This is a genomic window from Bacillus sp. SYZHCR11 (genome assembly GCF_057196865.1).
The window spans coordinates 915,624-973,036 of the sequence record NZ_JBXUND010000001.1 but is presented as its reverse complement, the minus strand read 5'-3'; the positions used below and the strand labels follow the sequence as shown (position 1 = coordinate 973,036).

58 protein-coding genes, 3 pseudogenes and 1 riboswitch (1 of these 62 only partly in view) are annotated in these 57,413 nt (G+C 45.4%); of the genes and pseudogenes, 47 read left to right on the top strand and 14 right to left on the bottom strand.

Annotation, left to right across the window (positions count from 1 at the left end; translation table 11 throughout):
* Together motA and clpE are read right to left on the bottom strand one after the other, a co-directional pair.
* Positions 1-258 carry the beginning of a flagellar motor stator protein MotA gene (gene motA, locus AC2CGA_RS04180; RefSeq protein WP_003154684.1) on the bottom strand. 558 nt of this gene lie to the left of the window's left edge, so 258 of the gene's 816 nt are visible here — the first part of the coding sequence; it begins with the start codon at positions 256-258; its stop codon lies beyond the left edge, outside the window.
* A gap of 169 nt (positions 259-427) precedes the next feature.
* Complete coding sequence (gene clpE / locus AC2CGA_RS04175; RefSeq protein ID WP_014304900.1) at positions 428-2,524, bottom strand: ATP-dependent protease ATP-binding subunit ClpE; 2,097 nt, start codon at positions 2,522-2,524, stop codon at positions 428-430.
* Between the two features lie 401 nt (positions 2,525-2,925).
* Here clpE and AC2CGA_RS04170 point away from each other — a divergent pair, with 401 nt between their 5' ends.
* The 7 genes from AC2CGA_RS04170 (at position 2,926) to AC2CGA_RS04140 (ending at position 8,401) form a co-directional block, all read left to right on the top strand.
* Entirely contained in the window at positions 2,926-3,963 is a 1,038-nt protein-coding gene (locus tag AC2CGA_RS04170; protein WP_003154681.1) for a YkvI family membrane protein, read from the top strand.
* Between the two features lie 97 nt (positions 3,964-4,060).
* A complete protein-coding gene (locus AC2CGA_RS04165; protein WP_139885245.1) occupies positions 4,061-5,182 on the top strand; it encodes a hypothetical protein in 1,122 nt (373 codons plus the stop codon).
* 108 nt (positions 5,183-5,290) lie between these two features.
* A riboswitch (PreQ1 riboswitch) is annotated at positions 5,291-5,335 on the top strand.
* Between the two features lie 96 nt (positions 5,336-5,431).
* A complete protein-coding gene (gene queC, locus AC2CGA_RS04160; RefSeq protein ID WP_003154679.1) occupies positions 5,432-6,091 on the top strand; it encodes a 7-cyano-7-deazaguanine synthase QueC in 660 nt (219 codons plus the stop codon).
* A complete protein-coding gene (gene queD / locus AC2CGA_RS04155; protein ID WP_003154678.1) occupies positions 6,092-6,532 on the top strand; it encodes a 6-carboxytetrahydropterin synthase QueD in 441 nt (146 codons plus the stop codon). It abuts the gene before it with no gap.
* On the top strand, positions 6,525-7,256 hold the full coding sequence (gene queE, locus AC2CGA_RS04150; RefSeq protein ID WP_014304903.1) for a 7-carboxy-7-deazaguanine synthase QueE: 732 nt from the start codon (positions 6,525-6,527) through the stop codon (positions 7,254-7,256). Before queD ends, queE begins: the two co-directional genes overlap by 8 nt.
* A 17-nt stretch (positions 7,257-7,273) precedes the next feature.
* Positions 7,274-7,768: a preQ(1) synthase gene (gene queF, locus AC2CGA_RS04145; RefSeq protein WP_003154673.1), complete on the top strand. Its 495-nt coding sequence runs from the start codon at positions 7,274-7,276 to the stop codon at positions 7,766-7,768.
* 357 nt (positions 7,769-8,125) lie between these two features.
* Positions 8,126-8,401, top strand: coding sequence for a DUF3219 family protein (locus AC2CGA_RS04140; RefSeq protein ID WP_014304904.1), 276 nt, complete (start codon positions 8,126-8,128; stop codon positions 8,399-8,401).
* A 72-nt stretch (positions 8,402-8,473) separates the two neighbouring features.
* On the opposite strand, the gene AC2CGA_RS04135 is transcribed toward AC2CGA_RS04140, so the two are convergent.
* Positions 8,474-8,659, bottom strand: coding sequence for a YkvS family protein (locus AC2CGA_RS04135; RefSeq protein ID WP_003154669.1), 186 nt, complete (start codon positions 8,657-8,659; stop codon positions 8,474-8,476).
* A gap of 163 nt (positions 8,660-8,822) precedes the next feature.
* Between AC2CGA_RS04135 and AC2CGA_RS04130 the strand changes: the two genes are divergently transcribed.
* The 15 genes from AC2CGA_RS04130 to AC2CGA_RS04060 all read left to right on the top strand — a co-directional run bounded on the left by AC2CGA_RS04130 (position 8,823) and on the right by AC2CGA_RS04060 (position 26,348).
* The gene (locus AC2CGA_RS04130; RefSeq protein WP_003154667.1) at positions 8,823-9,017 is read left to right on the top strand and encodes a hypothetical protein; all 195 of its coding nucleotides are present in this window, start codon (positions 8,823-8,825) and stop codon (positions 9,015-9,017) included.
* Positions 9,018-9,289: 272 nt separating this feature from the next.
* On the top strand, positions 9,290-9,913 hold the full coding sequence (locus AC2CGA_RS04125) for a cell wall hydrolase (protein ID WP_003154665.1): 624 nt from the start codon (positions 9,290-9,292) through the stop codon (positions 9,911-9,913).
* 115 nt (positions 9,914-10,028) lie between these two features.
* Positions 10,029-11,369 (top strand): polysaccharide biosynthesis protein, encoded by a 1,341-nt coding sequence (locus AC2CGA_RS04120; protein ID WP_484480132.1) that lies wholly within the window; start codon positions 10,029-10,031, stop codon positions 11,367-11,369.
* Positions 11,370-11,431: 62 nt separating this feature from the next.
* The gene (gene stoA, locus AC2CGA_RS04115) at positions 11,432-11,926 is read left to right on the top strand and encodes an endospore biogenesis thiol-disulfide oxidoreductase StoA (RefSeq protein WP_275591288.1); all 495 of its coding nucleotides are present in this window, start codon (positions 11,432-11,434) and stop codon (positions 11,924-11,926) included.
* A gap of 242 nt (positions 11,927-12,168) precedes the next feature.
* Positions 12,169-14,082 carry a heavy metal translocating P-type ATPase gene (locus AC2CGA_RS04110; RefSeq protein ID WP_044053151.1) on the top strand — a complete coding sequence of 638 codons (1,914 nt, stop codon included), beginning with the start codon at positions 12,169-12,171 and terminating at the stop codon, positions 14,080-14,082.
* Positions 14,083-14,198: 116 nt separating this feature from the next.
* A complete protein-coding gene (locus AC2CGA_RS04105) occupies positions 14,199-15,293 on the top strand; it encodes a M24 family metallopeptidase (protein WP_003154660.1) in 1,095 nt (364 codons plus the stop codon).
* Positions 15,294-15,575: 282 nt separating this feature from the next.
* Positions 15,576-16,541 (top strand): LacI family DNA-binding transcriptional regulator, encoded by a 966-nt coding sequence (locus AC2CGA_RS04100; protein WP_160249409.1) that lies wholly within the window; start codon positions 15,576-15,578, stop codon positions 16,539-16,541.
* 50 nt (positions 16,542-16,591) lie between these two features.
* A complete protein-coding gene (gene glcT / locus AC2CGA_RS04095; protein WP_012117426.1) occupies positions 16,592-17,458 on the top strand; it encodes a glucose PTS transporter transcription antiterminator GlcT in 867 nt (288 codons plus the stop codon).
* Between the two features lie 231 nt (positions 17,459-17,689).
* On the top strand, positions 17,690-19,786 hold the full coding sequence (gene ptsG, locus AC2CGA_RS04090) for a glucose-specific PTS transporter subunit IIBC (protein ID WP_003154656.1): 2,097 nt from the start codon (positions 17,690-17,692) through the stop codon (positions 19,784-19,786).
* A gap of 96 nt (positions 19,787-19,882) precedes the next feature.
* Entirely contained in the window at positions 19,883-20,149 is a 267-nt protein-coding gene (locus AC2CGA_RS04085) for a phosphocarrier protein HPr (RefSeq protein WP_003154654.1), read from the top strand.
* Entirely contained in the window at positions 20,149-21,864 is a 1,716-nt protein-coding gene (gene ptsP / locus AC2CGA_RS04080) for a phosphoenolpyruvate--protein phosphotransferase (RefSeq protein ID WP_007409600.1), read from the top strand. The genes AC2CGA_RS04085 and ptsP overlap by 1 nt, the downstream gene beginning before the upstream one ends.
* 87 nt (positions 21,865-21,951) lie before the next feature.
* Positions 21,952-22,191, top strand: coding sequence for a splAB operon transcriptional regulator SplA (gene splA / locus AC2CGA_RS04075; RefSeq protein ID WP_003154646.1), 240 nt, complete (start codon positions 21,952-21,954; stop codon positions 22,189-22,191).
* Positions 22,192-22,277: 86 nt separating this feature from the next.
* On the top strand, positions 22,278-23,306 hold the full coding sequence (gene splB / locus AC2CGA_RS04070) for a spore photoproduct lyase (RefSeq protein ID WP_003154644.1): 1,029 nt from the start codon (positions 22,278-22,280) through the stop codon (positions 23,304-23,306).
* A 127-nt stretch (positions 23,307-23,433) separates the two neighbouring features.
* A complete protein-coding gene (locus AC2CGA_RS04065) occupies positions 23,434-25,401 on the top strand; it encodes a methyl-accepting chemotaxis protein (protein ID WP_139885248.1) in 1,968 nt (655 codons plus the stop codon).
* Between the two features lie 80 nt (positions 25,402-25,481).
* Complete coding sequence (locus AC2CGA_RS04060) at positions 25,482-26,348, top strand: NAD(P)-dependent oxidoreductase (RefSeq protein WP_139885249.1); 867 nt, start codon at positions 25,482-25,484, stop codon at positions 26,346-26,348.
* A gap of 547 nt (positions 26,349-26,895) precedes the next feature.
* Here AC2CGA_RS04060 and AC2CGA_RS04055 read toward each other — a convergent pair.
* The 3 genes and pseudogenes from AC2CGA_RS04055 to AC2CGA_RS04045 form a co-directional block, all read right to left on the bottom strand.
* Positions 26,896-27,285 (bottom strand): ACT domain-containing protein, encoded by a 390-nt coding sequence (locus AC2CGA_RS04055; protein ID WP_003154638.1) that lies wholly within the window; start codon positions 27,283-27,285, stop codon positions 26,896-26,898.
* Positions 27,286-27,497: 212 nt separating this feature from the next.
* Positions 27,498-27,629 (bottom strand): annotated as a pseudogene (locus tag AC2CGA_RS04050) (P-II family nitrogen regulator); the annotation flags it as partial.
* Between the two features lie 37 nt (positions 27,630-27,666).
* On the bottom strand, positions 27,667-28,443 hold the full coding sequence (locus AC2CGA_RS04045) for a CAP domain-containing protein (RefSeq protein ID WP_003154632.1): 777 nt from the start codon (positions 28,441-28,443) through the stop codon (positions 27,667-27,669).
* Positions 28,444-28,783: 340 nt separating this feature from the next.
* Between AC2CGA_RS04045 and AC2CGA_RS04040 the strand changes: the two genes are divergently transcribed.
* Together AC2CGA_RS04040 and AC2CGA_RS04035 are read left to right on the top strand one after the other, a co-directional pair.
* A complete protein-coding gene (locus AC2CGA_RS04040) occupies positions 28,784-30,916 on the top strand; it encodes a peptidoglycan D,D-transpeptidase FtsI family protein (protein WP_003154630.1) in 2,133 nt (710 codons plus the stop codon).
* 177 nt (positions 30,917-31,093) lie between these two features.
* The gene (locus AC2CGA_RS04035; RefSeq protein ID WP_015417363.1) at positions 31,094-32,914 is read left to right on the top strand and encodes a PAS domain-containing protein; all 1,821 of its coding nucleotides are present in this window, start codon (positions 31,094-31,096) and stop codon (positions 32,912-32,914) included.
* Here the strand turns inward: AC2CGA_RS04035 and AC2CGA_RS04030 are convergent.
* Both AC2CGA_RS04030 and AC2CGA_RS04025 read right to left on the bottom strand, forming a co-directional pair.
* Positions 32,890-34,109: pseudogene (locus tag AC2CGA_RS04030) on the bottom strand (aminotransferase A). The gene AC2CGA_RS04035 and the pseudogene AC2CGA_RS04030 overlap by 25 nt on opposite strands.
* 200 nt (positions 34,110-34,309) lie before the next feature.
* Positions 34,310-34,471 (bottom strand): hypothetical protein, encoded by a 162-nt coding sequence (locus tag AC2CGA_RS04025; RefSeq protein ID WP_007409608.1) that lies wholly within the window; start codon positions 34,469-34,471, stop codon positions 34,310-34,312.
* 188 nt (positions 34,472-34,659) lie between these two features.
* On the opposite strand from AC2CGA_RS04025, the gene cheV reads away from it, so the two are divergent.
* Positions 34,660-35,571, top strand: a complete 912-nt coding sequence (gene cheV / locus AC2CGA_RS04020; protein ID WP_014304917.1) for a chemotaxis protein CheV — start codon at positions 34,660-34,662, stop codon at positions 35,569-35,571.
* 42 nt (positions 35,572-35,613) lie between these two features.
* On the opposite strand, the gene AC2CGA_RS04015 is transcribed toward cheV, so the two are convergent.
* The 4 genes from AC2CGA_RS04015 to AC2CGA_RS04000 form a co-directional block, all read right to left on the bottom strand.
* Positions 35,614-36,078 (bottom strand): YkyB family protein, encoded by a 465-nt coding sequence (locus AC2CGA_RS04015; protein WP_003154622.1) that lies wholly within the window; start codon positions 36,076-36,078, stop codon positions 35,614-35,616.
* Between the two features lie 122 nt (positions 36,079-36,200).
* A complete protein-coding gene (locus AC2CGA_RS04010; protein ID WP_069473381.1) occupies positions 36,201-37,493 on the bottom strand; it encodes an MFS transporter in 1,293 nt (430 codons plus the stop codon).
* A 75-nt stretch (positions 37,494-37,568) separates the two neighbouring features.
* Complete coding sequence (locus AC2CGA_RS04005) at positions 37,569-38,063, bottom strand: L,D-transpeptidase family protein (RefSeq protein WP_088037173.1); 495 nt, start codon at positions 38,061-38,063, stop codon at positions 37,569-37,571.
* Positions 38,064-38,137: 74 nt separating this feature from the next.
* Positions 38,138-39,001: a metallophosphoesterase gene (locus AC2CGA_RS04000; RefSeq protein WP_139885250.1), complete on the bottom strand. Its 864-nt coding sequence runs from the start codon at positions 38,999-39,001 to the stop codon at positions 38,138-38,140.
* 143 nt (positions 39,002-39,144) lie between these two features.
* Between AC2CGA_RS04000 and fadH the strand changes: the two genes are divergently transcribed.
* The 14 genes and pseudogenes from fadH to AC2CGA_RS03930 all read left to right on the top strand — a co-directional run bounded on the left by fadH (position 39,145) and on the right by AC2CGA_RS03930 (position 49,440).
* The gene (fadH, locus tag AC2CGA_RS03995; RefSeq protein ID WP_003154618.1) at positions 39,145-39,909 is read left to right on the top strand and encodes a 2,4-dienoyl-CoA reductase; all 765 of its coding nucleotides are present in this window, start codon (positions 39,145-39,147) and stop codon (positions 39,907-39,909) included.
* Positions 39,910-40,018: 109 nt separating this feature from the next.
* Positions 40,019-40,567 (top strand): annotated as a pseudogene (locus AC2CGA_RS03990) (hypothetical protein).
* Positions 40,568-40,710: 143 nt separating this feature from the next.
* Positions 40,711-41,931 carry an EAL domain-containing protein gene (locus AC2CGA_RS03985; protein ID WP_069013466.1) on the top strand — a complete coding sequence of 407 codons (1,221 nt, stop codon included), beginning with the start codon at positions 40,711-40,713 and terminating at the stop codon, positions 41,929-41,931.
* 443 nt (positions 41,932-42,374) lie between these two features.
* Positions 42,375-42,614 carry a YkuJ family protein gene (locus tag AC2CGA_RS03980; RefSeq protein ID WP_003154613.1) on the top strand — a complete coding sequence of 80 codons (240 nt, stop codon included), beginning with the start codon at positions 42,375-42,377 and terminating at the stop codon, positions 42,612-42,614.
* 122 nt (positions 42,615-42,736) lie between these two features.
* The gene (locus tag AC2CGA_RS03975; protein ID WP_048367193.1) at positions 42,737-43,255 is read left to right on the top strand and encodes a ribonuclease H-like YkuK family protein; all 519 of its coding nucleotides are present in this window, start codon (positions 42,737-42,739) and stop codon (positions 43,253-43,255) included.
* Between the two features lie 141 nt (positions 43,256-43,396).
* Positions 43,397-43,588: an antirepressor AbbA gene (gene abbA / locus AC2CGA_RS03970; RefSeq protein WP_003154609.1), complete on the top strand. Its 192-nt coding sequence runs from the start codon at positions 43,397-43,399 to the stop codon at positions 43,586-43,588.
* Positions 43,589-43,731: 143 nt separating this feature from the next.
* Complete coding sequence (cbpB, locus tag AC2CGA_RS03965; RefSeq protein WP_003154608.1) at positions 43,732-44,175, top strand: cyclic-di-AMP-binding protein CbpB; 444 nt, start codon at positions 43,732-43,734, stop codon at positions 44,173-44,175.
* A 140-nt stretch (positions 44,176-44,315) separates the two neighbouring features.
* The gene (gene ccpC / locus AC2CGA_RS03960; protein ID WP_003154605.1) at positions 44,316-45,197 is read left to right on the top strand and encodes a transcriptional regulator CcpC; all 882 of its coding nucleotides are present in this window, start codon (positions 44,316-44,318) and stop codon (positions 45,195-45,197) included.
* Between the two features lie 111 nt (positions 45,198-45,308).
* The gene (locus AC2CGA_RS03955) at positions 45,309-45,782 is read left to right on the top strand and encodes a flavodoxin (RefSeq protein WP_003154604.1); all 474 of its coding nucleotides are present in this window, start codon (positions 45,309-45,311) and stop codon (positions 45,780-45,782) included.
* Positions 45,772-46,665, top strand: a complete 894-nt coding sequence (locus AC2CGA_RS03950; RefSeq protein ID WP_003154601.1) for a WD40/YVTN/BNR-like repeat-containing protein — start codon at positions 45,772-45,774, stop codon at positions 46,663-46,665. The genes AC2CGA_RS03955 and AC2CGA_RS03950 overlap by 11 nt, the downstream gene beginning before the upstream one ends.
* Positions 46,666-46,691: 26 nt before the next feature.
* Positions 46,692-47,147 carry a flavodoxin gene (locus tag AC2CGA_RS03945; RefSeq protein WP_048367197.1) on the top strand — a complete coding sequence of 152 codons (456 nt, stop codon included), beginning with the start codon at positions 46,692-46,694 and terminating at the stop codon, positions 47,145-47,147.
* Positions 47,148-47,228: 81 nt separating this feature from the next.
* Complete coding sequence (gene dapD, locus AC2CGA_RS03940; RefSeq protein WP_007409623.1) at positions 47,229-47,939, top strand: 2,3,4,5-tetrahydropyridine-2,6-dicarboxylate N-acetyltransferase; 711 nt, start codon at positions 47,229-47,231, stop codon at positions 47,937-47,939.
* A gap of 70 nt (positions 47,940-48,009) precedes the next feature.
* Positions 48,010-49,134 (top strand): N-acetyldiaminopimelate deacetylase, encoded by a 1,125-nt coding sequence (locus AC2CGA_RS03935; RefSeq protein WP_014304923.1) that lies wholly within the window; start codon positions 48,010-48,012, stop codon positions 49,132-49,134.
* A gap of 60 nt (positions 49,135-49,194) precedes the next feature.
* Positions 49,195-49,440, top strand: a complete 246-nt coding sequence (locus AC2CGA_RS03930) for a YkuS family protein (protein ID WP_003154596.1) — start codon at positions 49,195-49,197, stop codon at positions 49,438-49,440.
* A 33-nt stretch (positions 49,441-49,473) separates the two neighbouring features.
* On the opposite strand, the gene AC2CGA_RS03925 is transcribed toward AC2CGA_RS03930, so the two are convergent.
* Positions 49,474-50,280, bottom strand: coding sequence for a mechanosensitive ion channel family protein (locus AC2CGA_RS03925; RefSeq protein ID WP_003154595.1), 807 nt, complete (start codon positions 50,278-50,280; stop codon positions 49,474-49,476).
* A 287-nt stretch (positions 50,281-50,567) separates the two neighbouring features.
* Between AC2CGA_RS03925 and AC2CGA_RS03920 the strand changes: the two genes are divergently transcribed.
* Both AC2CGA_RS03920 and rok read left to right on the top strand, forming a co-directional pair.
* Positions 50,568-51,026, top strand: coding sequence for a TlpA family protein disulfide reductase (locus AC2CGA_RS03920; protein WP_484480131.1), 459 nt, complete (start codon positions 50,568-50,570; stop codon positions 51,024-51,026).
* A gap of 451 nt (positions 51,027-51,477) precedes the next feature.
* Positions 51,478-52,074 carry a transcriptional regulator Rok gene (gene rok / locus AC2CGA_RS03915; protein WP_003154591.1) on the top strand — a complete coding sequence of 199 codons (597 nt, stop codon included), beginning with the start codon at positions 51,478-51,480 and terminating at the stop codon, positions 52,072-52,074.
* Between the two features lie 20 nt (positions 52,075-52,094).
* On the opposite strand, the gene AC2CGA_RS03910 is transcribed toward rok, so the two are convergent.
* A complete protein-coding gene (locus tag AC2CGA_RS03910; protein WP_484480130.1) occupies positions 52,095-53,087 on the bottom strand; it encodes a sporulation protein in 993 nt (330 codons plus the stop codon).
* 145 nt (positions 53,088-53,232) lie between these two features.
* On the opposite strand from AC2CGA_RS03910, the gene AC2CGA_RS03905 reads away from it, so the two are divergent.
* Genes AC2CGA_RS03905 through moaD form a run of 6 tightly spaced genes read left to right on the top strand, consistent with a single transcriptional unit; the run spans position 53,233 to position 57,399 of the window.
* Entirely contained in the window at positions 53,233-53,835 is a 603-nt protein-coding gene (locus AC2CGA_RS03905; RefSeq protein ID WP_003154587.1) for a molybdenum cofactor guanylyltransferase, read from the top strand.
* A gap of 51 nt (positions 53,836-53,886) precedes the next feature.
* Entirely contained in the window at positions 53,887-54,906 is a 1,020-nt protein-coding gene (locus AC2CGA_RS03900; RefSeq protein ID WP_003154586.1) for a molybdopterin-synthase adenylyltransferase MoeB, read from the top strand.
* A gap of 17 nt (positions 54,907-54,923) precedes the next feature.
* Positions 54,924-56,216 (top strand): molybdopterin molybdotransferase MoeA, encoded by a 1,293-nt coding sequence (locus AC2CGA_RS03895; RefSeq protein WP_015388302.1) that lies wholly within the window; start codon positions 54,924-54,926, stop codon positions 56,214-56,216.
* The gene (mobB, locus tag AC2CGA_RS03890; RefSeq protein ID WP_139885253.1) at positions 56,177-56,698 is read left to right on the top strand and encodes a molybdopterin-guanine dinucleotide biosynthesis protein B; all 522 of its coding nucleotides are present in this window, start codon (positions 56,177-56,179) and stop codon (positions 56,696-56,698) included. The genes AC2CGA_RS03895 and mobB overlap by 40 nt, the downstream gene beginning before the upstream one ends.
* A complete protein-coding gene (locus AC2CGA_RS03885; protein ID WP_003154579.1) occupies positions 56,699-57,169 on the top strand; it encodes a molybdenum cofactor biosynthesis protein MoaE in 471 nt (156 codons plus the stop codon).
* Positions 57,166-57,399 carry a molybdopterin converting factor subunit 1 gene (moaD, locus tag AC2CGA_RS03880; protein ID WP_003154578.1) on the top strand — a complete coding sequence of 78 codons (234 nt, stop codon included), beginning with the start codon at positions 57,166-57,168 and terminating at the stop codon, positions 57,397-57,399. The genes AC2CGA_RS03885 and moaD overlap by 4 nt, the downstream gene beginning before the upstream one ends.
* The last annotated feature ends 14 nt before the right edge of the window (positions 57,400-57,413 follow it).

The following is a 57,413-nucleotide window of genomic DNA, read 5'->3' as shown; positions in this document are numbered from 1 at the left end:
CGCCCATTGAGAGAACATAGGAATTAATTGCGCAATTGTCAGCTGTTTGTTTTCTTTAAACAGCACTTTAAAAAGGGCAGGCACTTTTTTGATTTCTTTTCCGGGGAATGCGATGATCACCGCAGAAATCGTACCGAACAAAATAATCAGAATAGCTGCCGGGTTAGCGAGTGCGCTTAAGCTGACCCCTTTCAGCACCATGCCCACGCTTAAAGCAATCACGGCGAGGATGATACCGATAATCGATGTTTTATCCATAGTTTTCACCAAATCCTTTATACTAGCTTTCTATGGTTAATATCGGTGGCAGTGCATGGAACTTTAGGGTGATTGAGAAATTGTTCCCGAATTCTTCACAGTTTCTCCCTTCCGGCATGGAGAAAGAAACAAAAAAGCGGCTCCCCGCGAGGAGGGAGCCGCTTTTTTCTTATTGTGCCCGGACTTTGATGCCGTCCTCTTCCATTACGACATGGAAGGCTTTGATTTCGTTGTCATCCAATAAGAGATCTGTCATTTCGTCCTCGATCAATTCTTGGATGGTTCTTCTGAGCGGGCGTGCTCCGAAAGCGGGGTGGTAGCCGATTTCAGCGATTTTTTCCTTCGCATCATCGGTGACGCTCAGGCTGATGCCGCGCTCTTTTAATGTGTCTTCAAGCTCTGTGAGAAGCAGGCTGACGATTTTCACGAGATGTTCTTTTTTCAGGGATTGGAATTCAATAATGCTGTCAAACCGGTTTAAAAACTCCGGTTTGAAGAACGCGCTCAGTGAATCAATCAGCGTTTGTTCTTCCATGACGCTCTCTTCAGATTGGAATCCGACTTTCACCTGTTTTTCGCCGGTTCCAGCGTTGCTTGTCATAATCAAAACGGTATCTTTAAAGCTGACCGTTCTGCCCTGGCTGTCTGTCAGACGGCCGTCCTCCATAATCTGCAGAAACATATGCTGGACATCAGGGTGGGCTTTTTCAATCTCATCGAGCAGCACGATGCTGTACGGATTGCGGCGCACTTTTTCCGTTAATTGACCGGCTTCATCGTGTCCGACATATCCCGGCGGTGAACCGATAATTTTTGATACGGCGTGTTTTTCCATGTATTCACTCATATCGAGACGGATAATGGAATCTTTTGTACCGAACAGTTCATCTGCGAGTGTCTTTGATAACTCGGTTTTTCCGACTCCGGTCGGTCCGACAAAGAGGAAGGAGCCGACAGGTCTGTTTTTGGATTTTAAGCCGGCGCGGCTTCGTCTGACCGCTTTCGCCACTTTTTTCACGGCTTTTTCCTGACCGATGACACGCTGATGAAGATGCTCTTCAAGTTCCTTCATTTTGACTTGTTCATCAGCCTGGAGTTTTCCGACCGGAATGCCTGTTTTCTGTTCAATGATGGCTTGAATATGCTCCGCGCCGATTTCAGGTGAAGAGGCCGGTGTTTCATGCGCCAGCTGCTTTTCCAAAGCCGCTTCTTCATCACGCAGTTTCGCGGCAAGCTCATAATTTTCTTCCCGAAGCGCTTTTGTTTTCTCCGCGTCAATTGCTTTGAGTCTCTCAGCCGCATCTTCTTCATTTACGGTATCAAGTTCCAGGTTCGCCTTAGAGCCGGCTTCATCTAATAAGTCGATCGCTTTATCCGGCAGGTGGCGGTCCTGAATGTAACGGGATGAAAGCGTAACACAGGCGTTTATCGCTTCATTGCTGAATGTGACGCCGTGGTATTTCTCGTATTTATCTTTAATGCCTTCCAGAATGCTGATGGCTTGTTCTATTGTAGGCTCGTGAACCATGACAGGCTGGAAGCGTCTTTCAAGCGCCGCATCTTTTTCAATCTGGCGGTACTCTTTCAGCGTTGTCGCCCCGATGACCTGCAGCTCGCCTCTGGCAAGCGCCGGTTTCAGGATGTTCCCGGCATCCATTGATCCCTCGGCAGAGCCGGCGCCTACAAGAAGGTGAATCTCATCAATGAACAAGATGACATTTTTCCGTTCTTTTAATTCGTTCATTAATTGTTTCATTCTTTCTTCAAACTGGCCTCTGATCCCTGTATTGGCGACGAGAGAAGCGACGTCAAGCAGGTAAAGCTCTTTGTTTTTCAATTTGTTCGGCACATCGCCTTCAGCGATTTTAAGCGCGAGGCCTTCTGCAATAGCCGTTTTACCGACGCCCGGCTCACCGATCAGCACCGGATTGTTTTTATTCCGGCGGTTCAAAATTTCAATTACGCGCGCCACTTCATTATCGCGGCCGATCACAGGGTCAATCAGACCTGCTTTTGCGCCGTTTGTGACGTTTTGAGCGAGCTCGTCGAGCAGGCCTTTTTCAGGGCCGGCCTGCTGTTTATTTTGATTGGGAGCGAAACCTTGCTCAAACGGGAATCCGAATGATTGCGGCCCCATGCTCATAGACGGTTTTCGGGTTAATTCTGTATAACATGTTTCACATAAAACGAATTGTTTTTGAATGGAATTGACTTGCATGTTCAGGCGAATCGTCGCCTCGTTTTTCTGACAATGTTGACAACGCATTTGCCAAAACCTCCTCGAAAAATGTTTGATCATCTTTGACCAAATGGGTTAGAAAATAAGGCCGAAAATTTGACCTTCTTTGATTATTAGTATACTCTGACCTTCTTTGACTTTCAAGTATTTTGTTTCAAACCCCGAAAAATAAATGTTTACAGCATAATAAGTGATATTCGTGAGGTTTGATTATTTTTGACCAATATAGTCGGAAAGGAAATGAAATGCTTTGACCTTTCTTGATGAAGAGTATACGCCGGCCCTTTTTTTCTTTCAATATTTTTGCTTAGAGGAGAGAGCTGAATCTGTTTTTTCCGGGGAAGGACGATTTGTTCGTCTTTTCGGGAGACTTGTCTCATAAGCATATATAAAGGCCTGGACAAATCTGCGTTTAGCCGGAGGGTGAAATGGGACAAACAAAAGGTTCTGCAAGTCAGCTTGCATTTGTATACGTAGGCACGGTTGTAGGAGCCGGTTTTGCCACGGGACGGGAAATCGTTGAGTTTTTTCTGAAGTTTGGCTGGATCGGTCTGTTCGGTATCGTGGTAAGCGGTCTGATGTTTACATATTTAGGCGCCAAAATCATGATTATTTCCAAACGGATTCATGCAGCATCTTATCAGGAATTGAACACATATTTATTCGGCCAGTCCATCGGCCGCGCCGTGAACATGTTTATGATGTTTATATTGCTGGGAGTGACCTCTGTCATGCTGTCCGGAGCCGGAGCGCTGTTTCATGAACAGCTTGGCTGGCCCGCACAAGCGGGGATCCTTCTGACGATCGTACTGAGCTTTGCCGTCATGACAAGCGGTGTTAAAGGTGTGTTCGGCGTCAATATATTGGTTGTGCCGCTTTTAATTTCTTTCTCTTTTATCGTGACAGCTGATTCATTTGTATTTACAAGCACGAGAAACGCGGACGAATGGGTATGGCCTGACAAGTGGAACTGGCTTTTGTCCGCCGTCTCTTACGGCGCGTTAAATTTATCGCTCGCCCAAGCCGTCCTTGTGCCGCTTGCGAACGAAATGTCTTCAGAGAAGGTGATCAGAAGAGGAGCTTATATAGGCGGCGTTCTGTTGACACTGGTGCTTGCCGCGAGCTTTTTATCATTATCGGTGCTGCCGGATGTGCTGGAGTTTGACATTCCGATGGCTCAAGTTGTCTATTCGTATTCGCGTTCGCTTCATATCATTTATTTGTTTATTATTTTCGGGGAAGTGTTTACGTCGGTTATCGGCAATTTATACGGATTGGAAAAACAATTAAACAGTTTTCTTCATATAAAAAGTACATATATTTACGGCGGCATTTTGGCGTTTGCTTTCATTATCAGCCAAATCGGTTACGGACAGCTGATTTCCACCGTTTATCCGGTGTTTGGGTATGTGAGCCTCGCTTTCATCGGCGCATTGATTTGCAAAAAAATCCCGAAAGATAAATAAGGATATAAGGAAAATGTCTGTATATTTTGGGAATTCTCCTTCTTTTTTCCTGCCATTTCTGTATAATGAATTGGGAAATGATGGGGAGGAGTAAGAGATGAAGGATCGACGTGTATTATTGGGATTTATTTTTATTTGTATCGGCATTACGTTTTTTTTACAGAAGGCGGGAGTTATACATATATCCGCAGGTTCGGCGTGGCCGTTTCTTTTCATTATAATGTCCGCAGGGTTTCACGCCGGATTTATTTTTGCGAAAAAAACGCCTGAACAGGCGGGACTGCTCGTTCCCGGCGGTATGTTTCTTGTGCTGGGCTGCCTGTTTTGTTTTGAGACCGCAACGGGATGGACGTATTCAGGCGTGACGTGGCCTGTTTATATATGGGCGCCTGCTCTCGGTCTGTTTGAGCTGTGGTATTTCGGCGGGAGAAAGATCGGCGTATTGATTCCTGCTTTTATCCTGACAGCCGCGGGAGCACTATGCTTTGCCGGTATGCTGATGACGGGGCTGTGGCCGCTTTTGATCATCGCAGCCGCGCTTTTGTTTCACGCCGCTGCCTTTATGCAGCCGAAAAAAAGATCGGGCCTTCTTATTCCGGGCGGCATTTTGCTTGTGACGGGCGGCTTGTTATGGTTTGAAACGCTGACGGATTGGACATACGCAAATGTGACATCTCCTGTTTACCTCTTTGCCGTTGCATTCGGGCTGTTTGAAGCCTGGCTGTTCGGCAGAAGGCAAAGAGGGCTTTTGACTGCTGCGGCGGTTCTGTGCGCCGCGGGCATTTTCGGCATATTCACCAATGTAAATGAAGTCATCAGCGAACGCGGCTGGCCCGCTCTCATTCTGTTGCTGGGCGCCGCTTTTCACATTCCGATTTTCGGCCCGAAACCTGTCAAAAACGCGGGGCTTCTCGTACCGGGCGGCATCTTATTGATTACGGGGATCTTGTTTGTCTTTGAAACGGCAACTAATTGGTCTTACTCCGATGTGACATGGCCTGTTTACCTGTTGGCAACGGCATTCGGTTTATTTGAGCTGTGGCTGTTCGGCGGGAAACAGAAGGCGCTGCTCATCCCGGTTGCGGTGCTGACCTTGACAGCACTTTGCTTTATGATGACGTATCAGCCGATCATTCCGGTTTCTGTTTTCTGGCCTGCTTTATTTGTTCTGATCGGGATTGCGCTGATGGCATTTCCGGGGAAGAAACGCGGGGCTTAAACCCGCTTTTGCAGCCTGACACAGGGTTCAGGCTGTTTTTTTATTGTCACGGGAAACAACATTATGGTATGATAGCAAAAGTGAAAAAAGAAGAAAATCCGTATTGATGCGGGAGAGGTTCTAGCTACACCCTCTATAAAAAACTAAGGACGAGCTGTATCCTTGGATACGGTTTTTTTATGTTTTTTAGGGCGCCTTCTCCGAAAAAGGCGCTTTTTTTATGGAACGATAGATAAGGGAGAGAAAGACATGAAAAAAGAAAAAGCAGTTGTGGTGTTCAGCGGAGGCCAAGACAGCACGACTTGTTTATTATGGGCTTTGCAAAACTTTGAAGAAGTGGAAACCGTTACATTCCATTATAATCAGCGTCACCAAGAAGAAATCGATGTGGCAAAATCGATTGCCGAAAAGCTCGGTGTCAAAAACCACTTGCTTGATATGTCTCTTTTAAATCAGCTTGCGCCGAATGCGCTGACAAGAGATGATATCGAAATTGAAGCGAAGGACGGGGAATTGCCGACAACCTTTGTACCGGGACGCAACCTTGTATTTTTATCCTTTGCATCGATTCTTGCATATCAAATCGGCGCGCGCCACATTATTACCGGTGTTTGCGAGACTGATTTCAGCGGCTACCCGGACTGCCGTGACGAGTTTGTCAAATCCTGCAACGTCACCGTCAACTTGGCGATGGAAAAGCCGTTCGTCATTCATACGCCCCTTATGTGGCTGAACAAAGCAGAAACGTGGAAACTTGCGGATGAGCTCGGCGCGCTTGATTTTGTAAAGAATAACACACTGACTTGCTATAACGGCATCATTGCGGACGGATGCGGCGAATGCCCGGCATGCCTGCTCCGTAATAAAGGATATGATGAATATATGAAAATGAAAGGAGAGCGGAACTAATTGCTTTCTCAAATTTACCCGCAGGTTCAGCATCCTTATTCGTTTGAGTTGAATAAGGATATGCACATTTCAGCCGCGCACTTTATTCCCCGCGAAAGCGCCGGAGCGTGCAGCAGAGTCCACGGGCACACGTATACAGTAAATATTACAGTTGCGGGGGATGAACTGGACGATTCAGGCTTTCTCGTGAATTTCAGCGTGCTGAAGAAATTGGTGCACGGCGCTTATGACCATACATTGCTGAATGACCATGAGGAATTTTCTGATGATGACAGATATTCACTGCCGACGACCGAGGTCGTGGCCAAAACGATTTATGATAAGGTGCAGTCCTACCTCGAAACACTGGAGAATCAGCCGGTCTGCGTGCAGGTTTTTGTCAGGGAAACCCCGACAAGCTATTGCGTATACCGCCCGAAAAAAGGTGATAGGAATGGCTAAAGGAATTCCGGTATTAGAAATTTTCGGACCGACGATACAAGGGGAGGGCATGGTTATCGGCCAGAAAACCATGTTCGTCCGCACGGCGGGCTGTGACTACTCCTGCAGCTGGTGCGACTCCGCTTTTACATGGGACGGATCAGCCAAAAAAGATATCCGCTGGATGACGGCGGAAGACATTTACCGCGAGCTGAGAGAAATCGGCGGAGACGCCTTTTCTCATGTCACCATCTCAGGAGGAAACCCGGCGCTGTTAAAGCAGCTTGACGCGCTGATTCTGCTGCTGAAAGAGCACGGGGTGCGCGCCGCTTTAGAAACGCAGGGAACAGTCTATCAGGATTGGTTCACAATGATTAACGACCTGACGATTTCACCGAAGCCGCCAAGTTCGGGGATGACAACCGATTTTGCAAAGCTCGATCACATTATGTCTTCGCTTGATGCGGCAGAAAGGCTTAACGCGGTCAGCTTAAAGGTCGTCATTTTTAATGATGAAGATCTGCAATTCGCGAAAACCGTGCACAAGCGGTATCCGAATATCCCGTTTTATCTTCAGGTCGGAAACGATAACGTCCATACGACGGACGACCGGGCATTGATCGCACATCTGCTCGGAAAATACGAAACACTCGTTGATAAGGTTTCAGCCGATTCGGATCTGAATCTCGTCAGAGTCCTGCCTCAGCTGCATACGCTGCTTTGGGGCAATAAACGGGGAGTTTAATAGAAAGGGAGATTTATATGACAAGAAAAGAATCAGAATTAGAAGGAGTTACGCTTCTGGGGAATCAAGGGACAAACTATTTATTTGAATATGCGCCGGAGGTTTTGGAATCATTTCCGAATAAACACGTGAACCGTGATTATTTCGTTAAATTCAACTGCCCGGAATTTACGTCGCTTTGCCCGAAAACGGGACAGCCGGATTTTGCAACCATCTACATCAGCTATATTCCGGATGAAAAAATGGTGGAAAGCAAATCGCTGAAGCTGTATCTTTTCAGCTTCCGCAACCACGGAGACTTCCACGAGGACTGCATGAACATCATCATGAATGACTTGATCGAATTAATGGACCCCCGCTACATTGAAGTATGGGGCAAATTCACGCCAAGAGGCGGAATCTCCATTGACCCGTATACAAACTACGGCAGACCGGGAACAAAATACGAAAAAATGGCCGAACATCGGATGATGAATCATGATATGTATCCGGAGACGATTGATAATCGTTAATTTCAGACGGAGTACGGACTCGGACTATAACCTAAATACCCCCGCCTTTTAAGCGGGGGTATTTTTCGTCTCTGCCACGCAGCCAAAAAGGTGCATGATATTCGCACAGAACTTCTATAAGGAAAAGAGAGATCATTTGGAGAAAAGAAAAAGACGAGTAAACCCGGGGGGAGTGTACTCGCCGCTTCAATACGTGACGGGTGCTGGATGGCAGCTCGTCTGTTTCATTATAAAATAGGGAACGTATGTTTGTAAAGGGCTGCGCTGTTTTTTCTTATTCGGAGCGGATCAATTGTAAAGGAATGGTCAGCATGGTAGCAATGGTAGCATGTCCTGTAAAAAGAAGGAGTGTTCGTTATGGAGCCGTTAGAGTTAAACGGTGTAAGGCTGAAAATGTATGATTGTAAAGAAAGTGCGGGTAAAAACGGCCGTATGATTTCATTCGTATTGAAGGTGACCTCTGAAACGTATCATGATATTGCCGTCCTTTTGTATGAAAAAACATTTGACATCAAGGCGCCCGAGCGCGGGCTTGAATTCCGCGGTAAAATAACCAACTACTATACATCCGTCACAAATCTTTACAATAAAGATGAGACCGGTGATTTTTTTGTGGAAATGACCGAGATCTGAATTCATTTGAAAAAGCTGCCGGGCGGCAGCTTTTGTGCGGGATATGTAAATGGTTCGGATTGTTCGGGGGGTTTAATAGGAGTCTCTGATGATTTTATAATTCTTATGGTTGACGACAGTGAGGGAATCTAATTCAAGGTCACGATAATTATCCATGATGGTTACATCAACGATGACGGAGTTTTCATTTACTTTTTCAACAATACCGGTTAATCCGTTTTTAAATTCAATGACGTTTCCAACCTTAGCAATTTTCACGAGCTTCCTCTCCTTTATCATAAATCCTGTTTGAAAATATTTTGCAGTATTTTCTTTAAGAAGTAAAGCGATATGGGTATCAGCCCGCTCAATCATTGTCCCGGCGGGGGAAAGATGGTATATTGTTTTTCGGGAAAAAGCCGAGAAAAGGAGGCTGTATTTGTTGCTGCCTGAGGAAATTTCAGAACGTATCAACCAAATGCGCATCGGTGAAATCAAAGAATTCAGGGTGCAGAAAGAACATTTTCTTGCATTTCGAGCAGTTTTGTCGAAGCAGGAAGATTTTAAGCATTTCCGCGGTATTGCCCAGCAGGGCGGAGATGTTATCTTCCAGTATTTAGAACAGCCAAGAAGCTGACGGCTCCTCGCACTTGAGGAGTCTTTTTTTGTTTTCGCTGCTTATTTCATCTGACTGTAACAGATGTAAACAAAATGTAAAATCCCTCCGATGGATACTTTTACTGCTATTTGGTTAATGTTGTGAAAATGACGGCTGTTTTCCTGCCAATAACAAGGCTGTTAACAAACTTCTTCCATCATAAAAGCTGATTGGGAGCATTGGAAAATCTTTAACCGTGAATTTGCGTACAGCTCTTGTTAAGGTAGTGAAGTATTTAAGGAGGAAATCGTATGACGACAAAATTTGCTGCCTTGGCTGTCTTTTTTCTATGTTTTATGCCTGCATCAAAAATTGAACATACAGAAGCTCTGTTTACTTTTGCGAAGAAGCCAAAGCAAGAACCCAGCACACTGGTTGCTGATTTAAATAAAAAAAGCCCGGTTCCGAAGCTCTCAGAAACGGATCATAAGCACTCTATCCAACCGATAAAGCTGTCATCTCACCAAGAGAAGAAAGCAAAACCGGACGAGACGGCTTATCAGCCGCCGAAAAAAACGTATTCCCGCGCTGACAGACAGCTCCTGTCACGTCTCGTTCACGCAGAAGCGAAAGGTGAATCTTATAAAGGGAAGGTTGCGGTAGCCAGCGTAGTGCTGAACCGTACTGAAAAAAACGGTTTCCCGGATACCATTCGGGGCGTGATCTATCAAAGGAATGCATTTGAACCGGTAGCAAACGGAAGCATTAATCAAAAGCCGGATAAGGATTCCATCGCCGCCGCAAATGAGGCGCTAGACCATCCGGGCAGAGAAACGAACGCGTTGTTTTTCTACAATCCGAAAACGGCATCTGACCACTGGATCCGTTCCCGAAAAATTATCGAACGGATCGGCAGACACGTATTTGCGATGTAAGCATAGCGGGATCAAAAATATCCCCGCTATGCTTTTTTCAATTTTGAGAAATCGAAAATATTTTCAGAACTTGTCTCATATGATGATGGAAGAACGTGAGACAAGGAGAGACACCATGAATCGATTTGTGAAAGGGATCATTCTTTTATCCATCGCCGCCTTTTTCGCGGAATGTCTGGAATTTGTCGTGAATATGATACTGGCGCGGGAGCTTGGCGAGCATGGGATGGGGCTTTACATGAGCATTCTGCCCACCATTTTTTTAATTATCGTGATCGCCAGTCTGGAGCTTCCGATCTCTATTTCAAAATTCATCGCGGAATCCAATCAGAAGCTGCATGAAAGCATGCTTCGGCATGCCTTCAGAATGACCGCCGTTTTTACCGCGTTTTCAACCGCGGCCGCAAGCATCGCGCTGCCGTTCATTCCTGTATTCGATACGTATCACCCGTTTATTAAAGGGATTGTCATCGGGCTGATTCCAGTCGTCGCTTTTACATCCATCGCCAGAGGTTATTTTATGGGTGTGCAGCAAATGGGGAAAATCGCGGTTGCGAATGTCTTGAAAAAAATCATTCAAGTGCTTTGTCTGTTTATCTTTTTTCAATGGTACTCTTTTGAAATTGATATGGCCGTGCTTATTTCGTTATGTGTGCTGGTCGCAAGCGATGTTGTGGTGTTCGTTTACTTGTATACGCAGTTTATTTTGGCGCGGAGGGCGCTTTCCGGCCATCAGCACATTCATCTTCGCGGGAAAGACGTGCGGAAACGCCTCCTGGCCGTATCCATCCCGACAACGGGACTTCGTATATTTCATGCGGTGACAAACGCAATTGAACCCTTCTTGGTTAAAGGAGCGCTGCTGGCGTCCGGGGCAGCCGGGACCGCCGCGATTGATCAATACGGAATGCTTGCCGGTGTAGCGATGACAATCGGTTCGTTTCCCGCATTTATCGCCCATTCGCTGATGGTCGTTATGATTCCCAGCATTTCAGAAGCGTATGCGCTGTCCCAATATGATATTGTGCTGAAACGGCTGAGACAAGCGATTTTTATTACATTCGGCTACGGCATTCCGACGGTCTGGGTCATGTTTCAGTTCGCGGGCCCGCTGACCCATTTGTTTTTTCAGTCTCCGGAAGCGCAGTATTATTTGCAGCTTTTGTGGCCGTTTTTTCTTTTTCATCTGTTTGTGATGCCGCTTCAGGCCTGTCTGATCGGCATCGGCCACGTGAAAACGGCGTTTTATCATAACGTATGGAGCAGCATTGTAGGTCTTTCAATGATGTATGTGCTCGGTTCTATGCCGGAATTGCAAATGCTCGGCATTATACTCGGTATGAATACCGGCATGATTCTTCTGACAAGTTTACATTACGTGACGATCTGCAAAGACCTCGGTGTCTCCGTGTTTTTGACGGGCGGCGGAAGAACAGCTCCCCGGATCGAAAGCTGAAAAGGCTGATACATTTCAATAAGGAAGGGCAAGCTATCCGAAACGCGTGAAAGGAAGATCATATGCATAAAAACCGCCTAATTGTATGTGCAGTCCTTTTGATAGCTGCCGCCGTCTGGATGCCTGAAGCAAAAGCCTCCTCAGAAAAACAGGCAGTTCCCGCCGTGTTTCTGATGAAGACGATTGAAGGAGACGAAATATCGATTCCGAATAAAGGGCAGAAAACGATTTTACATTTTTGGACATCGTGGTGTCCGCCGTGCAAAAAAGAACTGCCGCAATTCCAAACCTATTTTGAACAGCATCAGTCCAATGATGTAAGCCTTGTAACGGTAAATTTGATGAATGCCGAGCGAAATAAAAATACCGTTCAAAACTTTGTCACTCAGCACCATCTCACATTCCCGATTGTTCTTGACACGAAAGGCGAGCTTATGGAGGAATACGATGTCATGACGATTCCTACGTCATTTCTGCTGAATGAAAAAGGAGAAATCGAAAAAAAGATCGTCGGTCCGATGACCGTCTCACAATTAAAAGAATGGTCAGAGAAATAAAAAGGTGCGGGAGGAATTCCTCCCGCACCTTTTTTGCATATAATGAACAGCTGAAGAAACGCTAATGATAATTATTATCAAAAAGAAATTAAAACAATTATAATTGAAATCTTCCGCCGGCATGCTATAATAAAGAAAACACTGCGATAACACTGTGAAAATGCTGCCTGTCAGGCGGCTGTTTTACTTTTATCGGGGAATTGAAGATGATTTGCGTTCTCAATTAGAGAGGAGAATTCATAATGAATGAACAAGTGATGACACAAACCCATTCACAACAGCAGATACAAGAAGAGCGGGCCGGAAAAAGGTGGCTCCAGCATGCAGAACTCATTGCGGCGCTCGTATCCGGCGTCCTTATTCTTGCGGCCTGGTTTTTTACCGAAACAAAAGGCCTGTCCGTCACTTTGTATATCCTTGCCTTCCTGATCGGGGGATTTGCAAAAGCGAAAGAGGGAATTGAGGATACCATTGAGACGAAGGCGTTAAATGTGGAACTGCTGATGATATTTGCGGCTGTCGGCTCCGCCCTGATCGGTTATTGGGCGGAAGGCGCAGTTCTTATCTTTATTTTTTCGTTAAGCGGCGCGCTCGAAACATATACGATGAATAAAAGCAGCCGTGATTTAACATCCTTGATGAAACTGGAACCGGAGGAAGCGACCCTGCTTGCGGACGGACGGGAAAAGCGGGTGCCGGCTGCTGAACTTAAGATCGGTGACATGATCGTCATTAAGCCAGGCGAACGCGTAGCGGCAGACGGGATTATTGAGTCTGGCGTGACGAGCCTCGATGAATCGGCGCTGACGGGTGAAGCGATGCCGGCGGAAAAAACAGCAGGAGATTCTGTGTTTACAGGAACGGTAAACGGAAACGGCTCCTTAACGGTCCGTGTGACGAAAACAAATGAACAGTCTTTATTCAGAAAAATCATCCGGCTGGTAGAATCAGCCCAAAACAGCGTGTCACCGGCTCAGGCATTTATTGAGCGATTCGAAAGTGTCTATGTCAAAGGCGTGCTGTTAGCCGTGGCTGTGCTTTTATTCGTTCCTCATTTCGCTTTAGGCTGGAGCTGGAGTGAAACCTTTTACCGGGCGATGGTGTTTATGGTGGTCGCCTCCCCGTGCGCGCTTGTCGCTTCTATTATGCCCGCTGCGCTTTCTCTTATCTCAAATGGGGCCCGCAACGGATTATTGGTTAAAGGAAGTGTGTTTTTAGAGCAGCTGGGAAGCGTACGGATGATCGCATTTGACAAAACCGGCACGGTCACAAAGGGACAGCCGGCAGTCGCGGCATTTCAAGCAGCGGAAAATGTGAGTGAAGATGAGATCATGCAGGCGGTGTATGCGATAGAAAAGCAATCAAGCCACCCGCTTGCAAAAGCGATAGCTGAATTTGCCGAAAGCCGGGGCGCCGCGCCCGCAGGCCATCTATCGATTGACGAGACGTCCGGATTCGGTGTTCAGGCTGAAATAGAAGGCGTCAAATGGATGGTCGGAAAAGCGGGATTTGCAGGTGAACATGCGGCAGATGCTTTTTTGCAGACATCGGGAAAAGAATTAAAGGATAAAGGCTTTACACTGGTTTTTGTTAAGAAAGATGACCGGATTGCGGGCTGCTTCGCCTTAAAGGATCAAATCCGGCCTGAAGCCAAAGCCGTGATGGCTGAGCTTGAATCACTGGGCATTCAAACAGCCATGCTCACCGGCGATCAGTCTGAAACTGCGGCTGCCATCGCGAAAGAGGCGGGCATGACGACGGTTGTTGCCGATTGTTTGCCGGACCAAAAGGCAAAAGAAGTGAAGAAGCTGAAAGAAACGTACGGCACAATCGCCATGGTCGGAGACGGCATTAATGACGCGCCTGCTCTGAAAACCGCTGACGTCGGTATTGCGATGGGCGGGGGCACGGACGTGGCTCTAGAAACGGCTGACTTAGTCCTTATGAAAAATGATCTTCACAAGCTTGTGAAAATGTGCAGACTCTCAAGGAAAATGAACCGGATTATTAAGCAGAACATTGTTTTCTCGCTCTCAGTCATCTGCCTTTTGATCTGCGCTAACTTTCTGCAGGTGATGGAACTGCCGTTTGGCGTAATCGGGCATGAGGGGAGCACGATTCTGGTCATACTGAACGGACTGAGATTATTAAAATAAACATGACAGCCGCACATCACGGGCGGCTGTTTTTTTAAATGTTCGTTCACAGCATAAACGCCGGAAAACTGATAGAATGAATAAAGAGTCACTTTGGTAAGGAGGAAAAGCAAAAAATGAACAGATTAGAACGTGTTTCATCTTGGCTGAAAAAAGAAGGACATGATGCGGCGTTTATACATACAAAGGAAAACGTATTTTATTTAACTGATTTTTACACGGATCCGCATGAGCGGTTAATGGGATTGTTCCTGTTTCAGGAACAGGAGCCGTTTTTCGTTTGTCCGGGAATGGAAGCCGGACAAGCCCGCAGCGCCGGATGGGAGCATGGTATTATCGGCTACGGCGATCACGAAGATCCGTGGGAGCTGATCAAAGCCGAGCTCACAAAACGAAATGTGCCGCTTGATTCCATCGCGGTTGAAAAGGATTCGATCTCTCTTTCCCGCTCAGAACAGCTCAAACAAGCTTCTGGGGGCGCGGCATTTGTTTCGGCAGAAGAAACGCTCAACCAATTCCGCCTCGTAAAAGATGAGAAGGAAATCAGCATTCTCAGGGAAGCGGCAAAACTCGCGGATTACGGAGTTGAAGTCGGTGTCGCGGCGCTTAAAGAGGGTGTGAGTGAAACCGAAGTACTCGCGCAGATTGAGTTTGAGCTGAAGAAAAAAGGTGTGCAGGGCATGTCATTTTCAACGATGGTGCTGTTCGGGGAAAAATCAGGCCAGCCCCATGGGAATCCGGGTGCAGACCGGTTGAAAAAAGGGGATTTTGTTCTGTTTGATCTGGGCGTTATTCTTGACGGCTACTGTTCAGACATTACGAGAACATTCGCATACCAATCAATCAGCCCGAAACAGGAAGAGATTTACGAAACGGTGCTTAAAGCTGAACAGACGGCGCTTCAATTAAGTAAACCCGGCGTCAGAATCGGCGATCTTGATTTAAAAGCCCGCGGCATTATTGAAAAAGCCGGATACGGAGACTATTTCCCGCACCGCCTCGGCCACGGACTCGGGATTTCGGTTCACGAATATCCATCAATGAGCAGCGCGAACGACACACTCCTCAAAGAAGGCATGGTGTACACGATAGAACCGGGAATTTACGTGCCGGATGTCGGCGGCGTGCGCATAGAAGACGATGTGTTTGTCACAAAAGACGGCGCCGAAGCATTAACGCAGTATCCGAAAGAATTAACGATTCTGAAATAGAAAGCTTTGTGATAAAAAAGGACGGTTCTGGAACGCAGCGTCCTTTTTTATCACCTTTTAAATGAAAAAATCATCAAAATGCTGAAATGGTTTGATGTCATGCTTTTCATTCAGGGGCCTCAGGGCAAGGTAACTGCCGCCGAGTATGGCCAGACACAAACCGATTAAGCAAAGAATCCCCATCGCTGTTCTTCTCCTTTCAAACGGATAGGATGTATCTGTTTCTAGCTTACTGTATGAAACGCATTCCAGATCAAGGGAAAAAAAGAAAGGGGGGACGCCATGGCTACGATCAGAGACATTGCCGGCGCTGCCGGGGTTTCCGTTACAACGGTATCAAGAGTTTTAAACGATCACCCTTATGTAAGTAAGGACAAAAGAGAAAGAGTGAAAAAAGCGATGCAATCGCTCGGATACACGCGCAACATTCATGCTGTTCATTTATCCAAAGGTTTTTCCGATATGATCGGCGTTGTGCTTCCGTCGGTGAACCTTCCGTATTTTGCAGACCTTGTTGCGGGTATTGCCGAGGCTGCCGAAGCGTCAGGCGTGCATCTTTGTTTATACCAGACAGATTATGAGCAGCAAAAAGAACGTTTTGCCTTATCACAATTACAGGAGCGCCAAGTGGACGGCCTGATTATCTGCTCCAAAGCAATTCCTGATGAGCATTTGCTTGCCGTGAAAGAACCGCTCATCCTCTGCCAGTACACTGATGCGGCAGGGCTTTCATCCATCAGTAATCCGCATCGGGAAGCATTTCGGCACGGTCTGGATTATCTGATAGAAAAGGGACACCGGAAAATAGCGATCAGCCTGGCCAGAAAAAAGGGAAAAAACAGTCAAGTCCGCATCGCCGCATACAAAGAGGCGCTCAAGAAGATCGGGCAGCCTTACAGGGAAGAGCTGGTTGTGGAAAAGGTGCTGACGCTGCTTGACGGGAAAGCCCTTTTTCATAGATGGAAGAGCTGGGGTGACAAACCGACTGCGCTGTTTGCGGCGAATGATCAAGTATCCGCAGGTCTTTACCTTGAAGCCAAGGCAAACGGGACGCGCATCCCGGAAGAGCTTGCGATTTTGAGCATCGACAATCATGATATCAGCAAGATGTTAGGTATTTCCACAATAGATATACAAACGAAAGAAATGGGAAAGCAGGCTTTTCACATGCTTGAGAACCGGATCAGCGGCGGGCCTCCGGGAAGGAAAGTTCTTGATTACCGCCTTATTGAACGATCAACCGTCTAAAAAAAGAATTGACGCGCTTTCCGTTCGTTTTGTACGATATGAGGTATTGAATGACAAAGGAGCTGAGGATCATGAAGGGGTCCTTTACAGTTGAAAAGGTATTAAATAACAATGTGCTCATCGCAACACATGATAGATACAGTGAGGTCGTCTTAATCGGAAAAGGGATCGGCTTTGGAAAAAAACAAGCGGATGTCATTGAAGATAAAGGGTATGACAAGATGTTCATCTTAAAGGATGAAAAAGAACAAAAACAATTTAAAAAGCTCCTCGGTTATGTGGACGAGACACTTGTCGACATCTCCAATGACGTCATTTATCATATCAAGAAGCGGACAAGCCAACCGTTAAATGAGCATATTCATATTGCGCTGACTGACCATATCGCCTTTGCGGTAAAGCGGCTGCAGCAGGGGTTTGACATTAAAAACCCGTTTCTCATGGAAACCGAAACGCTTTATCCGGAAGAATTCCAAATTGCCCGTGAAGTCGTCGGCATGATTAATGAAAAGACGGGAATCTGCCTTCCTGAAGGAGAGATCGGCTTTATCGCTCTGCATATCCATTCCGCCCTGACGAATCGGCCCCTTTCAGAGGTCAATCAGCATTCACAGCTGATGTCCCGCCTCGTTCAGGTGATTGAGGAATCTTTCCAGATGAAAGTGAATAAAGAAAGCGTCCACTATTTGCGGCTGATCCGGCATATCAGATTTACCATAGACAGGATTAATCGGGAAGAGCAGACAAAAGAACCAGAAAAGTTAATGTTATTATTGAAAAATGAATACCCGCTATGCTACAATACTGCTTGGAAACTGATAAAAATCTTGCAGCAAATACTGAAAAAACCAGTTCATGAGGCGGAAGCGGTTTATCTCACGCTTCATTTGTACCGATTAACCAATAAAATTTCATAATTTCAGTTGAAACCTTAAAAACGTGTCACTGATTCGATCAGGCATGAGTGATTGAGGGTAAAAAACGGGAAGAACGATCCCGTTATTTTGCACACCCTTTTTACTCATGCCTTTTTTGTTGTGTAAAAGGGCAAATGTAAACGGTTAAACTGAAGACTTGCGCCAGTGAATTCGTTGTCATGAATTTTCGCTGTAAGGTCACACTAGCTAACAGAGGGAGGTACATCTTTTATGTTTAAAGCATTATTCGGCGTTCTCCAGAAAATCGGCCGTGCTCTTATGCTTCCGGTTGCGATTTTACCGGCTGCGGGGATCTTGCTTGCGTTAGGGAATGCCATGCAGAACAAAGATATGATTCAAGTCATGCATTTCTTAAGCAATGATAACGTTCAGCTTGTGGCGAACGTCATGGAAAGCGCCGGCCAAATCGTATTTGACAACCTGCCGCTTCTTTTTGCAGTAGGGGTTGCGATCGGTCTTGCCAACGGAGACGGTGTTGCCGGAATTGCGGCCATTATCGGATACCTGGTCATGAACGTATCCATGAGCGCCGTGCTTATGGCGAACGGCAGTATTCCGTCTGACAAAATTGAACGGGCAAAGTTTTTTGCGGAAAACCATCCGGCCTATATTAACATGCTGGGGATACCCACTTTGGCGACGGGCGTGTTCGGCGGTATTATCGTCGGGGTCCTGGCCGCGTTATTGTTCAACAAGTTTTATAAAATTGAACTTCCGCAGTACCTCGGATTCTTTGCGGGTAAGCGGTTCGTCCCGATTATCACATCAATTTCCGCATTAATTCTCGGACTTATTATGTTAGTGATCTGGCCTCCGATCCAGCACGGTCTGAATTCCTTCTCCACGGGTCTTGTGGAAGCGAATCCAACCTTGGCGGCCTTTATTTTCGGGATGATTGAGCGGTCATTGATTCCGTTCGGTCTTCATCACATTTTCTACTCGCCGTTCTGGTATGAATTTTTCAGCTATAAAGATGCGGCCGGAGACATCATCCGCGGAGATCAGCGGATTTTCATGGCTCAGATCAAAGACGGCGTACAGCTGACGGCGGGAACATTTATGACGGGGAAATATCCGTTTATGATGTTCGGTCTTCCGGCGGCAGCGCTTGCAATCTATCATGAAGCGAAGCCTGAAAAGAAAAAACTTGTAGCCGGAATCATGGGTTCTGCCGCTCTGACAAGTTTCTTAACGGGAATTACCGAGCCGCTTGAATTCTCATTCTTATTTGTGGCTCCTATCCTGTTTGCGATTCACTGCGTATTCGCGGGACTTTCCTTTATGGTTATGCAGCTGCTGCATGTAAAAATCGGTATGACGTTCTCAGGCGGTCTGATTGACTACTTCCTGTTCGGAATTCTGCCTAACCGTACCGCTTGGTGGCTTGTCATTCCGGTCGGCCTAGGATTAGCCGTTATTTACTACTTCGGTTTCCGGTTTGCGATCAGAAAGTTCAATCTGAAAACGCCGGGCCGTGAAGAAGAGGCTGCGGATGAAGGTGCGGGCGCCTCAGGCGAAGCCGGCGACCTTCCTTATGAAATCCTGCAGGCAATGGGTGATCAGGAAAACATTAAGCACCTTGACGCTTGTATCACGAGACTCCGCGTTACGGTCAACGACCAGAAGAAAGTGGATAAGACTCGTTTGAAACAGCTTGGCGCCTCAGGCGTTCTTGAAGTCGGAAACAACATTCAGGCCATTTTCGGCCCGCGTTCTGACGGTTTAAAAACACAGATGCAGGATATTATCGCCGGACGCACGCCGCGCCCTGAACCGAAAGTATCCGCACAAGAAGAAGTCAGCCAGCAGGTTGAGGAGGTTATCGCAGATCCGCTCCGAAACGAGCAGGGTGAAGAAGTGTTCGCTTCTCCGATCACCGGCGAAATCCATCCGATTACCGATGTGCCTGACCAGGTGTTCTCAGGAAAAATGATGGGTGACGGTTTTGCGATTCTTCCTGAAGAAGGAATCGTCGTATCGCCTGTCCGCGGAAAAGTGCTGAATGTTTTTCCGACAAAACATGCGATCGGTCTTCAGTCTGACGGCGGAAGAGAGATCCTGATTCATTTCGGAATCGACACAGTCAGCCTGAAAGGCGAAGGATTCACTTCTTTTGTTTCTGAGGGTGACCGGGTTGAACCGGGGCAAAAGCTGCTTGAAGTTGATCTTGAAGCGGTTAAACCTCATGTTCCTTCATTAATGACACCGATTGTCTTTACAAATCTTGCCGAGGGTGAAGCGATTTCCCTTTCGGCCGAAGGTACCGTAAAACGGGAACAAAAAGATATTGTGAAAATCGGAAAATAAGCATATAAATACGCCGTGCTTGTCAGATGACAAGTACGGCTGTATGATATAATATTGTGTAGTAAAATAGCTTTAATTTAAAGGAGAATGATAATCATGGCACAAAAAACATTTAAAGTAACAGCAGATTCCGGAATCCACGCTCGTCCTGCGACAGTTCTTGTACAGACTGCAAGCAAATACGATGCTGACGTAAACTTAGAATATAACGGCAAAACAGTAAACCTTAAGTCAATCATGGGCGTTATGTCTCTAGGTATCGCTAAAGGCGCTGAAATCACAATTTCCGCTTCAGGCGCTGACGAAAACGATGCTCTTAACGCTTTAGAAGAAACAATGAAAAGCGAAGGACTCGGCGAGTAATGCAAGAATTAAAAGGAATAGGCGCTTCAGCCGGAATTGCGATTGCGAAAGCATACCGGCTTGAAGAGCCGGACTTAACGGTTGAAAAGAAAAACATTGCTGATGCTGCGGCTGAAGTAAGCCGTTTTGATGAAGCGATTGTACGTTCTAAAGAAGAGCTTGAAAAAATTAAAGAGCATGCTTTAAAAGAACTGGGACAAGACAAAGCTGACATTTTCTCCGCGCACCTTTTAGTTCTGAGTGATCCTGAGCTGCTGAACCCGGTAAAGGAGAAAATCAGCACAGATTCAGTCAATGCTGAATTCGCTTTGAAAGAAACAGCTTCCATGTTCGTTACTATGTTTGAATCAATGGATAACGAATACATGAAAGAGCGTGCGGCGGATATCCGTGACGTAACAAAACGTGTGACGGGGCACCTGCTGGGCGTGGAAATTCCGAACCCGAGCATGATCTCAGAAGAGGTTGTTATCGTGGCTGAAGATTTGACACCGTCTGATACGGCGCAATTAAACCGCCAGTTTGTAAAAGGTTTTACAACTGATATCGGCGGACGCACTTCACACTCCGCGATTATGGCCCGTTCGCTTGAAATTCCGGCTGTTGTCGGCACAAAAGCGGCTACAGGGACAATTGAAAACGGTGTTACGGTAATCGTAGACGGCATCGATGGTGATGTGATCATCGATCCTTCCAGTGAAACGTTAAAGAAATATGAAGAAAAGCACAGTGCTTACCTGGCGCAAAAAGCTGAGTGGGCGAAGCTCGTCAATGAACCGACTGTTTCAAAAGACGGCCATCATGTAGAGCTTGCCGCAAACATCGGCACACCTGACGATGTAAAAGGCGTTCTTGAAAACGGAGGAGAAGCTGTAGGGCTTTACCGTACGGAATTCCTTTACATGGGACGCGACCAGCTTCCGACGGAAGACGAGCAGTTTGACGCTTATAAAACGGTTCTTGAGCGTATGGAAGGAAAATCAGTTGTCGTGCGGACATTGGATATCGGCGGCGACAAAGAGCTTCCTTACCTGCAGCTCCCTAAAGAAATGAACCCGTTCTTAGGCTACAGAGCCATCCGCCTTTGCCTTGAAGAGCAAGAAATCTTCAGAACTCAGCTTCGTGCGCTGCTTCGTGCAAGTACATACGGAAACTTAAAAATCATGTTCCCGATGATTGCGACAGTAAACGAGTTTAAACAGGCGAAAGCGATTCTTCTCGAAGAAAAAGAAAAACTCGTCGAAGCCGGCGTAGCGGTTTCTGACGATATTGAAGTCGGTATGATGGTAGAGATTCCGTCTACAGCCGTTATCGCAGATCAGTTTGCTACAGAAGTTGACTTCTTCAGTATCGGAACAAATGACTTGATCCAATACACGATGGCTGCTGACCGCATGAACGAGCGCGTAGCTTATCTGTATCAGCCATACAATCCGGCGATTCTCCGTCTGATCACCCTTGTTATTGAAGCCGCTCACAAAGAGGGCAAATGGGTCGGAATGTGCGGAGAAATGGCGGGAGACGAAATTGCGATTCCGATTCTTCTCGGCTTAGGCTTAGATGAGTTCTCAATGAGCGCTACATCCATCCTTCCGGCAAGAACGCAGATCAGCAAGCTTTCTAAAAAAGAAGCTGAATCATTCAAAGAAACAATCTTGTCTATGAGCACGACAGAAGAGGTTGTCGCATTCGTTAAAGAAACATTCAATAAGTAATACAACAGCCAGACGGTATAAGCCGTCTGGTTTTTTTCATATTCGGAAAAAAGGGGGGAACAATAACGTTCAACAGGAGGGATTATTATGACAAAATCATTTGCAGCGGGGGATACGGTCTATGTGATTTACCGCAATCCGCATGCCGCCAATGTTGCCCATATTAAAGAGGCGGAGATCGTCCATCACCCATATCATGAGGGAGAACTGTCTCTGTTTTTATACGAAACCTATCATCCGCTGGCCGAAGATGACGCGGTCTTTTCAACATATGAGGAAGCGGAAGCGCTTTACAGCGAGCTTTTTGAAGAAGACCGATATCATTGATCAAAGGAAATGTTTACAACGCATATTCACTCTCTTTTAAACGGAAAGTAACAACATGAGAATATGAAAAAAGGGAGTGTCAGTTCATGCTGAAGCCGTTTGTGCCCCAGCTTGTTTATATAGAACCGAGAGCGCTCGAATACCCGTTAGGACAAGAGCTGAAGAATAAGTTTGAAAATATGGGGCTTGAGATCAGAGAAACAACATCGCATAATCAAGTCCGGAATATTCCGGGGAAAAATCACTTGCAGCAATACCGGAACGCGAAATCAACATTGGTAATCGGCGTCCGGAAAACACTGAAATTCGATTCTTCAAAGCCGTCCGCCGAATATGCCATTCCATTTGCGACAGGCTGTATGGGGCATTGCCACTATTGCTACCTGCAGACGACGATGGGGTCAAAGCCTTACATCCGGACATATGTCAATGTAGAAGAGATTCTGGATCAGGCTGATGAGTATATGAAAGAACGAGCGCCGGAATTTACAAGATTTGAAGCCTCTTGTACGTCTGATATCGTCGGAATCGATCATCTGACACATACATTAAAAAGAGCCATTGAACATTTCGGACAAAGCGAATTGGGGCAGCTCAGATTCGTGACTAAATTTCACCACGTCGATCATTTGCTTGATGCAAAACATAACGGAAAGACTAGGTTCAGATTCAGCATCAATGCGGATTATGTCATAAAAAACTTTGAACCGGGAACTTCTCCGCTCGACAAACGGATCGAAGCCGCCGTCAAAGTCGCTAAAGCGGGCTATCCGCTCGGTTTCATCGTGGCGCCTATTTATATTCATGATGGCTGGGAGGAAGGCTATAAGGAGCTGTTTGAGAAACTGGATGCGGCGCTTGATGAAGACGTTCGGCATGACATCACATTTGAACTGATCCAGCATCGTTTTACAAAACCGGCCAAACGGGTGATTGAGAAGAACTATCCGAAAACAAAGCTTGAGCTTGATGAAGAAAAGCGCAGGTACAAATGGGGACGCTACGGAATCGGCAAATATATATACCAAAAAGACGAAGAACATGCCTTAAGGGAAACACTCGAATCTTATATCGAAACCTATTTTCCGAAAGCGAAAATCGAATATTTTACGTAAGGCGGAGCTGTCGGCATGACGGCTCTTTTTTTTGCTGCGACAAATGACGGAAATGTTTGATATTTATTTCAAGATTTATTCATTTTCTTGGCCGAAAGACCGATATAACTCTCAGGAGGGGATGGTTATGTTTAAAAAAATGCATATCAAAATTGCTGTGTTTGTATCGGCAATGCTTATTGTAACGGTTGTTTTTTTAACGGTTTCTTCATATTTGACATTAAAGCCGATGATGACGGAGGAAGCAAAACGTACGACAGAGAATGTCACCAATTCACTCGGTCAGAACATTGAGCTTCAGCTGAAAAATGATGAGACCGTATTAATGAGATTAGCAGACGGTGAATTGTCCCGGTCTTTTCTATCAGATGGGAAGAAAGAAACCGCGCGGCTTTTTAACGATGAGTTAAAACAGATCGGACAGAATGACAAATATGTCGCGCTTGCGTACGTCGGAACCGCAAACAAACAAATGTTTACATATCCAAAGGCCGATTTTGCCAAAGACTATGATCCGACAAATCGAACGTGGTATAAGATGGCGGCTGAAAAACCCGATAAGGTTGTCTGGACTGACCCTTATAAAGATGCAGTGACGGGAGACATGATCGTGACGGCGTCAAAAGCCATTCAAAACAGCGGAACCGTCGTCGGAGTGGCGAGCTTAGATTTGAAGCTGTCCTCCATTCAGAGCATGGTCAACGAGCAAAAGGTTCCGTATAAAGGATTTGCGTTTTTGGCGGATGAAAACGGCTCTCTTCTGGCCCATCCGGCAAAACAGGGAAAAAATATTTCGGAAGATCAGACGTTAAAAGACATCACTGCGGACAAAGAAGGCATCAAAGAGCTGCAGGGGAACATGGTCGTCTACCAAACGGTAAAAGAAACAGGGTGGAAAGTCGGAACGCAGTTTGAAAAAGATCAGCTGATGGGAGTAGCCGACAAAATGAACACGGTGAGCATTTTTATGTCACTGATCGCCCTTGTGATTACGATCGGACTCAGCTATTTCCTCGCAAAAACGATAACCGGGCCGATTCAGCAGCTGATCGCAAAAACAAATTCAGTCTCAGCGGGAGATTTAACCGTCCGCGCCCAGACGAAATCAAAAGATGAAGTAGGCGAGTTAACAAAAGACTTTAACCAAATGGTTGAAAATATGAAAGAGATGGTCGAACAGGTCAAGGCCTCCTCAGAAAATGTGTCTGATACATCTGACCAGCTAACCGTCATTTCACAAGAAACAAATGAAACGAGCGGACAAATCGCAAAAGCGATAGAGGAAGTCGCCGCCGGAGCGACAGAGCAAGCGTCAGAGGTTGAGACGATCAACGAAAAATCAGAAAATCTCTCAGTCAAAATAAAAGGAATCGCAGATCGCGCAGGCAGCATAAAACAACTCTCAAAATCTTCAGAGGATGCCAGCTACAAAGGATTGGACGCGCTCGGGCAGCTGCTGATGAAGTCAAACGAAGCCAATTCAGAAACGAAAAAAGTAGAGGCAATGCTGAATGACCTGGAAGAACAAACGAAAAACATAGAAGAAGTCGTGACGGCAATATCCGCTATTTCAGACCAGACGAATCTCTTGGCGCTGAATGCGAGCATAGAAGCCGCAAGAGCGGGAGAAAGCGGACGGGGCTTTGCCGTCGTCGCGGAAGAAGTCCGCAAGCTTGCTGAACAATCAGCTCTTTCTTCCGGCCATATCAGTGAGACGGTCCGTCTGATTCAATCTGAGACAAAAGAAGCGTCACACGCGATGATTGAGGCAAGCAGAATGAATGATGAACAAAACAGCGCCATTCATGAAACGGGTGAGGTTCTCAATCTGATTACAACGGAAATGCAGTCTCTCGTTCAAGGTATAGATCATATTTACAATGACATTCAAAAAATGAGTGAAGAACAAGCCTCGATTCAAGAAGCGATTCAAAGCATCTCCGCCATTTCTCAAGAATCTGCGGCAGCGGCGGAAGAAGTGAATGCTTCTACTGATGAACAGCTCGTTACGCTTGAAAAAGTGAAGCAATCGACTGATATGTTAAAGAGCGCAAGCGAAGATCTGATCAGCGCCATTTCTAAATTCACCTTGTGACGCGGTCTCTATCAGCCTATAATATGGTAATATAGACATGAAAGAGTGATATATGAATCGCATCAGGGGAGGAAAGCGCAGTGAACAAAACGGTAGGATTTATCGGTTTGGGCGTCATGGGAAACAGTATGGCATCGCACATTTTAGAAGCGGGCTATCCTGTTTTAGTCTACACGCGTACGAAACACAAAGCGGAAGAGGTTCTGAATAAGGGAGCGGTCTGGCAGGAGACGGTCAAAGACCTTTCAGAGAAAGCTGACATTATTATTACCATGGTCGGCTATCCGAGTGATGTCGAGGAAATCTATCTCGGCGAAAACGGCATTCTCCGGCACGCAAAAGAAGGGGCGTTTGTCATTGACATGACGACATCAAAACCGTCTCTGGCGAAGAAGATAGCGGAGAAAGCCAAAGAAAAGTCCATTCACGCCTTGGATGCACCCGTTTCCGGCGGAGACATCGGCGCGCGGAACGGAACGCTTGCCATTATGGCCGGAGGAGAAAAAGAAGCGTTTGAAGCATGCCTGCCGCTTTTCTCCGTTATGGGGGAAAACATTCAGTATCAAGGACCGGCTGGCAGCGGCCAGCATACGAAAATGTGCAATCAGATCGCGATTGCAGCGGGGATGGTCGGAGTGGCTGAAGCGATGGCTTACGCGGAAAAATCCGGTCTGAACCCGGAACAAGTGCTGAAAAGCATTACAACCGGAGCGGCTGGCAGCTGGTCATTGTCCAACCTCGCTCCCCGTATGCTGAAAGGCGATTTTGCACCAGGATTCTACGTGAAACACTTTATTAAAGACATGGGAATTGCTCTTGAAGAAGCGGAGCTCATGGGAGAAGAAATGCCCGGATTGGCGCTGGCCAAATCATTGTACGACAAGCTTTCCGCGCAAGGTGAAGAAAACAGCGGAACTCAAAGCATTTATAAGCTTTGGGTGAAATAAAAAAGATTGCCCGAACGGACTATTTTATGGATGCCGAGGAAGAGAAGGCTTACGGTATTGTTGATGGTGTTTTGTAAACAATGATCTGCAAACCTTGTATTCTTAGGGCCTTAATGAAGACAGGAACTTGGCAGGATAATGTATTAACGTGTATCCGTTTATAGTATTCTACTGTTTGGAATCCCCCTCGTTTGTTTGATGCAGGCTGTCTATTATAAATCAAAAGGGGGATTTCCGAATAGTTATAAGGATTAATACAACTTTCCAACAGTAGGATGTATGATGTTTGATTCTACTATGAATTTGAGTAACCCAAATGTACATAGCAATAAATCGAGTTGATTCCCGCAATTAAAACCTAATAATTGGGCATCCGAAATTGAAATTCTATAGATTAGCCTTCTAGCAAAAAAAAAAGAGGATGTATCGTAAAAAATCCAAGAGATTTACGAAAACATCCTCGATTCAGAGATTTCATCATTACATGTTGTTTTTTGAGAATTCCAGATGAAATCAACGTTAAACCCATTTGTTAATAATATGAATTTTAATGTTGTACAGTAATATAGTGTTTCAGTTCTCCTATGTAGGTTCGAGTTCCCCAAGTCGATGCTACTTGCACATCATACTTGCCTGCTGGAATATTTTTCGTCAAAAAGCTTACTTTAAAACTGCGAATATTATGGCCATTAACATCTATAACTTTGACTAATTTTCCTTTTTTATTTTCAAGAAAAACTGTAACACCCCAGTTTAGCTCATGATTAGACATAGTACCTGTTACGACAATAGAAGTAGCGTGTTTTGAGTAAGTATTAGCATCTGTTTGGAATTTAATTGCTCCTTTTGAAGTCATGGCTAACGCTTCTGAACTGTTTGAGAAAATCCCGAATGTCAAAAGAGCAACTGTGAATAGTGTCATTACAATTTTTTTCAATTGAAACTTCCTTTCTCTATTTATTTAAAAACCCATTTACTATATTAATAAATTTTGGGAAAATATTCAACGGAAAAATGGGTAAATTCTACTTTTTATTATAAAAAAGTATTACTAAAGAAGTGAAAGGCTGAGCAAAACCAATTTAATCATCACATTTAAGATTTTACAAAAAAGCTCCCTACACCTCTGTGCCGGGAGCCCTTCAAAATTTATAAAGTGTCAGGTCCTTCTTCGCTCGTACGGATGTTGATTGTATTGGGAACTTCGTAAATTAAGATTTTGCCGTCACCGGGTTCACGGGTTTTGAGCACTTTTTGCACCGTCTCAGCTACTTTTTCGACATAAAAAAGATTGCCCGCCGGGGCAATCTTTTTTTATTTATTTTCCGATGAATTGCTGTGTCCAGATGTTTCCTGATTCTACATAACCGACACCGATTTGAGTGAACTCAGGATTCATAATGTTCTTTCTGTGGCCTTCACTGTTCATCCAAGCTTTAACGACAGCTTCAGGAGTCGGCTGTCCTTTGGCGATATTTTCACCGGCAGTTTTATAAGTGATTCCGAAAGACTTCATCATATCGAAAGGTGAGCCGTAAGTCGGACTTTGGTGATCGAAATAGTTTTTGTCTTTCATATCTTGTGATTTTGCGTGAGCTGATTTGCTTAATTTTTCATCAATCTGCAGAGGTTTTAAGCCTTGCTTTTGTCTCTCTGCATTTGTCAATTCAACGACTTTCTTTTCGTACGCACTGACAGATGAAGGAGTTTTCTCGCTGCTGTTGTTTGTGTTATCTGTCTGCTTTGCATTGTCAGCCGTCTTGTTTTGATCGGCTTTCGGTTTTTCGGCAGCTGCCGGAGCCGTTTTTGCCGGTGTTTCTTTTTGTACATCCTTAACTGTCATATCAGAATGCTTTGCGTGTTTTTGCAGCTGCTGTTTCAGTTCTTTCTCATTTTTAACGTTCAGCTTTTTCACGCTCGTTTTCATATGTAGTTTTTCAACAGCCTCTTGAAGAGTCAGATGGTGTACGGTGTTTCCTTTTTTCACGGTAACGACGTGCTGGCATGACAGCTCTTTGGCAGATGCCTGCTGAATGCCTCCGAATGTAATCAAACTGACTGCCGCGGCGGCAGATAAGAGAAATGCTTTTTTCATAAGTTTATAGCCTCCCAGAGAAGTTGTTTTTTTCTACATGAAAAATCTTATCACAGCTTTTTTGTCATAATGCAGGCAGCCATTTCCTTTGACAACAAACGTTTGTCATAATTGTAATTGAGCACAGAAAAATGGCTTTATATCAGTAAAAACGATCTGTATTTATTTTTTAAAATCCGTTACATCTCTTCAAATTATTTGAAGTGTTAGATATATTTTAAGATAATTTGATCTTGACAGTTTTTTTTACCCGTTTTCGCTGTAACAACTTTTACAAAAATGTTACAATTAAAATCTGTTTATGTAAATATATTCAATGATTTGAGAGGTGTAACAGAAAGTGGCTGAAGTCGCGCGCGAACCAAAGAAAAAAACGAAACGTTACAGAGCGCTGAGAATGAATCTCTATTTTTTGATTGTGTTTCTTCTCTTTACGGCACTGATTTTTAAACTCGGCATCGTCCAGATTGTCGAAGGGGATAAACACCGCCAGGATGCGGAGAAGGCAAATGCAAAAACCGCCTATTATCCGACACCGCGGGGAAAAATGTATGACAAGCGGAACAGGGTGGCGGTTGATAACCAGGCCGTGCCTGAAATTGTATATGTATCCACCTCAAAAACCTCGGCAAAGGACAAATTGAAAACGGCAAAAAATCTCGCTGCACTGATTCATATTGATACTGAATTTATGAAGGATCGAAATATCATTGATTACTGGCTTGCCGCACATCCGAAGAAGGCGGAAAAGCTTATGAAGGATTCAGAAAACAGCCTGAAATCCCAAGAAGTGTACAAACGCCAGATTGAACGCGTTCCGAAGCAGGAGATTGATGCGATCAAACAAGATAAAAAAGAGCTGCAAATTGCGGCGATTTATACGCGTTTTTCAAGCGGCAACGCCTATCAGCCGCAAGTCGTCAAATCAATGGACCCGAATAAGCTGAACGGAAACGGAAACAGCGGTTCATTGCTTGACGAGCATGAAAACAACAAGCAAAAACCAAAAAGCGATCTGACATATGAAGAAGTTTCCGTCGTATCCGAGCACCTGAAAGAGCTCCCCGGCATTGACGTGATCAATGACTGGACGCGGAAATATCCGTACGACAAAACGCTGTACTCTCTGTTCGGCGGTGTGACGACACCGGAACAGGGATTGTTGGGCGAACGGAAAGATTACTATGTCACAAGAGGCTACTCACTGAATGACCGGGTGGGAAAAAGCTACATCGAATATCAGTATGAGGACTATTTAAACGCGCATAAAGAAAAAGTAGAGTATGTGGAAAACAGCAAAGGTGAGGTCGTCAGCCAAAAGCCCGTCGATGAAGGCAGCAGAGGCTACGATCTGCAGCTCTCGCTCGATATGGAATTACAGTCGAAAGTCGAAAAAGTCATTGAAAAAGAGCTGAGAAGAAGCCGCGCCGCAGGCAACTATATGGTTGACAGAGGATTTGCCGTCATGATGGATCCGAACAACGGGGATATTCTCTCAATGGCGGGGAAACGCATCGATCTCGAAACAAATAAAACACAGGATTTTGCGATCGGAGCATTTACGACCCAATATGAGATGGGCTCTTCTGTTAAAGGAGCGACTGTTCTCGCGGGTTACCAAAGCGGCCTCCCGCATTATAAAACGTTTGTCGATGCACCGCTTAAGTTTAAAGACGGCACGGAAAAGCACTCGTGGACACAAATGGGGACCATTACTGAGCTGACCGCACTGCAAAGAAGTTCAAACATATATATGTTTCATGTGGCCATGCATATAGCGGGCATTACCTACGTTCCGCACGGCACGCTGCCGGCCGGATTAGACGATATTAAGAGAATGCGCAACTACTACGCCCAATTCGGCCTGGGTGTCAAAACCGGGATTGACCTTCCGCAGGAATCAGCGGGCATGCAGTCAAATCCGCAAATGGTCGGGGGATTGCTGCTGGACTTTGCGATCGGACAATTTGATACGTATACGCCGCTTCAAATGGCTCAATATATTTCAGCCATCGCAAACGGCGGGTATCGCGTCCAGCCGCGGATCGTCACAAGCATTCATGAACCGGACAGCAAAAACAAGATTGGAAAAGCGATTGAACAGCGGGATATTAAAATTTTGAACAAAGTAAATAACAGCCCGAGCGATTTTGACCAAGTTCATAAAGGAATGAAGTTGGTCACAAGCTCACCTCAAGGAACGGCTTATTCAACATTCCAAGATTCAGGCGCCGATGTTTCCGGTAAAACGGGAACCGCGGAGACGCACTATTACGGCACGAACAAAAACTGGTGGGGGAAATACACGTATAACCTGACCTTTGTCGGCTATTATCCGTCAGAACATCCACGAGTGGCATTCAGCGTCGTCGTTCCGTCTGTTCAAGATGATCACGATCCCGTCAGCAAAAACATTGCCAAAGGAGCAATTGACGCTTACAAAGAACTTGAAAAGAAATACAATAAAAAATAACAAATGAAAGGGCGGCCGAACATCTCGTGCGCCCTTTCTTTCATTCAGGAAAATTGACGTTCACAATAAGAATAGAAGGAGAATGCTCATTTTTTAGCGAATCAATCTAGTGGAATTTCTTTTTATATCAGTCCGTGTCCAGCCTGCAGTGCGAGTATAATGCAAAGGAGGGATTCTGTGGAACAGGATACTCAGCATGTCAAACAGTTTCAATCGAAAACCGATCTTCATGCCGTTTTGACGTCTAACGGGCGTATTATGTATATTTCTGCAAACTGCAAATCGTATTTCAGTTATTCTCAGGAAGAGATGATCGGGTCATTTCTCAAAACGTTCCTGCATGAAGAAGATCAATTTTTGGTTGAAAGTTACTTCTATAATGAGCATCATTTGATGCCTTGCACCTTTCGTCTTATTAAAAAAGATCATACCATCGTATGGCTTGAAGCGGGTGTGGAAATTGTCACACCGCAAATGGAGGGGACGGATCGGGAAATCATCCTCAAAATCAAGGTGCTTGAGGAGAAGACGCCCCGCCGGCCTTATATGTATGAACAAAAGAAGCAAAAGGCAGAACAACAGTCGGAAGATGCGGCTGGAAACGGCGAATTCGAGCGTCTTGTTGAAATGCTGCCGAATCCTTTATATGTCAGCATCAACGGCACAATCGCCTACGCCAACAACGCGATGCTTGCCATGCTGGGAGCCGAAAGCAAAGACGAGGTAATCGGCAGGCGCTCCTATGAGTTTATTGAAGAAGAGTATCACGACATTGTGAAAAACCGAATTGTGCGGATGCAAAAAGGAATGGAAGTCGGAATGATCGAACAGACGTGGAGAAGGCTCGACGGCACGCCCGTTCATTTAGAAGTGAAGGCGGCACCGACGACATATAAAAATCAGCGGGCGGAATTGCTGCTTCTGATTGATATTTCTTCACGGAAAAAATTCCAAACGATTCTGCAAAAAAGCAGAGAGCGTTATCAGCTCCTCATTCAGAATTCAATTGACACGATCGCCGTGATTCACAATGATAAATGGGTATTCATGAATGAGTCGGGCATTTCGCTGTTTGAGGCTGAAACCTATGAAGATTTAATCGGGAAAAACGTCTATGATCAGCTTCATCCCTGCGATCATGACGGCGTAAAACAGCGGATCCAAAATATTATCGACCGAAAGACCGAGTCAGAAATCATTAAGCAGTCGTGGTTTACCTTTAAAAACCGGCTGATCTACACGGAAATGGTCTGCATTCCGACGACGTTTTTCGGAGAAACGGCCGTGCAGGTCATTCTGCGTGACATTTCTGAGCGGAAGCAGACGGAGGAATTAATGCTGAAGTCGGAGAAGCTGTCTATCGCAGGGCAGCTGGCGGCGGGAATCGCTCACGAAATCCGCAATCCGCTGACGGCGATCAAAGGATTTTTACAGCTCATGAAGCCGACGATGGAGGAAAACGAACATTACTTTGAAATTGTGTTTTCTGAACTGAGCAGAATCGAATTAATTTTAAGTGAGCTTTTAATGCTTGCCAAACCTCAGCAAAACGCCGTGAAAGAGCGTGTAAACTTAAAGAAAATTATAAGTGAAGTGACCGCTCTTTTAGAGACGCAGGCAAATCTTAAAGGAATTTTTATCAAAACGGATTACGAACATGACAGCATGTATATTAACGGTGATCAAAATCAGCTGAAACAGGTGTTTATCAATCTGATTAAAAATGCCGTTGAGTCGATGCCGGATGGGGGAACGGTTCACATCATCATGACAGAAGATGAGTATTCCGTTAATGTGACGGTGAAAGACGAGGGTGACGGGATACCGGAAAACGTGCTGAAACGAATAGGCGAACCGTTTTTGACAACGAAAGAAAAAGGAACCGGCCTGGGGCTGATGGTCACATTCAACCTTATTAAAAACCACCAGGGAGCCATCCAAGTAGACAGCAAACCGGACAGAGGCACGGCCTTTCACATTACATTCCCGAAACAATAAAAAAACAACGGCGTTATGCCGTTGTTTAAATAGTCTGCATGGATTCTCTCGTTTTTAAAATAAATGCTTCCAGCCGGTCCAAGCCTTCTCTCAATGTATCCAGTGAATATGCGAATGACAGCCTCACATACCCTTCACCCAACTTTGAAAACGAGCTGCCGGGCACAAGAGCCACACCTGCATCCTCTAAAAGAGCCATACTAAAATCAAACGATGACATTCCGAATGACTTAATGGAAGGGAAGATATAAAATGCGCCTGACGGCTTTACGACGTCAAGCCCCATTGAAACAAGACGGTCATATACATAGTCAAGCCGCTTTTTATACTGTTCTCTCATAATAAGCGCATCATCAACACCGTTTGTCACCGCTTCAAGAGCCGCTTTCTGAGAGATTGAAGACGCGCAGGTCACACTGTATTGGTGAACTTTTAAGATGTGCTTGGCAATTTCTTTCGGTGCGAAAATGAAACCGATTCTCCAGCCCGTCATGCTGTGTGATTTTGACAGGCCGTTGATGACGATCGTCTGGTCTCTCAAATAAGACGCGATCGAATAATGCGGTCTGTCATAGGTTAATTCGCTGTAAATCTCATCAGACAGGACAAAAACATTTCTGCCCTTCAGGACGGCTGCGATGTTTTGCAGCTCTTCCTCAGACAATGTCACACCGGTCGGATTTGACGGATAAGGAAGAATGACGCATTTTGTTTTTGGTGTCAGCGATTCTTCAATAAGCCGCGCCGTCAGCTTAAATCCGTGTGTCGTCGTATCCACATGAACCGGAACGGCGCCCGACATGCGGATGATCGGTTCGTAGCCCGGATATATCGGTCCGGGGAGAATAACTTCATCGCCTGGAGATAAAATCGTCCGCAAAGACGCGTCAATCGCTTGGCTTGCCCCGGTTGTGACGATGATTTCAGTTTCAGCCTCATAATTCAAATCAGCTTTTTTCTTCATATAAAGCTGTACGGCCTGTCTCAGCTCAAGGCCGCCCGCGTTCGGAGTATATGCCGTTGCGTTCTCGTCGATTGCCTTTTTGGCAGCCGCTTTGACATGGTGCGGCGTGAAGAAATCCGGCTGGCCGATCGTAAGCGAAATGACATTATCGTGCTGAGCTACAAGATTTGAGAATTTGCGAATTCCTGAAATTTCAATTTCTTTTACATTCGGATTAAGCAAATGTTCCATAATTCATCACCTTATACTATATATTGAGTTTATCCTATTTTACCACTAGCTGAGCATTTGTCATCTTTTTATTGAACTATCCCGAGTATATGTACGATATGTGAAAACATACCTTCTTTCAGAAAAAAATAAGACAACCAGCTGAAATGATTGTCTTCATTGTATCATGATCTATCTATTGTGATATGTGGCGAATGTCATTAATACCCGTATTCAAAGCTGACGTCTTCCCGCCATAAGATGTATGGAGCGGGCTTGTCGGGACGCTCTTTCGCCTCTTTTTTCATTTGCAGGTAAGCCGTTTTGCTGATATCTTCTAACACCGTCATTTGATCTTGGTCGAATATGACTACTGTACCCATTTATTACACCCTTCTTCCTGAAAAATCCTTGACTATTTTACCACTCGATGTCAAAAAGTCAATGGGATATCAGAAAAAAGCATCTTTTTATAAAGAGTTCATGGCCAGTTGGCCCGAATACATTCACTTTTTCCGTTTACAGCCGATATATACAGTACAATACTGAATGCGGATAGCGAGGGATTGAATTGTCTTTACAACAATACGATATTTTATTGGATTCAGGCACAAACGAATTAGAAATCGTCAAATTTGAAGTAGGCGTCAATACATTTGGCATAAATGTGATGAAAGTCCGGGAAATCATTCAGCCGGTAGATGTCACATCTGTGCCTCAGTCTCATAAAGACGTAGAAGGGATGATTAAGCTGAGAGGCGAAATTCTTCCCGTCATCAGTCTGTATTCCTTTTTCGGCGTTGATGCCGAAGGAGCAAAAGACGATAAATATATCGTAACGGAATTCAACAAGCGGAAAATCGTCTTTCACGTCGGTTCCGTTTCACAAATCCACAGGGTGTCCTGGGAGGCGATTGAAAAGCCGACTTCCCTGAACCAGGGCATGGAGCGGCATTTAACGGGAATCATCAAACTGGAAGACACGATGATCTTTCTGCCTGATTATGAAAAGATCATTTACGATATTGAATCGGCATCCGGAGTTGAGACTTATCATGTCCATCAGGAAGGATTTGATGAAAGACGGGCGGGTAAAAAACTGATCATCGTTGAAGATTCGCCGCTTCTGATGCGTCTTTTGACGGATGAGCTGACTGAGGCGGGGTACAGTGAAATCGTTACATTTGAAAACGGAAAAGAAGCGTATGATTACGTCGTGGAACTGACGGATAACGGAGCAAACCTGTCAGATCATATTGACATGATTATCAGTGACATTGAGATGCCGAAAATGGACGGGCATCGTTTGACGAAGCTCCTTAAGGATAACCCGCAAAGCTCTGATGTGCCGATTATGATTTTCTCGTCCCTGATTACGGACGACCTGCGCCACCGGGGCGAAGTAGTCGGAGCGGATGAACAGATCAGCAAGCCTGAAATCAGCGAGCTCATTAAAAAAGTGGATACGTACGTGATTGAATAGAAAAAAGCCGATGCATGACGCATCGGCTTTTTTGCGGCGGAATTAAAAATAACTCTCACCAAGTTTTTTAAATACGGGTTTATGATAAGCGGGCTGCTGCCTGTTGGCGGCAAGCGGTTTTTCCTTTAAGCCCACATATTTTTGCAATACGTTTTTCGCTTTTGTCAAAGACATTTGTGCTTTAGGATTGCGGTACGATTGATTTAACGTACCTAAATGCGGAAGATGCTGGAAGTCTTCTTTTGTTGGAGGCATGTGAAAATAGTAGTCTCCGATAGAGATAAGTACGTCTGACTGCTGTTGGCTAAACCTGGGATTATTTGAAAAGTGAAGCCCTATTTTTTTCCCTTTGCCTTCTTTCACAAGCTTTTGTAATGCCCGTTTTTTCAGCAGATAAAGGTATTTAGGGTTGGGGGCGGTTTTTGCATGGCGGTTCACAGTATAAACAGCTTTTGAAAGATTCTCGATGGTTGGCTGCAGCTCTTTCGAATAAGCGTGGTCGTCCATTATTTCTCTCCTTTGCATTGATCAAGTTCATATATAGATTATACTTTTTTAGCGTTGAAATGCAAATATTGATTATAAAAATACGCCTTTTTCTGATGAAAAGGGCGCATTTTTTTCCTTTATTAGACAGGTTTCGCATGTTTTTCGGAATCAGCCTTTAATGATTGCTGCACATCGACCTCTGCTGCCTCGGCGCTGTATTTCGGAAGAGCGATAAAATAGAACACAAATACCGCTAAAATCACGATTCCCATGCCGTAATAAAGGTAATCAATATTGGAAACGAATTTCGGAAATAACAGGGCAACCAGTCCGAGTGTAATCGATTGGGCAAACATCATAAAAGGATCCTGCCAGCCGCTGACCCGGCCCATTATTTTCGGATGAACGATTTTCGGCATCCAGCCGCCGATGGCGATATTGACAGGGCCGATGCACATGCCGAGGATGAAAGCCGCCGTATAATAAATCCACAGCTTATCCGTATAGCCGAGGACAAAAATGAGCAGTCCGGCTGCCAAAATAGGAATCGACATCAAATGATGCGGTTTGACTTTTTTTGCGATCATTGTTCCGATCACACTTCCTGCAAGCAGGCCGAAGCCGAGTGCGACGGTGAAGATGGAAGTATGTGATTCGTAATGATCAGGCGCAAGTCCGTATTTCATCGTAAACATCGGCAGTACGGCAAAGCCGCCGTTGACAAAACCAAAGATAAAAAAGCCGAAAATAAGGGAAGCAAGCAATTTGTTTTTAACAATATATAAGATCCCTTCCTTAAAATCAGCGACCGAGTCTTTCAGAAACGAATCTCCCCATTTAAAAGGGCCGTTCGGCTGACGGGCTTCTTTCGGAATGCGGCAGGCGCGGATCAGAAAGCCTGATACAATAAAGCTGACAAAATCAAGGATAATGGCTCCGTGAATACCGATCGTTTTATACATAAACGCGCCCATACCGACGCCGAATACCATAAAGATGCTGAACAGGATCTGGTTAAGTCCCGCCGCTTTCGCATAATGCTCCTTAGGCAGAATAGCTTGTACAAGGCTGGCTTCCGCCGGGAAAAAGAACTTGGTCACGGCGCTTCTGATGAACAAAATACAGAACACGAGAGGGATGCTCCCGGTGTATAATGCGGCAAACAATACGATCGTCAGTCCGGCTCTGATCCAGTCACAATTCTCTGCGACCTTTTTCCTGTCAAGCCGGTCAGCTGCGACACCGACAATCAGAAATACGAAAACTGTCGGCAGTGAATACATCAGCTCAGCCAAAGTTGTGTATGCCGGCTGGTTTGAAAAATGGTCCAGCAAGTAAAAAGCGAAAGCCATATTACCTACAGTCGTTCCCATTTGAGAAGCGAGTGCTGCGAAAAAGAGACGGACAAAATTGCGATTTTTAAATATATCCATAAACACGCTCCTTACCCTAAAGGTCCCACTGTAATATATTATCATCAGCTCGTTCCATTAACAAATAAGATCTTTCTATCTTATAATCGTCACCCTTGTTCCATTAGGCACGGTAGCGGCAAGTTCAGTGACGTCCTGATTATACATCCGGATGCATCCTTTTGATACCGCTTTGCCGATGGAGGAAGGGTTATTTGTTCCGTGAATGCCGTAATGAATTTTAGAGAGGCTGAGCCAATAAGCGCCGAACGGGCCGCCGGGCTTGGGCTGGCGGTTCACAATGTAAAATTCTCCGGTCGGCGTGGTCGTCAATATTTTTCCGACGGCGATGGGGTACGTACGGATGAGCCTGCCGAGGCGGTATAACTCCAGTTTCTTCGCTCCGATATACACGACAATGGAATAGGGAATGGTGGATGGGTCGGGAAGATTCGGTATGATAATATGCTGTCCCGCGTATATGACCGATTGGATTGAGGGATTTGCCTGAAGGAGAGCAGCAGTGCTTATTCTGAAGTCTTGCGCAATGCTTGAGATGGTTTCTCCTTGTTTCACTTGATATGTCAGCAGTTTCATCACCCTCCTTTTTGCTCTTTTCCATATACATATTACGGAGGGGGTGTCTGTGCATCGGGATAAAAGTCTTATTTTTGTACGGTTTTCAATGTGAACAACGTGATTTCCGGTCTGGCTAAAAATCGATACGGCAGTCTTGTCGTACCGAGCCCGCGATTGACGTAAACGGCTGTGTCATGCAGCGTATACATGCCGTCGGTATACGTTTTTCCGTATGGAGGCGTAATGAGAGGGCCGAAAAACGGGAGCTGGACCTGGCCGCCGTGAGTGTGTCCCGAGAGCTGGAGGTTTACGGGATATCCGCCGATCTTGAGAGCGGCATCAGGCTCGTGGACGATTAAAATGGAAAACGCATCTTCGGAAAGGCGGGAAAGGGTGCCTTCATAATCGGGTTTTCCGAGCATTACATCATCCAAAAACGCGAATTCAATCCGGCTTCCGTCTGTCAGCTGCACCTGACGGCAGCCATTTCGAAGCACTTGAAAATCAGCCGCTTCCATCAGAGCCTTGTACGTGTTCGTACCGTAGCCTCCGTGGTCATGGTTTCCGTAAACACAAAGTTTGCCGAAGGGAGCTTCCAGATTTTGCAGCACGCCCAGTGCTTGCTGGTGATCATTAAATAAATGCGGCTTATCAATTAAATCTCCCGTAAAGATGAGCAGATCGGGTTTCAGCTGATTGATCTTTTCCGCTGCTTTATTCAAGTCACCGGATGTAAACACATCACTGAGATGCGTATCGCTGAATTGAACGATTTTAAAATTGTCAAAGCCGCGGGGGATCAGGCGGCTGGTGATTGTATGACGGGTGATCTCAATCATGCGCGGTTCAATATACCGGGCATAGCCGTAACCTCCGCAAGCCGTTGCGAGAGCTGCACCCAAAATGCCGAATCCTCTTTTTAAAAATGTTCTTCTCGTGATTTTCTCCATATGTAAAACCAACCTTTGTCAGAGTTGTTCTATTATATCATCAGCCTGGCTGAAAAATCCCTTCTCAGCATGTAATGACGCGGAAAGACATCTATGATAAAATTATGAATGATTATTCATTCAATAAAAGGAGTGGGTTTGTTATGGATAAGAAAGCGGTAATCATTACAGGCGGTTCGAGCGGCATGGGAAAAGCAATGGCGAAAAAACAGGCTGAATTAGGATGGCACGTCATGGTGACAGGGAGGAACCATGAAGCACTTGAGGAAACAAAAAAAGAAATTGAGACCTTTGAGGGGCAGGTCGCCTGTTTTCAAATGGATGTCCGTTCTGATTCCGCCGCTTCAGACATGATTACAGAAGCGAAAAAAGTCTTTGGCCGGCTCGATGCGCTGATTAACAATGCGGCCGGCAATTTTATTTGCCCGGCAGAGAAGCTGACGCCCAATGGATGGAAAGCTGTTATTGAGATTGTTTTAAACGGCACATTTTTCTGCAGCCAAGCCGCGGCAAGGCATTGGATCGAGCAGGAGCAGAAGGGCGTCATCTTAAATATGGCCGCTACATACGCATGGGGAGCGGGAGCGGGTGTCGTTCATTCCGCTGCAGCCAAAGCGGGGGTATTGTCACTGACAAGAACGCTGGCCGTTGAATGGGGGAGCAAATACGGCATCCGCACAAACGCGATAGCCCCCGGCCCGATTGAACGGACAGGCGGTGCGGAGAAGCTGTTTGAATCGGAAAAAGCGGTGTCCCGCACTATGAACAGTGTGCCGCTCGGCCGTCTGGGGACACCGGAGGAAATCGCCGCTTTGGCAGCGTTTTTGCTATCCGATGAAGCATCCTATATAAACGGGGATTGTATCACAATGGACGGGGGGCAATGGCTGAATCCTTACCCGTTTTAATTTACATGACATATTTGCAAAACAAGCGAACGTTAAAGGTGACCGTTCGCTTGTTTTATTTTTCTATTCAAAATTATGATATAATTTTTAAAGATTAAGAGGTGAATAAGTGAAGAAATTATTAAAATGGTTCGTTGTACTATTTGTAAGCAGTTGCGTTATCATCTTTAATATTTGGTACTTTATCATTTGCGCTTTTACTCCGGAGTATTATCAAAATACCAATCTTACATCTGATGAAATAATCAGATTTGAAAAGCTATATCATATAGATTTTCCTGATGAAACGAAATTTATTAAAGCCAGGGAGTATTTGAGTGGGCTCGGAGGCGATACATCGGCTGTATGATATGTGTCTCTGCCAACCAAGCTGGCGGAAACAATTTTATCTGATTATACGTATATGCCAATAAATCATACTGATCATGCCGGTTCAATGTATGGAGTTGACGTTTCCAAGAGTGCTGGCGGGTTAACAACTCTTACATTTGGCACTTTAGATAAAAAAGGAACTTTCTTTCAGTTGAAACATGATGATGATTGGATATTTAACAGTACTGATTGGAGCCATTATTTTTGGACAGCCGCCGGTTATCATGCTCTTATATTTATCCTTTTATTTGTGATGGTGAAACAAATGAATAACGTCCTTAATTAACCGGTCTGAAGAGTGATCTTAAAAAGTTTTCCCCTTTTATTTTAAACTGCTGCCATACTGCCTCCTTTTTCCCCTAATCTAAACATTTGTGGTGCTGATATAATTGTGTATAATCAGACAAAGATAGAGAAGCAGGTGATAACATGTTGGACCCACTTGATATACTGACGAATATTGATGATGTTATTCCGTATTACCAAGCGATTTTTAACGCTGAGGAACAAAGAGTCGTAGGCTACGAAGTGCTTGGCCGTATTTTGGCAGATGCGGAGATTGAGAGCCTCGGGCCGTTTTTCTTAGATTCCGGCATCCCGGAAGAATATAAGCTTGAGGTCGATGACAGAGTCATCAGGCAGGCGCTGAAGCGGTTTAAAGAAGCTGATCGCGATCTGTTGATTTTTATCAATCAGGATGCGAATGTATTGATGCTTGACCACGGCGAGAGCTTTCTTGAGCTTTTGAAAGAATACGAAGAGCAGGGCATTGAATTGAACCGTATTGTGCTTGAGATCACCGAGCACAATTTCGAAGGCGACATTGAACAGCTGTACCATATGCTTGCCTACTATCGTACATACGGCATTAAAATCGCGGTGGACAATATAGGTAAGGAGAGCAGCAACCTGGACAGAATCGCGCTCCTTTCACCGGACCTTCTGAAAATAGATTTGCAGGCGCTGAAAGTATCTCAGCCGTCACCTTCGTATGAGCATGTGCTGTACAGCATTTCATTGCTGGCGAGAAAAATCGGCGCCGCGCTGCTGTATGAAGATATAGAAGCTGATTTTCAGCTCCAGTACGCATGGAGAAACGGAGGCCGATTTTTTCAAGGTTATTATCTGCAGGCGCCGAGCGGCGATTTTATAGACCGGAGCCTGTTAAAAGCACGCTTGAAAACGGAGTTTCAGCAATTTATCACGAGAGAAAAAAAGAAGCTGGAGACAGTATACGAACACTCTGAGAATTTTTATAAGCGGGTCAATCAGGCAGTTTCCGAACTGAAGAAAACCCATCAGGCGGACGATGAGTTTATTAAAAAACTGGCGGAAAACCTGACCGACTGCTGTTTCAGAATTTATATGTGTGATGAAGAAGGCTATCAGCTGACGGGAAATGTGTTCAAGCAGTCCGGCGAATGGCTTTATCAGCCTGAATACGTGGAGAAAAACTGGAGCTGGCGTCCGTACTTTTTAGAAAACATTATGAAGATGCGGAATTCAAGAAAAGGCTTTTTCAGTGACCTGTACAGTGATATTGAGACGGGTGAGATGATCAGAACCTTTTCATACCCGATGGATGACAATATGTATTTATTTATCGATCTGCCTTACTCTTATTTATATGAACAGGACGGGTTACTTTAAAGCGGCTGCAGTATGCCGCTTTTTTTTATAAATGTGAAAAAGTTTTAAAAAACGATTGACAATGATAGTGATAATCATTATCATTTAGTTATAGAGAGAAGTTACTCTCTGTTCCCCAACCCCTCTATCAGATCAAGATCCGAAAAAGCTTGGCGCTACCCCCGCCAAGTTTTTTTATGCTGTCTGCGCATAAAAGGGCTTCTCCTTACATACATCTGACAATGGCGGCTCAAAAAGCGAAAAATTATTTTTGAAAGGTGTATGACATTCCGAAAAAAGCTTCAAACTATTCGAAAACACGGTTTTCCCGTTTATTTCTTTTTGAAAATCCAGCGGGAAAATGCCATCCCGGTCTACTTTATGGTATGATGCTCTGTAGGACTTGTATTATAATAAATACTTGTTGATTTGAAGTTGTTTTTTGAAAGGAGTCTTTTTTTAGAATGTCACAATTAATGGGTATCATCACGCGGCTGCAAAGTCTGCAAGAAACAGCGGAAGCGGCTAACGAGCCGATGCAGCGTTATTTTGAAGTTAACGGCGAAAAAATTTGCAGTGTTAAATATTTCGAAAAAAATCAAACGTTTGAACTGACGGTTTTCCAAAAAGGTGAAAAACCTAACACATATCCGTTTGATAACATTGACATGATTTCTATTGAAATTTTTGAGCTCCTTCAGTAATGTGATTTGATTTTTCAGGCTGACCAAGCTTCCGGTCTTCCGCAAGCGGAGCTTTATTAAATTATGCAAAGGAACGTGCTTGTTCGTTTGGTTGTAGACTCTGGAAAGAGGAGTGTCCGTACATGGCTGATTCTTTTCTGTTTTATAATCTTTCTGAGGCACAGATGACCTTTCAAGACGTGACGGAGCGGCTGAAACGCTTTGTCAATAAAGACCCCCGTTCAGCATACGTGCTGTCTGTAGGGACTGATTCACAAGTTTACCGCGACTTCACAAAGTTTATTACGGCTATACACTTGCACCGTACAGGCAAGGGAGCTTGGGGCTGTTTGAAAAATCACGACCTTGCAAGACCGATACATAGCCTTCGCGAAAAAATCTCGCTGGAAACCGCGATCAGCCAGGAGATGGCTGCGCATATCCTCGACGGCTGTCTTATGGAACTGACAGATTTGCTCTTGCCTTTTGCGGATGAAGGGGCGGATCTTTCATTTGAAGTGCATCTGGATATCGGTCAAAAAGGGCTGACAAAAGAATTGATACAAGAAATGACCGGCCGCATTACCTCGATGGGCATTGAAGCGAAAATCAAGCCCGATTCCTGCACAGCATTCAGTTATGCCAATCGTTACACAAAATAATATTTCATACAGAATCCGCAAAATGTCGAATTATGCGGTTGACGATTTTTTTCTGTTTACTTATTCTAGCGGTAGAGCTGAAAGCAAATCTTCACATTGCTTTCAGAGGTATTCAGTTAAAAATAGGGGGCCTGATTACGTATGAGTCTTATCAGTGAACGATTTACGGAAGAAGAACAGAAACTTCTGCTGAATATCCTGATCAATCAAGAATATGCCATTGAGCTTTTGACCAGCGAAATCAACGATATAGAAGCAGGGTCAAAAAGCGTTGATGGAACCACTTATAAAAAACTCGTAACGCTCTATGACCGTTTTCGGAACGAAAATTAATCAGCGGCCTATAAATTGATACTCGATTGCAAAGAGTATCTTTTTTATTGACGGAAACTTTTCGACAAAAAATGATAATGTTTATATTATTGCAATATAGGGAATACATGCTTTGATGAAAAATGTAAAGGGGTCGAAGTGACATGATTAGCTTACAATCAGATCAGCTTCTTGATGCAACAGTCGGACAATTTATGATCGAGGCGGATAAAGTGGCGCACGTTCAAGTCGGAAACAACCTTGAGCATGCTCTATTAGTGCTGACGAAAACCGGCTATACCGCCATTCCCGTCCTTGACGCTTCGTACCGTCTGCACGGTTTGATCGGGACAAATATGATTATGAACAGCATTTTCGGACTTGAACGGATCGAGTTTGAGAAGCTGGATCAAATTACGGTTGAGGAAGTCATGCTGAAAGACATTCCCCGTCTCCACATCAATGATCCGATTATCAAAGGGTTCAGCATGGTCATTAACAACGGCTTTGTCTGCGTTGAAAATGATGAAGGCGTCTTTGAAGGCATTTTCACGAGAAGAGTCGTATTAAAGCAGTTGAGCAGTCATATCAGATCATTGAATAAGTAGGCTCGCACGATCAGCCTATTTGTTCTTTCGCATGCCAGAAAAAGAAAACGCATACATACGAGTGGCGCTTGCCTCGGCAGCCTTTATTTGATTAGAATGGTAGATAAGAAATACGAAAAGGCATTGAAAAGGAGGACGACATGCAGCTTCAAGAGCTTCATATGCTCGTAGTTTTAGCTGAGGAATTAAACATGAGGAAGGCTGCCGAACGGTTATTCGTGTCACAGCCGGCTCTGTCCCAGCGATTGCAGACCATTGAAAAAACCTGGGGAACAAAGATCTTTCTTAGGTCTCAAAAAGGACTTACGGTAACGCCGGCAGGAGAAAAAATCATACAATTTGCAAATGACGTCACGGATCGGCAAGAAAGAATCAGAGAAAACATTGATGAACTTGAGGGTGAGATTCACGGCACATTAAAGCTTGCCGTCGCCTCCATTATCGGGCAGCACTGGCTTCCGAAAGTGTTAAAAACATATGTGGAACGATATCCGAATGCAAAGGTCTCTCTCATTACAGGCTGGAGCAGCGAAATGCTGAAAAGTCTGTATGAAGATCAGGTACATATCGGCATTATCCGGGGAAATCCGGAATGGAAAGGCCGGAAAGATTATTTAATGACCGATCATTTATATTTGGTCGATACGGAAATTTCCTGTATTGATGATATTGCCCATACCGACCGGCCGTTTATTCAATTCAAAAGTGACAGTACATATTTTCAGGAAATTCAGCATTGGTGGCATCAAAAATTCAAAACCTCGCCGAAACAGACCATCCTTGTCGATCAGATTGAAACGTGCAAGCAGATGGCGCTGCACGGGATCGGTTATGCCATTCTGCCGTCAGTCACCTTAGAAGAGGAAGATAAAGTAAATAAAATGCCCCTGCTTGATACAAAGGACCATCCGATCGGCCGTGACACATGGCTGCTCGGTTATGAGCCGGCATTTGAATTAAAACAGGTGCAGGCTTTTGTTTCTGTCATTAAAGATATGCTGAAACAGGAACGCCCATTTTAGAAAGACAGCAATCATGCTGTCTTTTTTTATTTTTTATTGACAATGAAAATCATTATCATTTAAAGTGTTATGTATGTTAATGAAAATCATTATCAATTACGAGGTGATCATATGCAGAAAGCATTAATGATATACGCAAGCATGTCGGGGAATACAGAGGATATTGCCGGCATTATAAAAGAAACACTGAGCGGGCATCAGATAGCGGTTGACTGTCTTGATATGGACGAAGCAGATGCGGATTCTCTCAAAGCATATGATTATGTTTTTGTCGGCACATACACATGGGGGGATGGTGATCTTCCTTACGAAGCGGAAGATTTTTACGAAGATATTCTGCACAGCCAGCTCAACGGACTGAAAACGGCCTGTTTCGGTTCAGGCGATCACGCCTACCCGAAGTTTTGCGAAGCGGTCACGCTGTTTTGCGATGCGTTTGAACAGGCCGGAGCCAATTTATATCCGGAAACGCTGAAAATTGAGCTGGCGCCCGAGACGGCTGAAGATCAAGAATGCTGCAAAGAATTTGTCCGCGGTTTTCTTGCATGGGCCGCTCACCACGGAGACCGGTGCCATGTTTCATAAAGGCGCGACGGCTGTCATGGCATCAGTATCTTCAGGATTTTTTGTCGCTGTGAAAGGCGAAGGTATTTTTCATTTTTCGGCGGAAGAAGGCTGGAAAAGACTATTCCGAGTGAAGAGCAGGATTCATGTGCTGACTTATATAGGGCCCTACATATTCGCGGCTGGAGAAAAAGGCGCCGTCCTCAGATCGGCCGATCAAGGAAAGACTTGGACGGCCTCCCGATTTCCGACCAGCGCCTCCGTATGGGCCGTTGCCGGGCGGAATGACGGATTTGTCTGTGCGCACGGCACATACTGCATCTACTTATCTGATGATTTCGGCGTCACTTGGCATGTGGCTAAGCCTTTTTCACAATTAAAGGAGCCGCCTGTCATCCGTTCGCTTTGTTTACACGGTCAGACGGTTTATATCGGCACCCGGATTCATATGAATCATGGCGGCATTTGGGCGTATGATCTGACGGAAGGCCGCATCCGGCGTATAAGCCGCGAAAGGCAGCGCATGACGGCTTCAATGATGATGTATCAGAATGACTGGCTCATTGCAGCAAAGGGCGCGGCAAAGGGAGAACGGGGGGAGCTTGCTGTCCGAAACGTGCGGACGCATGAGGAGTTTGCCATTACAGCCGGGGACAATGTACGGGAAAAATCATTTCTTGACGTGTCTGAGGATAACGGGATTATTTATGTCACTTCGTCACAGGACGAAAGCGGATTTTCGCGTATTTATCAAGCTGACCTCGCTGCCGGTGAATTAAAGTGGTTTGATACGATCCGCGGTCACGGATGGCGGGTGGCCAACCGGGAAGAAGATTTTTTTTGCGCGGGCCTTTACGAAAGTAAGTTTGTCAGACCGTATGAGGCGGTTCGGCTCGCACATTAGTTTTTATGCATAAAGGAGAGACGAAGATGGGGAATGTATTGCTTGTTTACGCTACAATGTCAGGAAACACCGAGGCGATGGCGGATTTAATTGAAAAAGGGCTGATCGAAGCACAAGCATCCGTAGACAGATATGAAGCGATGGATATTCATGCCGAACTTTTTAATGATTACGAGTATATTTTATTAGGCACATATACGTGGGGAGACGGGGATCTTCCTGATGAAATGCTCGATATTGCTGAAGATATGGAAAAACTGGAGTTTACGGGAAAAACATTTGCTTTGTTCGGTTCCGGAGATACGTCCTATGAGTTTTTTTGCGGAGCGGTTGACGAATTGGAAAAAGTAATTACGGCCCGCGGCGGACGGGTGGTGCTGCCGTCGGTCAAAATTGAAAACAACCCTGAGGGCAGTGAGGAAGAAGAGCTCCGGGAATTCGGAAGACAGTTTGCCGCGCTGTGCAGCCAGCCGGCAGAATAAAGGCTTGTTCCTTTTTTTCTTGTCTTTGTATCCTTCCTTTGTTACAGTAATGAGGTAGAAAATCAGAGGAGGACAATACATATGAAAATGATGGATGCAAATGAAATTATTTCATTTATTCAAAATAGTACAAAATCAACGCCTGTAAAAGTGTATGTAAAAGGCGATCTCGAAGGAATCAGCTTTGGCGATTCCGCTAAAACATTCCTGAACGGCCAATCCGGCGTCGTTTTTGGCGAGTGGGCTGAAATTAAAAGCGCAATCGAAGAAAACAAAGACAAAATTGAGGATTACGTCATTGAGAATGACCGCCGCAACTCTGCGATCCCGATGCTTGATTTAAAAGATGTGAAAGCGAGAATCGAGCCAGGCGCTATTATCCGCGACCAAGTCGAAATCGGCGACAATGCCGTTATCATGATGGGTGCATCTATTAATATCGGTTCAGTCATCGGCGAAGGTACGATGATTGATATGAACGTTGTTCTCGGAGGACGCGCGACTGTCGGCAAAAACTGCCACATCGGAGCGGGTTCTGTATTAGCGGGCGTTATTGAGCCGCCTAGCGCTAAGCCTGTTGTCGTAGAAGACGACGTTGTGATCGGCGCAAATGCGGTTGTGCTTGAAGGCGTAACAATCGGTAAAGGCGCGGTTGTCGCCGCCGGAGCCATTGTTGTAAATGACGTCGAGCCATATACCGTTGTAGCGGGAACACCAGCGAAAAAAATCAAAGATATCGATGAAAAAACAAAAGGCAAAACAGAAATCAAACAGGAATTACGCCAGCTGTAAGGAATGGTTTGATAGAATGGGCGTGGATGATAAAATCCACGCCTTATTCTTATCTCAAGGAGGAATACATATGGAAAAAGAGCGGCTCATTGCCATCCGAAGAGATCTGCACCGCATTCCGGAGATCGGCTTTCAGGAATATAAAACCCAGCAGTACCTGCTGAATCTTTTAAACCAATATCCGGAAGAAAGAATTGAAATCGAAACTTGGAGAACCGGCATCTTTGTCAAAATCAACGGCACGGCTCCGGAAAAAATGCTCGCCTACAGAGCGGATATAGACGCTCTGTCGATTGAAGAGCAGACGGGGCTTCCGTTTGCATCTGAGCACCCCGGTTTTATGCATGCATGCGGACACGATATGCACATGACCATCGCGCTCGGCATTATTGATCATTTTGTCCATCACCCCGTCAAACATGATCTGCTCTTTTTATTCCAGCCGGCTGAAGAAGGACCGGGCGGGGCGGCACCGATGCTTGAAAGCGATGTGCTGAAAAAATGGACGCCGGATTTAATCACCGCCCTACATATAGCACCAGAGCTGCCGGTCGGCACCATTTCCACCAAAAGCGGATTGCTGTTTGCCAATACGAGCGAGCTCGTCATCGATCTTGAGGGGAAAGGCGGACATGCGGCATATCCGCATACAGCAGATGACATGGTCGTTGCCGCGAGCACGCTTGTCACGCAGCTGCAAACGGTCATATCCAGAAATACGGATCCGCTTGACAGCGCTGTGATAACTGTCGGAACGATTACCGGGGGCACGGCGCAAAATATCATCGCAGAGCATGCTCATCTGGAGGGAACCATCCGGACGCTTTCCGAGGAATCAATGCGTATGGTGAAAAAGCGGATTGAAGAGCTTGTCAAAGGAATTGAAATCGGCTTCCGATGCAAAGGAAAAGTCACGTATCCGTCCGTTTATCATCAAGTTTATAATACAAGCGGCCTGACCGAAGAATTTATGCAATTTGTCAGCGATCATCAGCTTGCTGACGTGAAAACGGCGAAAGAAGCGATGACCGGAGAAGATTTCGGATATATGCTGAAAAAATATCCCGGCTTTATGTTCTGGCTGGGGGCCGATTCATCCCACGGGCTTCATCACGCCAAGCTTAACCCGGATGAAGATGCGATGGAAACCGCGGTAAATGTCATGGTCGGATATTTTTCGAAGTATGCCAATTAAATCCGAAAAGAAGAATAATCTAACAAAAATTGAGCATTCTACATAACGGAGGTGTTCAATATGACGAAAAAAATTGGAATTGAACAATCTTTATCGGATGTAGAACAGGCGTTAAAACAAAAAGGATATGACGTAGTGATGATGAAGACTCCTGAGGATGCGAAGAATTGTGACTGCTGTGTCGTAACCGGACTTGACAGCAATGTCCAAGGCATTGCCGATACGTCAACTCAGGCTCCCGTCATTACGGCTTCCGGAATGACCGCCGACGAAATCTGCAGCGAAGTGGAAAAAAAATTTCATTAAAAAGAAAAAACCGAAGCTTACGCTTCGGTTTTTCTATTCGGCGGAAGCGGCGTTTTTAAAACGGTCGAGCGCGATTTTCATTTCTCTCCGCAGTACGCGTTCAACCCGCCATTGCTCCATATTTTCTGTTTTGGCAATGATTCTGATCACCATTTCTGACGTGCTTAAATCCTGAACCCCGATGACGTCCGGCCCTTCCTTAATCTGCGGGAGCTCAGCGGCTGCTTTGTCACATGCGGTTTGCAGGATTTGAATGGTTTCATCAAGATTTTTTTCAAGCGGCACTTTAATATCGACAAGCGCCTGCATCGTTCCGCGGGAATGGTTGCTCACATTCGTGATGCCCCGGTTGGGAAGATAGTGAAGCGTGCCGTCAAAGCTCCGGATTTGCGTCGTACGGAGACCGACCTGCTCGACAATGCCGCTGTAGCCGGCAACCGTAATATAATCACCGACGTCGATCTGTTTTTCCAAAAGGATAAAAAATCCGGTGACGATGTCACTGACAAGCCCCTGAGCCCCGAAGCCGACGGCGAGACCGACCACGCCGGCGCCGGCAATGAGAGCGCTCGGATTGTAGTGAAATAAATCCAAAATCATTACGATAAAAACGAAAATCAGGATGTATCCATACACATTAAGCGCGAGGCTTCGCAAAGTATAAGCGCGGCCTGTGGAGAGGTTGTTTTGTTGCTCGAATTTCTGAAACAGATGCTTGATCAGCTTTTTTCCTGCCGTCCGGAAAATAAAATACGCTAAAATAATGAGAGCCAGCTTTATGATGAAAATCCCGGCAGATGTGAGAAGCCCGGCCCAATCAAAGTGTTTTAAATCAATCATAGTGATGTCTTCCTTTCAAGTCTATTGAGGAAAAAGCTAAAAGTGATATACCCGTTTTTTAAATAAGATAAACCTTTTCATAGAAACCAGTTATTACATTTATGATTTGTTCATATTGCCCGGTTTCAATATCTTCATTTTTGTGAAGATATGAACTAAGGAATCGCCACACTCATTTTAACATGGTGATTCAGCCAAATCATTTCCTTTGGAGGGAAAACAGGAGAACGTTGCCCGGCGGACTGAAAGCCCCGGCAAAAAACTTTTTTCATAAGGAGGGAAATAAGATGAAATTACATCAGCAAATGCCTGAATTAACAGGCGCTAAAGCATGGATTAACAGAGAAGTTACGAAGGAACAGCTGGTCGGCGGAAAGCCGGCACTGATTCACTTCTGGTCCGCCAGCTGCCGCATGTGTAAAGAAGCGATGCCTGAGGTGAACGGGTTTCGTGATAAATATAAAGATCAGCTGAATGTGGTGGCCGTCCACATGCCCCGTTCCGAAGACGATCTTGATCTTGAGAAAATCAAGAAAACAGCGGCTGAACACGATATCTCTCAGCCGATTTACGTTGACAGCGATCATACGCTGGCTGACGCATTTGAAAATGAATCTGTGCCGGCTTATTACGTTTTTGATAAAAGCGGACAGCTCCGCCATTTTCAAGCGGGAGAGAGCGGGATGAAAATGCTTGAAAAACGCATCAGCCGGGTACTTTCAGAAACGGAGCAGGCTTCTGAGTAATCGGGACAATCTCCGCCGGACTATTGTCTCGGTTCTGCAAACCCTTTGCCGTTAGGTAACAGGGTTTTTTTGTGACTATTGGATAAAAAATTCCAATATGGCATGTATGGCTTAAAAAATAAGAGAAACAGCCGTAAACACGCTGTACCGCTTGTTTTATCCATATCATTAACTTTTACATATTATAGTCGAAAATTGTAGATATCACGCTAATTTTCATTAAACAAGTAATTTCAAGTTATATTTTGAAATGGTTCAATAAATTGGAACTTTGTCCAGAATCCCCTATATGATAAGGGATTTTTGTATATAAAGTACCATTTTCAGAAAATAAGCAATTTTTCATAGAGTAAATAAAATAGTAAAATGATAAAATAATAGTTGATAAAATTACTTTTGTAATCTAATATCTTAATAAAAGCGTTTAAATTTTTGACAGGGGGTTTTACACATGTTTAATGAAAGAGAAGCGCTGCGCTTACGTTTAGAACAATTGAACGAAGCAGAGGTAAAAGTCATTCGTGAATATCAAATAGAACGTGATAAAATATATGCAAAACTGAGAGAATTAGACAATACGGGCAGCCTGTCCGATACAAAAAAAGAGTTTCGTCCGGAGAAAAAAAGTGACTCTCTCCCGGTGCTTGCAGAGCTTGCAGCACAGGAAATGAGAAGCTATCAAAAGCCGCAGACACAGCCGCAATCCTCCCAGCCGCAGATGCAGTCTATTACGTCTCTTCCCGCCGGCATTCCAGACGGTTCTACAAGAAGAAGAAGAGGGACGGCGAGACCGGGATCAAAAGCGGCAAAACTGCGCGAAGCAGCGATTAAAACATTGAAACGCCACAATGCAGCGATCAAAAGTTCCGAACTGCAAAAGGAAATTGAAAAGGAAAGCGGCCTTGAAATTCCTAATATGACAACATTTATGCAAAGCTTAATTAAAATGTATCCGGAAGTGAAAAAACCATACCGCGGCCAATATATTCTTGAGGGAGAAATTTCTCAGGAAACAGCAGAAACGGCAAATGATACGGCTGCTGAATAAAACAGTAAAAACTGCTTGCGTTACTCAAGCAGTTTTTTTGCGTTTTCCCGTTTATTCTGCGGAAGTGACACATCTTTTCCAGGCTTTTTTTCAAGCTTGACAACATATTTTTGGAAAGGCTTTTCGCCGTCAGCTCGTTCTTTCAACGCATCCAGTTTTTCATCAAACGACTGATCGCGGGACTCTGATTCTACAAATTGTTTTTGAAGGGAGATGACTTGTTCGGTAACGGCTGTAAGCAAGTCTTCTGCCTGAACAGTCTCTTTGGAAACGGAAGGGATTTCCAGAGTTTGTTCCGCCGGTTCCGCCGTGCGGCTGTCAATATCAGCAAAATGGCCGGCAATCCAAGCATCGCTTTCGTCAAGCTGCCGTTTATATGAAAGAATGGTTTCTTGAAATAACTTTTCTTTCGTTTTTTCTATTTCTACAAGCCGTTCTTTTGTTTCTAGTATTCGATCTCTCATATGATTAATTTCTATTTTAATATGTTTGAGCTGGTATTCTTTTTCTATCATTTGTGTTTGGAGCCGGGTATTTTCATCTGCAGCGGCATGATAACGCTGTTTCATATCTTCGTGAGAAGTCCGTTCGGTTTGAACGGCGGTCTCAAGTGAGCGGATGCGGGTATGTAAGTTTTTATTTTCTTCTTCAAATTTTACATTTGTAAGATGCAGCCGATGTTTTTCTTCCATCTCATTTTTCCGCCGAAACGTTTCCTGCTGAAGCAGTTCTTGCAGAATGACGATTTTATCGAGCAGCCCGGCCCTGATTTCATGCAAAGAACGTTCCGTGTCACTTGTCTGTTTGTGTTTTTGAGCCATGGCTTCCAATTCGTCAGAAAGCTTGTGAAGCCGCTCTTTAATATTGGCGTTTTCCTCCTGAAGCTTATTGTTTTTTTGATGGAAGTAGCTTGCTTCAAATTCCGAAATTATTTTTCTGCATCTGGAAAGTTCGGATTTCAAGTAAAGGTTCTCTTGAGAAGTGTCGTGGAAAAACGGACCTGATATTTTCATAAGAACCATCTCCCTCATGATGTTAACACTACAATATGGGAAAGGAACAACGGCTATTCCTCTTAATTAAACAGACAAGCAACGTAATATTGTATTTCGGCTGAGGCGTTTGCTATGCTTTTATATAGAATGGGAGAGCGATGACATGAAACGGGTGAATGTAATATTAGCGGGGGGAGCTTCCCGAAGATTCGGAGAACCGAAAGCTTTTGCAAAGTGGAAGGGCGGCATGTTTTATGAACAGGCGAAAAAAGCCTTCGGCGGCGGAGAAACGGTAATTATCAGCCGCCCTGAGCATATAAAAAAGTTCTTATCAAACAGGGAGCGGCATGTTTTTGCCGATGAGCCGCGGTTTCGGGGAATGGGCCCGCTTGCCGGCATATATACGGCAATGAAACAAACGGAAGGCGAAACATATACGGTCATATCCTGTGACACGCCGCTCGTGACAAGAAAAACGATGGCTGCGCTTGAAATGAAGCTGACGGGAAATCTGGACGCTGTCATACCGGTTTGTGAAAACAGAGAGCAGCCCCTCTTGGCGGTTTACCATAAACGGGTGCAGGATGTGCTTTTTGATCAGCTGACACAAAACAAACTGAAAATGACAGACACGCTGAAACGGCTGTCTGTCTGTTATGTGCAGGCTGAAGACATCGGCGCCGGGCCGGAGGAGTTCGCTAATATCAACACACGGGACGATTACACCAGACTTTTGGCGCATGTCGAGTCTTCAAATCAGGACTGATCGGTAAGAAACATGGTATGATGGAAATAAAAATGCAAGGGGACAACACAGATGGAAGAGCGCTATTCACGGCAGACAAGATTTAAGCCGATAGGGGAAAAAGGGCAGCAGGCGCTGGCTGACAGCAGTGTCCTGATTGTCGGAGCCGGAGCCCTCGGAACAGCCGCGGCAGAGGGCCTTGCAAGAGCCGGAGCGGGCCGTATGGCGATTATTGACCGGGATTATGTGGAATGGAGCAATTTACAAAGACAGCAGCTGTATACAGAAGAAGACGCGAGACAGCGCCTGCCGAAAGCAATGGCGGCCAAGGCGCGTCTTTTAGCGGTAAACAGTAATATACATATCGATGCTTACGCGGCGGAAGGTACGGCGGAAACGCTCGAACCGCTGATCGAACAAGCGGATTGCATTGTGGATGCGACAGATAATTTTGAAACGAGAATGGTCATCAATGATCTGGCGCTGAAAACGAAAACACCTTGGATTTACGGTGCCTGTGTCAGCAGTCAGGGAATGTGCATGACGATTATTCCGGGGGTTACGCCGTGTTTATCCTGCCTGTTTGAGCAAATGCCCGTGGGCGGAGCGACATGTGATACAGCAGGCATCATACCTCCGGCGGTTCATATCGTCTCCGCCTATCAGCAGGCTGAGGCGCTGAAATTGCTGACAGGAAATCATGCGGCGGTAAATCGGCGCTTTTTCACGTTTGACGTGTGGAATAACACCAATATGAGCATAAATGTGGATCAGATCAAACGGGATCATTGCCCTTCCTGCGGCGCGGAGCCCGTATATCCGTATCTGCAGCCTGAAAACAGGCCGAAAGCAAGCGTGCTGTGCGGAAGAGACACCGTTCAAATCAGATCGGAAGCCTTAAAGAGGCTGGATAAAGAAGAGCTTGTCAAACGTCTGAAGCAGATCGGTAAAGTGGAAGCAAATGAATTTTTGCTGCACATGGCGTACGAGCGCTTCAGAATCGTTATTTTTCAGGACGGACGGGCTCTGATTCACGGTACAAACGATATAAAAGAAGCGAATTCAGTTCTGGCCAGAGTCATCGGACTGTAGGAAGGGGATGTATTGCTATGCTTGAAAAAAGAACGCCGATTCAGGTGGACGAAGCAGTCCGCCGGGTGAGCCGGTATAAAAAAAAGGGGGATACCGAATGGGTGGCGCTTGAGGACAGTCTCCACCGCTATTTGGCGGAGGATGTTAAGGCGGATCATGATGTGCCGGCTTTTAACCGTTCTCCGTATGACGGGTTTGCCATCAGGGCGAGCGATTCAAAAACGGCTTCCCGTGACAATGCCGTCACCTTTGAAGTCATTGACCATATCGGAGCCGGCGCCGTGTCAGAAAAAGAACTCGGGCCTTATGAAGCGGTCCGCATTATGACGGGGGCGCAGATTCCCAAAGGCGCGGATGCTGTAGTGATGCTTGAGCTGACAAAAACGTTTTCTGAAAACGGCACGGATTACATGTCAGTGAAACGCCCTTTTCATGCGGGGGATAATATTTCATATCAAGGAGAAGATGCGAAAAAAGGCAGCTCGCTATTAAAAAAAGGGACGAAAATCACGCCGGGCGTAACCGCTCTTTTAGCAACCTTCGGCTATGCTTCCGTTCCCGTGGTCAGAAAGCCGGTTGTCGGCATTATCGCAACGGGAACCGAGCTTCTTCATGTCAGCGATCCGCTTGAGCCGGGGAAAATCCGCAACAGCAACGCTGCCATGGTGTATGCCCAGGTCATTGAAGCGGGTGCAGTACCGCTGAACTTAGGGAAAATTTCCGATGATTTTGATGACAGCTATGCTGCGGTGAAGGAAGCTATGAAAAAAGTTGATTTTCTGATCACGACCGGCGGCGTGTCAGTCGGCGATTTTGATTTTCTTCCGGACATTTATAATAAGCTCGGAGCGGAAGTTCTTTTTAACAAAGTGGCAATGCGCCCGGGGAGCGTGACAACTGTCGGCCGGGCCGATGACATGCTGCTGTTCGGCCTTTCAGGCAATCCGTCCGCATGTTATGTCGGATTCACCCTGTTTGTCAAACCGATGATTCAGACGTGGCTTCTGAATGAAAAACCTCATTCCGGATGGGCGGAAGCCGTGTTAACAAACGACTTTCCGAAGCCGAATCCGTTTACGAGATTTGTGAGGGCATTTGTTTATCATAAGGACGGAAAAATGATGGCGTCACCGGTCGGTCTCGACAAATCAAGCTCAGTCACATCTCTTGCCGAAGCAAACGCGTTTATCCTTCTGCCGGGAGGAACGAGGGGGTATGAAGCGGGCCGGACGGTTCACGCGCTCCTCATTCGTGATGAGAATGGAAGTGAATGGCCGTGGTCAATTCTTTCCCGATCGTCCAGATCGTAGGTTTTCAAAACAGCGGTAAAACAACGTTTATTGAACGTGTGCTGAAAGCGGCGCCGAAAGAGTGCGATATTGGATGTTTAAAACATCACGGACATGGCGGAGAACCGGAACCTTTTTCTGACGGGAAAGACTCGGAGCGCTTTTCAAAAGCCGGAGCCGCGGTTACGGCAGTAGAAGGGGACGGCGTCCTGCAGCTTACGGCGCGAAAAAAATGGGATCTGGCGGGTTTGATCAGTCTGTATGAATGTCTGGGAATTGACAGTCTTCTCATAGAGGGATTTAAACATGCGCCGCATCCGAAAATCATTATGATCAAAAATAGCGAAGATTGGCAAAAGCTGAAGCATTTGGAGCGCGTGATCGCGATTGTCAGCAGAAATACGGAGCATATGCCGACAGATGCAGGCAAGCCCGTATTCCATGCGGACGATCCGGCTGCCATTATGTTTGTGCTTTCGCAGCTGAAAGGGGAATCTGCTTAAATGGAACGTTTTCAAATTACAAGGGAACCTATCATTGCGGAAAATATCGTAAAAAAAGTTGAAAAGCGTGAAGCCGGCGCCATCACAACGTTTATCGGCACGGTCAGAGAGTGGACTGCAGGACGGCGGACGGTGCGTCTCGAATATGAAGCGTATGAACCGATGGCTGTTCAAATGCTTTCTCAAATCGGCAGTGAAATCAGCGCGAAATGGGAAGGAGCCGAAGCTGCAATCACTCACCGTGTCGGCGTCCTTGATATCGGTGAAGCAGCGGTCGTAATCGCCGTGTCTTCTCCGCACAGAAAGGCGGCATATGAGGCGAATGAATATGCAATTGAACGGATAAAACAGATTGTGCCGATATGGAAAAAAGAAATCTGGGAAGACGGGGAAGAATGGATAGGCGATCAGCTGGAAACAACGCCCTATCCGAACGGAAAACCGGATTTGGATAAAGGGGAATCGCGATGATTAAAGTATTATTATTTGCCGGGCTTGCGGAGCAGGCGGGAACATCGGTCATTGAACTTGACGAAAAAGAGACGGCGGCGTCTGCTGTAAAAACGCTGTTAAAGGAACGGTACGGCCTTCAGACGATTGACAATGCCATGATCGCAATCAATGAAACATATGTAAAAGACAACAGCATCGTAACAGAAGGTGATACCATTGCCTTTATCCCTCCTGTAAGCGGAGGGTGAAAAAAGAGCCGGGT

Excerpts from the sequence above, each read along its gene's own strand:
- splA (WP_003154646.1), top strand. The coding sequence starts at position 21,952 with ATGACAAAATCATTTGCAGCGGGGGATACGGTCTATGTGATTTACCGC.
- AC2CGA_RS04010 (WP_069473381.1), bottom strand. The coding sequence starts at position 37,493 with ATGGATATATTTAAAAATCGCAATTTTGTCCGTCTCTTTTTCGCAGCA.
- rok (WP_003154591.1), top strand. The coding sequence starts at position 51,478 with ATGTTTAATGAAAGAGAAGCGCTGCGCTTACGTTTAGAACAATTGAAC.
- AC2CGA_RS04125 (WP_003154665.1), top strand. The coding sequence starts at position 9,290 with ATGACGACAAAATTTGCTGCCTTGGCTGTCTTTTTTCTATGTTTTATG.
- AC2CGA_RS04045 (WP_003154632.1), bottom strand. The coding sequence starts at position 28,443 with ATGAAAAAAGCATTTCTCTTATCTGCCGCCGCGGCAGTCAGTTTGATT.
- AC2CGA_RS04105 (WP_003154660.1), top strand. The coding sequence starts at position 14,199 with ATGAACAGATTAGAACGTGTTTCATCTTGGCTGAAAAAAGAAGGACAT.
- AC2CGA_RS03945 (WP_048367197.1), top strand. The coding sequence starts at position 46,692 with ATGGGGAATGTATTGCTTGTTTACGCTACAATGTCAGGAAACACCGAG.
- AC2CGA_RS03895 (WP_015388302.1), top strand. The coding sequence starts at position 54,924 with ATGCTTGAAAAAAGAACGCCGATTCAGGTGGACGAAGCAGTCCGCCGG.
- AC2CGA_RS03930 (WP_003154596.1), top strand. The coding sequence starts at position 49,195 with ATGACGAAAAAAATTGGAATTGAACAATCTTTATCGGATGTAGAACAG.
- abbA (WP_003154609.1), top strand. The coding sequence starts at position 43,397 with ATGAGTCTTATCAGTGAACGATTTACGGAAGAAGAACAGAAACTTCTG.
- AC2CGA_RS04165 (WP_139885245.1), top strand. The coding sequence starts at position 4,061 with ATGAAGGATCGACGTGTATTATTGGGATTTATTTTTATTTGTATCGGC.
- ptsG (WP_003154656.1), top strand. The coding sequence starts at position 17,690 with ATGTTTAAAGCATTATTCGGCGTTCTCCAGAAAATCGGCCGTGCTCTT.
- AC2CGA_RS03935 (WP_014304923.1), top strand. The coding sequence starts at position 48,010 with ATGGAAAAAGAGCGGCTCATTGCCATCCGAAGAGATCTGCACCGCATT.
- splB (WP_003154644.1), top strand. The coding sequence starts at position 22,278 with ATGCTGAAGCCGTTTGTGCCCCAGCTTGTTTATATAGAACCGAGAGCG.
- AC2CGA_RS03905 (WP_003154587.1), top strand. The coding sequence starts at position 53,233 with ATGAAACGGGTGAATGTAATATTAGCGGGGGGAGCTTCCCGAAGATTC.
- AC2CGA_RS04085 (WP_003154654.1), top strand. The coding sequence starts at position 19,883 with ATGGCACAAAAAACATTTAAAGTAACAGCAGATTCCGGAATCCACGCT.
- AC2CGA_RS03925 (WP_003154595.1), bottom strand. The coding sequence starts at position 50,280 with ATGATTGATTTAAAACACTTTGATTGGGCCGGGCTTCTCACATCTGCC.
- ccpC (WP_003154605.1), top strand. The coding sequence starts at position 44,316 with ATGCAGCTTCAAGAGCTTCATATGCTCGTAGTTTTAGCTGAGGAATTA.
- queF (WP_003154673.1), top strand. The coding sequence starts at position 7,274 with ATGACAAGAAAAGAATCAGAATTAGAAGGAGTTACGCTTCTGGGGAAT.
- AC2CGA_RS04170 (WP_003154681.1), top strand. The coding sequence starts at position 2,926 with ATGGGACAAACAAAAGGTTCTGCAAGTCAGCTTGCATTTGTATACGTA.
- glcT (WP_012117426.1), top strand. The coding sequence starts at position 16,592 with ATGACAAAGGAGCTGAGGATCATGAAGGGGTCCTTTACAGTTGAAAAG.
- AC2CGA_RS04015 (WP_003154622.1), bottom strand. The coding sequence starts at position 36,078 with ATGGACGACCACGCTTATTCGAAAGAGCTGCAGCCAACCATCGAGAAT.
- AC2CGA_RS04120 (WP_484480132.1), top strand. The coding sequence starts at position 10,029 with ATGAATCGATTTGTGAAAGGGATCATTCTTTTATCCATCGCCGCCTTT.
- clpE (WP_014304900.1), bottom strand. The coding sequence starts at position 2,524 with ATGCGTTGTCAACATTGTCAGAAAAACGAGGCGACGATTCGCCTGAAC.
- AC2CGA_RS04140 (WP_014304904.1), top strand. The coding sequence starts at position 8,126 with ATGGAGCCGTTAGAGTTAAACGGTGTAAGGCTGAAAATGTATGATTGT.
- dapD (WP_007409623.1), top strand. The coding sequence starts at position 47,229 with ATGAAAATGATGGATGCAAATGAAATTATTTCATTTATTCAAAATAGT.
- ptsP (WP_007409600.1), top strand. The coding sequence starts at position 20,149 with ATGCAAGAATTAAAAGGAATAGGCGCTTCAGCCGGAATTGCGATTGCG.
- cbpB (WP_003154608.1), top strand. The coding sequence starts at position 43,732 with ATGATTAGCTTACAATCAGATCAGCTTCTTGATGCAACAGTCGGACAA.
- AC2CGA_RS03900 (WP_003154586.1), top strand. The coding sequence starts at position 53,887 with ATGGAAGAGCGCTATTCACGGCAGACAAGATTTAAGCCGATAGGGGAA.
- AC2CGA_RS03980 (WP_003154613.1), top strand. The coding sequence starts at position 42,375 with ATGTCACAATTAATGGGTATCATCACGCGGCTGCAAAGTCTGCAAGAA.
- AC2CGA_RS04100 (WP_160249409.1), top strand. The coding sequence starts at position 15,576 with ATGGCTACGATCAGAGACATTGCCGGCGCTGCCGGGGTTTCCGTTACA.
- fadH (WP_003154618.1), top strand. The coding sequence starts at position 39,145 with ATGGATAAGAAAGCGGTAATCATTACAGGCGGTTCGAGCGGCATGGGA.
- mobB (WP_139885253.1), top strand. The coding sequence starts at position 56,177 with ATGGCCGTGGTCAATTCTTTCCCGATCGTCCAGATCGTAGGTTTTCAA.
- AC2CGA_RS03910 (WP_484480130.1), bottom strand. The coding sequence starts at position 53,087 with ATGAAAATATCAGGTCCGTTTTTCCACGACACTTCTCAAGAGAACCTT.
- AC2CGA_RS03955 (WP_003154604.1), top strand. The coding sequence starts at position 45,309 with ATGCAGAAAGCATTAATGATATACGCAAGCATGTCGGGGAATACAGAG.
- AC2CGA_RS04025 (WP_007409608.1), bottom strand. The coding sequence starts at position 34,471 with ATGGGTACAGTAGTCATATTCGACCAAGATCAAATGACGGTGTTAGAA.
- AC2CGA_RS03985 (WP_069013466.1), top strand. The coding sequence starts at position 40,711 with ATGTTGGACCCACTTGATATACTGACGAATATTGATGATGTTATTCCG.
- AC2CGA_RS03920 (WP_484480131.1), top strand. The coding sequence starts at position 50,568 with ATGAAATTACATCAGCAAATGCCTGAATTAACAGGCGCTAAAGCATGG.
- AC2CGA_RS04065 (WP_139885248.1), top strand. The coding sequence starts at position 23,434 with ATGTTTAAAAAAATGCATATCAAAATTGCTGTGTTTGTATCGGCAATG.
- AC2CGA_RS04110 (WP_044053151.1), top strand. The coding sequence starts at position 12,169 with ATGAATGAACAAGTGATGACACAAACCCATTCACAACAGCAGATACAA.
- AC2CGA_RS03885 (WP_003154579.1), top strand. The coding sequence starts at position 56,699 with ATGGAACGTTTTCAAATTACAAGGGAACCTATCATTGCGGAAAATATC.
- moaD (WP_003154578.1), top strand. The coding sequence starts at position 57,166 with ATGATTAAAGTATTATTATTTGCCGGGCTTGCGGAGCAGGCGGGAACA.
- queC (WP_003154679.1), top strand. The coding sequence starts at position 5,432 with ATGAAAAAAGAAAAAGCAGTTGTGGTGTTCAGCGGAGGCCAAGACAGC.
- queE (WP_014304903.1), top strand. The coding sequence starts at position 6,525 with ATGGCTAAAGGAATTCCGGTATTAGAAATTTTCGGACCGACGATACAA.
- AC2CGA_RS03975 (WP_048367193.1), top strand. The coding sequence starts at position 42,737 with ATGGCTGATTCTTTTCTGTTTTATAATCTTTCTGAGGCACAGATGACC.
- stoA (WP_275591288.1), top strand. The coding sequence starts at position 11,432 with ATGCATAAAAACCGCCTAATTGTATGTGCAGTCCTTTTGATAGCTGCC.
- AC2CGA_RS03950 (WP_003154601.1), top strand. The coding sequence starts at position 45,772 with ATGTTTCATAAAGGCGCGACGGCTGTCATGGCATCAGTATCTTCAGGA.
- AC2CGA_RS04000 (WP_139885250.1), bottom strand. The coding sequence starts at position 39,001 with ATGGAGAAAATCACGAGAAGAACATTTTTAAAAAGAGGATTCGGCATT.